This is a genomic window from Paracidovorax wautersii (assembly GCF_031453675.1).
Classification (GTDB): domain Bacteria; phylum Pseudomonadota; class Gammaproteobacteria; order Burkholderiales; family Burkholderiaceae_C; genus Paracidovorax.
On sequence record NZ_JAVIZX010000001.1, the window covers coordinates 1 to 56,633 of the forward strand.

The following is a 56,633-nucleotide window of genomic DNA, read 5'->3' on the forward strand; positions in this document are numbered from 1 at the left end:
CACGCGCGCATCGCCGTGCAGTTCGTGCTGAACTACGAGGAAGGCGGCGAAAACTCCGTGCTGCATGGCGACGCGGGCAGCGAACAGTTCCTGTCGGAAATGTTCAACCCCGCCGCCTACCCCGAGCGCCACATCAGCATGGAAGGCATCTATGAATACGGCTCGCGCGCTGGCGTATGGCGGCTGCTGCGCGAGTTCGAGCGCCGCGGCCTTCCGCTCACTGTGTTCGGCGTGGCCACCGCCCTGCAGCGCCATCCCGAATTGACGGCGGCCTTCGGCGAACTGGGCCACGACATCGCCTGCCACGGCCTGAAGTGGATCCACTACCAGAACATTCCTGAAGACGTGGAGCGCGCCCACATGGCCGAGGCCATGGCGATCATCCAGCGCCTGACCGGCCACCGCCCGCTGGGCTGGTACACCGGCCGCGACAGCCCGCGCACGCGCCGCCTGGTGGCCGACTACGGCGGCTTCGCCTACGACAGCGACTACTACGGCGACGACCTGCCCTTCTGGATGAAGGTGAAGAAGACCGACGGCACCGACGCCGCGCAACTGATCGTGCCCTACACGCTGGACTGCAACGACATGCGCTTCGCGCTGCCGCAGGGCTATTCGCATGCGGACCCGTTCTTCCAGTACATGCGGGACACGTTCGATGCGCTGTATGCCGAAGGCGACCCGGCCGGGGACGACCGGCCCAAGATGATGAGCATCGGCATGCACTGCCGGCTGCTGGGACGGCCGGGCCGCATCACCGCCCTGCAGCGCTTTCTGGACCACATCCAGCGCCACGAGAACGTCTGGGTGTGCCGGCGCATCGACATCGCGCACCACTGGGCCCGGCATTTCCCGGCACCCTCGGTTTGAGCCATTTTGGCCTGCAGCGCTTGATATGCAAGCGCATGCAGCTCACTTTTCAGGAGCATACATGCCTGCAACGCTGACCCTGGACCACCTCAACGCCGCGCCGGCCGCAGACGCTCTGGCGCTGCTGGACGGGCTGTACGAGCACTCCCCCTGGATCGCCGAGGCCGCACTGGCCCGGCGGCCCTTCCGATCATTGGCACAGTTCAAGTACGCCCTGGTGCAGGTCGTGCAGGCCGCGCCGCTGGAGGCGCAGCTGGCGCTGATCCGCGCCCACCCCGAGCTCGCCGGCAAGGCCATGGTGGCCCAGTCGCTCACGGCGGAATCGACGAACGAGCAAAGCAAGGCCGGCCTCACGCAGTGCACGCCCGAGGAGTTCGCGCGCATCCAGCAGCTCAACACCGACTACAACGCGCGCTTCGGCTTCCCGTTCATCCTGGCCGTGCGCGGGCCGCGCGGCACGGGACTGTCCAAGCAGGACATCATCGACACCTTCGCCCGCCGCCTGAACCACCCGGTGGACTTCGAGAGGGCCGAAGCGCTGCGCAACATCCACCGCATCGCCGAGATCCGCCTGAACGACAAGTTCGGCGTCGAACCCACGCTGGGCAACGACGTGTGGGACTGGCAGGAAAAGCTGGCCGTGCACAGCGATCCGGGCTTTGCCGAGCAGGGCCAGCTCACCGTCACCTACCTCACCGACGCGCACCGCGCCTGCGCTAAAGCGCTCAGCCACTGGATGCGCGACTGCGGCTTCGACGAGGTCGAGGTGGATGCGGTGGGCAACGTGGTGGGCCGCTACCACGGCGCCACGCAGGGCGCCAAGATGCTCATGACGGGCAGCCACTACGACACGGTGCGCAACGGCGGCAAGTACGACGGGCGCCTGGGCATCTTCGTGCCCATGGCCTGCGTGCGCGAACTGCACCGCGCCGGCCGCCGCCTGCCCTTCGGCATCGAGGTGGTGGGATTCGCCGAAGAAGAAGGCCAGCGCTACAAGGCCACCTTCCTGGGCTCGGGCGCGCTCATCGGCCACTTCAACCCGGCCTGGCTCGACCAGCAGGATGCGGACGGCATCACGATGCGCGAAGCCATGCAGCAAGCGGGCCTGTGCATTGACGACATCCCCAAGCTGCAGCGCGACCCGGCCCGCTACCTGGGCTTCATCGAAGTGCACATCGAACAGGGCCCGGTGCTCAACGAGCTGGACATACCGCTGGGCGTGGTCACCTCCATCAACGGCAGCGTGCGCTACGTGTGCGAGATGACCGGTATGGCCAGCCACGCCGGCACCACGCCCATGGACCGCCGCCGCGACGCCGCCGTGGGCGTGGCCGAGCTGGCGCTGTACGTGGAAAAGCGCGCCGCGCAGGACGGCGACTCCGTCGGCACCATCGGCCAGCTGCAGGTGCCGAGCGGCTCCATCAACGTGGTGCCCGGCCGCTGCCTCTTCAGCCTGGATCTGCGCGCGCCCACCGATGCGCAGCGCGACGCGCTGGAGCGCGACGTGCTGGCCGAGCTGGCCGCCATCGCGCAGCGCCGCGGCCTGGGCTACAAGGCCGAGCAGTCCATGAAGGCCGCAGCCGCCCCCAGCGCGCCCGCGTGGCAGCAGCGCTGGGAGCGCGCCGTGGAGGCGCTGGGCGTGCCCGTCTTCCGCATGCCCAGCGGCGCCGGCCACGACGCCATGAAGCTGCACGAAATCCTGCCCCAGGCCATGCTGTTCACGCGCGGCCTGAACGGCGGCATCAGCCACAACCCGCTGGAGTCCACGACGGCCGACGACATGCAGCTGGCCGTCGATGCCTTCACCCACGTATTGAACCAACTCGCCACGGAAACCCCATGAGCAACTACCAGCCACTCGACGCCTGGATCGACCAGCATTTCGACGAGGAAGTGCGCTTCCTGCAAGCCCTCGTGCAGGTGCCCACCGACACGCCCCCCGGCAACAACGCACCCCATGCGGAGCGCACGGCCGAGCTGCTGCAAGGCTTCGGCTTCGACGCCGAAAAGCACGCCGTGCCCGAGGCCGACGTGCGCGCCTATGGCATGGAGTCGATCACCAACCTGATCGTGCGCCGCACCTACGGCACGCCCGGCGACGGCGGCAAGACCATCGCACTGAACGCGCACGGCGACGTCGTGCCGCCCGGCGAGGGCTGGACGCACGACCCCTACGGCGCCGAGATCGTCGATGGAAAGATGTACGGCCGCGCCACCGCTGTGAGCAAGAGCGACTTCGCCTCCTTCACCTTCGCCTTGCGCGCGCTCGAAGCGGTGGCCAAGCCTACGCGCGGCGCGGTGGAACTGCACTTCACCTACGACGAGGAGTTCGGCGGCGAACTCGGCCCCGGCTGGCTGCTCAAGAAAGGGCTGACGAAGCCCGACCTGATGATCGCCGCCGGCTTCAGCTACGAGGTGGTCACCGCGCACAACGGCTGCCTGCAGATGGAAGTGACCGTGCACGGCAAGATGGCCCATGCCGCCGTGCCGCACACGGGCGTGGACGCGCTGCAGGGCGCCGTGCACATCCTGAACGCGCTCTACAAGCAGAACACAGCCTACCAGCAGATCACGTCGAAGGTCGAGGGCATCAAGCACCCCTACCTGAACGTGGGCCGCATCGAAGGCGGCACCAACACCAACGTCGTACCGGGCAAGGTCACGTTCAAGCTCGACCGCCGCATGATCCCGGAAGAGAACCCGGTCGATGTGGAGGCCGACATCCGCCGCGTGATCGCCGAGGCGGCTGCGGGCAAGGCCGGCATCACGGTGGAGATCAAGCGCCTGCTGCTGGCCAATTCGATGAAGCCGCTGGCCGGCAACGCACCGCTGGTGAGCGCCATCCAGCGCCATGGCGAAGCCGTGTTCGGCCAGCCCGTACCCGCCATGGGCACGCCGCTGTACACCGATGTGCGCCTGTATGGCGAGGCCGGCATTCCCGGCGTGATCTACGGCGCCGGCCCGCGCACCGTGCTCGAGTCGCACGCCAAGCGCGCCGACGAACGCCTGGACCTGGAAGACCTGCGCCGCGCGACCAAGGTGATCGCCCGCGCGCTGCACGACTTGCTGAAGTAACGAGGTGCAGAAGAACGTGTGCACGATCTTCCAGGGGTCGCGTTGAAGCGCAATCGGGATGAGTGGACGCTTCGGATGCGCCGCATGGGCTCGTGCCCATGCCAGCATTCGAGGCGTTCAATCGCCCGATTTCGCTCCAACCCTTCGGGCAGTGGCGTTTGCGGGCAGTCTGCGGCGTTGCGGCACTTGCCAATAGCCGAGCTATTGGCAGCGCACCGCGCCTTGCATCCCCTCCCGCAAACGCCGCTGCGCGGCCCCTGCAAGATCGTGAACACGTTCTAAAAGCCCGCCCGTGCCGGGGCGCGGCCTACACTCCTCGCGGGGTTGGGACATGCTCGCCGTCACAAGGGCATGCGAAGGCCACCGCATCACCGAGGAGATCCCTATGCAACTTCGACACACGCTGCTCGCCAGCAGCCTGGCGCTGGCCTTGGCCAGCCTGAGCGCCTGCAGCACCAACCCCGCGCAGCGGGACAGCATGCAGACCGGGGCCACGCCCGCCCAGACCGCGGCCGTGGCCGCCGCGCCCGCACAGCCGCCCGCTGCTGCTGCGCCCACCGCCACCCCGGCCGTGCAGCAGAGCGCTGCAGCCCAGGCCGCCGCCGCGGCGTACGACTTCGACATGGACGTGTTCCATCCGGTCGTGGCCAGGAACGGCATGGTGGCCACCGAGCAGGAACTGGCCTCGAAGATCGGCCTGGACATCCTCAAGCAAGGCGGCAATGCCGTGGACGCGGCGGTCGGCATCGGCTTCGCGCTGGCCGTGGCCCTGCCCAACGCGGGCAACCTGGGCGGCGGCGGCTTCATGGTGGTGCACGACGCCAAGACCGGCAAGAACGTCGCGCTGGATTTCCGCGAGGTGGCCCCGCAAGCCGCGACGCGCGACATGTACCTGGACGACAAGGGCAACGTGATCAACGGCAAGTCGCTGTATACCCACTACGCCATCGGCGTGCCCGGCACCGTGGCCGGCATGGAGCACGCCCTGAAGAACTGGGGCACCATGCCCCTGTCCAAGGTGATCGCCCCGGCCGCTGCGCTGGCCGACAAGGGCTTCCCGGTCAGCGAGACGCTGGCCAAGATCCTGCAGCAAGAGAAGAAGAATATGGGCCAGTGGCCCGCCACGCGCGCCATCTTCTGGAAGAACGGCGAGCCACTGAAGGCCGGCGATGCGCTGGTGCAGAAAGACCTGGCGCAGTCGATGCGCCTGATCGGGCAGCAGGGCGCCAAGGCGTTCTACCAGGGCGCCATCGCGCAGAAGATCGCCGCGGAAACCAAGCCGCATGCGGGCGCCGTCACGCTGGCCGACCTGCGCGATTACAAGGTCGTCGAGCGCGTACCCACCACCGGCACCTATCGCGGCTACGACATCGTGACCATGCCGCCCCCCTCGTCGGGCGGCCCGCACCTGGTGCAGATCCTGAACATGCTGGAGCCGCTGCCGCTGGCGCAGTGGGGCCCCAACAGCGCGCAGACCCTGCACTACATGGCCGAGAGCATGAAGCTGGCGTACGCCGACCGCTCCGAGTACCTGGGCGACCCCGACTTCGTGAAGATTCCGCTCAAGGGCCTGACGTCCAAGAACTACGCCGCATCGCTGGCCAAGACCATCGACCCGAACGTGGCCCGTTCCGGCAAAAGCATCAAGCCCGGCCAGCCCCAGCCGTATGAAAGCGACCAGACCACACACTACTCGGTGGTGGACAAGGCCGGCAACGCCGTGGCGGTGACCTATACGCTGAACACCAACTTCGGCAGCGGCATCGTCGCCAAGGGCACGGGCATCCTGCTCAACAACGAGATGGACGACTTCTCGGCCAAGCCCGGCGTGGCCAACGCCTACGGGCTGGTGGGCGGCGACGCCAACGCCGTGGCCGCCAAGAAGCGCCCCCTGTCGTCGATGACGCCCACCATGGTGCTGAAGGACGGCAAGCCCGTGCTGGTGACCGGCAGCCCCGGTGGCGCCCGCATCATCACCACCGTGCTGCAGACCGTGGTGAACACCATCGACTTCAACATGAACCCGGCCGAGGCCGCCAGCACGCCCCGCGTGCACCACCAGTGGACGCCGGACGAGCTTCGCATCGAAAAGGGCCTGAGCCCGGACACCATCGCGCTGCTGAAGGCCAAAGGCCACAACGTGCAGCTCAAGGCGTCGATGGGCCGCACGCAGACCATCCAGCTGCGCGGCGGCGCGATGTACGGCTACTCCGACCCGCGCAACCCGGACGGCAAGACGCTGGGCTACTGACGCGCCCGGCCGGCCGGGGCCTCCTGCATGCCCCGGCCGCCCTCCTGCCTCGCTCCCTCAAGCCGCCTTCGGGCGGCTTTCTCTTTTTTTGATAGCAGGTGGCGCTTGCAGCGCAAGGGCTGGAGCCCGTTTTTTCTCTGAACCGCGTTCGCCGCGATCTCCAAGCCGCATGGGCGACACACCGCGGGTTTTCCCGTTTGGTTCGCGCATTCCTCTTGCCTACATTTCTTGCATACAAGATTTGCAATCCAACAGAGTGGAGCAGAGGCAATGGCGCGTTTCTTCAGGTCTCTTTTCGGGCAGGTCGTCCTCGCCCTGGTGGCGGGGGTGGTGATCGGGCTGGTCTGGCCCGCCACGGCGGTGCAGCTCAAGCCCCTGGGCGATGGCTTCATCAAGCTCATCAAGATGCTGATCCCGCTGATCGTGTTCTGCGTGGTGGTGCACGGCATTGCCGGCACGGGCGATCTGAAGCGGGTGGGCCGGGTGGGCGTCAAGTCGCTGATCTACTTCGAGGTCATCACCACCATCGCTCTGGTACTCGGCCTGGTGCTGGCCTTCGTGTTCCAGCCCGGCGTGGGCATGAACGTGGACCCGAAGGCGCTGGACGCCTCTGCCATGAGCGCCTACGCCGCCAATGCCGACAAGCTGGCCAGCGGGGGCTTCAGCGACTTCCTGCTCAAGCTGATTCCCACCACGGCCATCAGCGCGTTCTCCAGCGGCGACGTGCTGCAGGTGCTGCTGTTCTCCATCGTCTTCGGCATCGCGCTGGCGCTGCTGGGCGAGCACGGGGCCCGCGTGGGCGGGCTCATCGAAGACCTGTCGCTGGTGCTGTTCAAGATCATGGGCCTGCTGATCCGCCTGGCGCCGCTGGGCGTGCTGGGCGCCATCGCCTTCACGGTGGGCAAGTACGGCGTGGGCTCGCTCAAGCAGTTGGGGCAGCTGGTGGCGCTGTTCTACGTGGCGGTGTTCCTGTTCGTGGCGGTCGTGCTCGGGCTCATCATGCGGCTGTCGGGCTTCAGCCTGTTCAAGCTGCTGCGCTACCTGCGCGAAGAACTGGCGGTGGTGTTCGCCACCACCTCGTCCGACAGCGTGCTGCCGCAGATCATGGCCAAGCTCAAGCACCTGGGCATCCGCGACTCGACCGTGGGCTTGGTCATCCCCACGGGCTACTCCTTCAATCTGGACGCGTTCTCGATCTACATCACGCTGGCCGCCGTGTTCATCGCCCAGGCGACCAACACGCCCATCAGCATGACCGACCTGCTGACCATCCTGGCGATCTCGCTGGTCACCTCCAAGGGCGCGCACGGCGTGCCGGGCTCGGCCATCGTGGTGCTGGCCGCCACGCTGCATGCGATTCCGGCGATTCCCGCAATCGGCTTGGTGCTGGTGCTGTCGGTGGACTGGTTCATGGGCATCGCACGCGCCCTGGGCAATCTGATCGGCAACTGCGTGGCCACCGTGGCCATCGCCGCGTGGGAGGGGGACATCGACCGCGAGCGCGCCCGCGCCGTGCTGGACCGCCAGCCTCTGCCACCGTCTGATCCGCGATGAATTTGGCGGGCGCGGCCTCCTATTTGTAAACAAAAGCAACGGTTTTGCGTTATATCTAGCGACTGGCTTTCCGTTCCTCATCCGCTCGCCCCGCGCCGGGGTGCGCGGGCTTCCCTCCAGCGTCGCCCCATGCTCCAAACCCTTCGCTCGAAGATTCTTGCCATCAGCACCGCCACCGTGGTCTGTGCCCTGGCCATCACCGGTGCTGCCACCTACAGCATCACCCGCACCAGCACCTTCCAGACCATCGAACAGGACCTGGACGCGATCACGGCCGGCAACACCATGGCCATCGACCAGTGGGTGGCGTCCAAGGCGCTGGCCGTGACGGCCGCGGCCGCCGCCATCGAGCAGGGCGACCCGCAGGACTACGCGGCGCACATGGGCAAGGCCAGCGGCTTCCCGATCACCACGGTGGGCTGGGAAGACAAGACCTTCAAGTCCACCACGCAGACGGCCGCAGGCTACGACCCCACGGCCCGTCCCTGGTACAAGGCCGCCGTGCAGGCCGGCAAGCTCACCGTCACCAAGCCTTATGGCGACTCCAGCACCGGCACACCCTACGTGGCCTTCGTAGCGCCCATGCTGCGCGGCGGCGCCCTGCAGGGCGTGATCAGCGGTGCCGTGCCGCTGACCGGCGTGCGCGATGTGGTGGCCGCCATCCGGCCCACGCCCAACAGCCTGGGTTTCGTCGTCAGCACCGAGGGCCAGGTGCTGGCCCATGCCGACGCCAAGCTCATCCTCAAGCCCGCCGCCGAGATCTCCGCCCTGCTCACGCCAGCGGCGCTGACGGCGCTCGCCACCGCCCAGCAACCGCTCGAAGTGGAGCTGGATGGCCGGGCCAAGCTGCTGAAGGCCCGCGCCGTGCAGGGCACGGACTGGCTGCTGGTCGTGGCGCTGGACAAGGCGGAGGCCACGGCCGGCCTGCGCAGCGTGCTGCAGACGCTGGCCGTCGCCATCGTCGTCCTGGCCCTGATCGCCGCCGCCGTGTCGGCCGCGCTCACCGCCACCTCGTTCCGCCGCCTGTCGCAGGTGCGCGACGCCATGGACACCGTGGGCTCCGGCGGCGGCGACCTGACCCAGCGCCTGCCCGTGCACGGCAACGACGAAGTGGCGCAGATCGCCAAGTCGTTCAACCAGTTCGTGGAGCAGATCGGCACGGTGCTCAAGGACGTGCAGAGCGGCGTGGAATCGATGAAGACCGCCACCGACGAGATCAAGGCCGGCAACCAGGATCTGTCCAACCGCACCGAAGGCTCGGCCAGCGCCATCCAGGAAACCTCGGCCTCGCTGTCGCAGCTCACCGTCAACGTCAAGCAGTCCGCCGAGGCCGCGGCCCTGGCCACGCGCCTGGCCAATGCGGCCAGCGCCTCCGCCACCAAGGGCGGCGAGGTGGTGGGCAGCGCCGTCAGCACCATGGATGAAATCTCCGGCGCCTCGTCCAAGATCGGCGAGATCATCGGCGTGATCGACTCCATCGCGTTCCAGACCAACATCCTGGCGCTGAACGCGGCCGTGGAAGCCGCCCGCGCCGGCGAGCAGGGCCGGGGCTTTGCCGTGGTGGCCGCCGAGGTGCGCAGCCTGGCGCACCGCAGCGCCACCGCCGCCAAGGAGATCAAGACGCTGATCGACGCCTCCGGCGCCAGCGTGGTCACCGGCACGGAGCGTGTGCGCGCCGCGGGCGAGACCATGGGCGAGATCGTGGAAGGCATCCAGCGCGTGGCGCAGATCATCGGCGAGATCAATGGATCGATGAACGAGCAGAGCATGGGCATCGGCCAGATCAACCAGGCCGTGGCCGAGATGGACCGCGCCACCCAGCAGAATGCAGCCCTGGTGGAGGAATCCACCGCGGCGTCCTCGGTGCTCAACGAACAGGCCCACCACCTGTCGCGCACCGTCGCCGGCTTCACGCTCGACCGCCGCGACGCGGACGATACCTTGCGGCTGCGATGACGCGGCCTTGACCGCACGGCCCCGCTGCGCGCACCCTTTCCGTCATGAGCATCAACCAGACCCAGATCGCGCAGCAGGTGGTGGAATCCATCCTGGCCCAGAAACTCGCCCCCGGCGAGCGGCTGGGCGAGCAAGAGCTGGCGGATCTGTTCGGCGTGAGCCGCACCATGGTCCGCGAAGCGCTGATGCAGCTGCAGGCGCGCGGCTTCATCGAGGTGCGGCCCCGGCGCGGCTGGTACGTGGTGGAGCCGTCGGTGGAAGACGCGCGCGATGCGTTCTCTGCCCGACGCATCATCGAGTCCGGCATCCTGGCCGAGGCGGGCCGGCCGCTGCAGTCCGTCATTCCCCGGCTGCGCGCGCACATCGCCGAGGAACGGCAGGCCATCGACGCGGCCGATGCCGCCACGCGCTCCTTCCTGCTGGCCGACTTCCACGTCTGCCTGGCCGAAGCCATGGGGCACCGCACGCTGAGCGACATGCTGCGCGACCTCACGGCGCGCACCACGCTGGCGGCGTCGCTCTACCAATCGCGCCATGAAGCCGCCCAATCGTGCGCCGAACACGCCGCCATCGTCGAGGCGCTGGAGGCCGGCGACACGGCCCTGGCGCGCGAGCGTCTGCTGGCCCATATCGGCCATGTGGAATCTGCGCTGAACCCCGACCAGCCCCTGGTGCGAGACCGCCTGCGCGATTCGCTCACGCCCCTGGCAGCGTCGCGCGCCGCCACCGGCGCCTGAAGCGCCACCCGGCCGCACTGCTGACGGCCGGGAAGACGCCGCCGCCCTGCCCTGCTGCCGCGTGTGCGCGTTTGCGCGTCAACCGCGCGCTGCACCACGCCCCCCTCCGCCCCCATCCCGCACGCGGCGCCGGCCCTGCCTGCCCGGCGCGCGATCACCTCGCTACCTCACTGCCTTCATGGCGGCACGGTGCCTTGCACCGCCCTCACAGGCTGCGTGCGGGTAATCACTGAGTGGCACTGGACCGGCGGCACTTGAGTGCACGCATTTTTTGTATACAAATATGGGGTGCAATAACCAGATCGCCGGTGACCCATTGCGCCGGCACACCGACCATCCGCCACGAGGAGACACCCGTGAACACAGCCGCCAGCACCGCCGCACCCGGCCTGCCCGCACAGTCCGGCAACTCGCCGCACGCAGGCACCGCGCTCATCAAGCCGGGATACGACCCGCGCCTGACCAACGAGGACCTCGCGCCCCTGAAGAAACAGACCTGGGGCCAATACAACATCTTCGCGTTCTGGATGTCCGACGTGCACAGCGTGGGCGGCTACATCACCGCCGGCAGCCTGTTCGCGCTGGGCCTGTCGAGCTGGCATGTGCTGGTGGCCCTGCTGGTGGGCATCGTCATCGTGCAGTTCTTCTGCAACCTGGTGGCCAAGCCCAGCCAGGTGACGAGCGTGCCCTACCCCGTCATCTGCCGTGCGTCGTTCGGCGTGCTGGGCGCCAACATTCCGGCCATCATCCGCGGGCTCATCGCCGTGGCCTGGTACGGCATCCAGACCTATCTGGCGTCCAGCGCCTTCATGATCCTGGCGCTGCACTTCTATCCGTCGCTGGACGCGTATGCCGATGTCACCCGTCACGGCTTCGCCGGCCTGTCCTTGCTGGGCTGGGTCGCCTTCATGGTGATGTGGGTGCTGCAGGCGCTGGTGTTCTGGCACGGCATGGAAGCGATTCGCCGCTTCATCGACTGGGCGGGGCCGGGCGTCTACGTGGTGATGTTCATCCTGTGCGGCTGGCTGGTCTGGAAAGCCGGGTGGAAGAACATCGACCTGAACCTGGGCGGCGTGCGCTTCCAGGGCTGGGATGCGGTGCCGGTGATGCTCTCGGCCATCGCGCTGGTGGTGAGCTACTTCAGCGGGCCGATGCTGAACTTCGGCGACTTCTCGCGCTACGGCAAGAGTTTCGACGCCGTGAAGAAAGGCAACTTCTGGGGCCTGCCCGTCAACTTCGTGTTCTTCTCGCTGCTGACCGTGCTCACCACGGCGGCCACGCTGCCGGTGTTCGGCGAGCTCATCACCGACCCGGTGCACACCGTGGGCCGCATCGACTCGACCACCGCCGTGGTGCTGGGCGCGCTCACCTTCATGATCGCCACCATCGGCATCAACATCGTCGCCAACTTCGTGTCGCCGGCGTTCGATTTCTCCAACGTCGCGCCGCAGCACATCAGCTGGCGCACGGGCGGCATGATCGCCGCGGTGGGCTCGATCTTCATCACGCCCTGGAACCTGTACAACAACCCGCAGGTGATCCACTACACGCTCGACGTGCTGGGCTCGTTCATCGGGCCGCTGTTCGGCATCCTCATCGCCGACTATTACCTGGTGCGCAAGCAGCAGGTGGACGTGGACGCGCTCTACACCATGGGCCGGGAAGGCCCGTACTGGTACAGCAACGGCTACAACCTGCGCGCGGTGTGGACCATGGTGCCGTCGGCGCTCATCCCCATCCTGTGCGTGCTGATACCCGCCTGGCGCGGCGCCGCCAACTACGCCTGGTTCATCGGCATGGGCCTGGGGCTCGTCATCTACACCGTCCTGAACACCGACCGGATCCGAAAGAGTTGAACACCGTGCGCATCCAGATCATCAATCCCAACACCACCTGGAGCATGACCGAGAAGATCGGTGCCTGCGCCCGCGCCGTGGCGCGGCCGGGCACCGAGATCGTCGCCGTGAGCCCGGCCATGGGGCCGGCCTCCATCGAAAGCCACTACGACGAGGCGCTGGCCATGCCAGGGCTGCTGCAGGTAATCGCCCAGGGCGAAGCGGCCGGCGTGGACGGCTACGTGATCGCCTGCTTCGGCGATCCGGGCTTGAAGGCCGCGCGCGAACTGGCACGCGGCCCGGTGGTCGGCATTGCCGAGGCGGCCATGCACCTGGCCAGCATGGTCGGCACGCGCTTCTCCGTCGTCACCACGCTGGGCCGCACCATGGGCCAGGCCTGGCACCTGGCCGAGATCTACGGCATGGAGCGCTTCTGCGCCAACGTGCGTGCCTGCGAGCTGCCGGTGCTGGAGCTGGAAGTGCCCGGCTCCCAAGCCCGCGAACGCATCGTCGACGAGTGCCGCCGCGCGCTGGCCGAGGACGGCTGCGACACCATCGTGCTGGGCTGCGCCGGCATGGCCGACCTGTGCGAGCACATCAGCGGATTGCTCGGCGTGCCGGTGATCGACGGCGTGGCGGCCGCCACCACGCTGGTCGAGTCGCTGGTGACGCTGCGCCTGGCCACCAGCAAGCACGGCGAACTGGCGCGCCCGCTGCCCAAGGCCATGGCCGGCGCGCTGGCGGGGTTCACCCTGCAGCCCGCGACTGCGGCCCACAGCCGGCGCGCCGCATGACCTGGGCTGCGGTGCCGGCTGCAGCCACTCCCGATTTCATAGCTGCATGCGCTTGATTTGCTTGGCATTCGATGCAAAATTACTTGAAAGTCCAATGAATACAAGCGCTGCCAGCTATGGTTTTTGACAAGCCCCGCAACCGGCGAAAGCGCTGACGCGCCACAATCGGGCATGCCCCGCGACCGCCCCTCCACGCCCCCGTCTAGTCCCCAGCGCGCAGCGCCCGCGCCGGCCGCCCGTGGCCGCGCCCCCCGCCCGGCCCCGCCGGATGGCGCCACACCGGCGCCGCAGGCCGAGCGCCAGGCCTCCATCGAAAGCATCGCGCAGGACCTGGCCACCGCCATCGTCGAAAAGCGCCTGCCGCCCGGCACCTGGCTGCGCGAAGAGGCGCTCGGCCGCGTGTATGCCGTCAGCCGCACCAAGATCCGCGCCGCGCTGGTGATGCTGGCCAAGGACCGGCTCATCGAGACCATCCCCGATAAGGGCGCCTTCGTCAGCCGCCCCAGCGTGCAGGAGGCGCGCGAGGTGTTCGCCGTGCGCCGCATCCTCGAAGCCGAGGTGGTGCGCCTGTTCGTGGCCCACGCCCGCCCGGCCGACTACCAGCTGCTGGAACAGCACATCCGCGTGGAGCGCACCGCCCTGCAGGCCAGCACCACCACCGGCCGCGTGCAGGAAAAGCTGCTGGGCGACTTCCACGTCGCGCTGGCCGAAGCCTCGGGCAACGCCACGCTGGCGCAGCTGGTGCGCGACCTGGTGGCGCGCAGCTCGCTTATCGCCATGCTCTACCACTCGTCGAACGACCCGCACTGCTCCAGCGACGAGCACGCCGACTTCCTGCGCATCTGCCGCAAGGGCAACGCCGACGCCGCCGTGGCCTGCATGAACGAGCACCTGACGCGCATCGAGAACAACCTGGAGCTGGACACCGAGCGCATGGACCGGCAGCTGGATCTGGTGAAGGCGCTGCTGGCGTAATGCCATCGGGTATGGCAGGGCTGGAGCGGAATGCGCCAGCCCGGCCCGACCGTCCTCCAGCGCCGTTCAGAGCGCTTGCACCATGCGCAGCACGGCCACCATGCCAGGATCGTCCAGCCCCTTGCTCTGCTCCGCGAACATGCGCGCCCGGCCGATGCGATTGGGCTGTCCGCGCAGCGCGTCCAGCGCGGATTGCGCGCCGGCGCACGCAGCGGCCTTCAGGGCCGCCGCATCCGCAGCCGGCGGGGCGGCACGCAGAGCTTCGGCAATGGCAGCCATGCTGTCGAGCATGGTCTTGTCGCCCAGCTTGGCCCCACCCCGCGCGCTCAGCGCGTCCAGCAAGGCCGGCAGCAATGCCTGCACGGCTTGCCGGTCCAGCGGCTGCTGTGCTTGCGGCGACTTGGCCGCCACCAGAAACGCCTGCGCCAGCAGCGTGCCGAAGCTGGAGCCCGACGCCTTGGCGCAGGCCGACGCGCACGCCTTGAACACGACAGCGGGGGTATCGCCCACCGGCAGCACCGCCTCCATGTTCTCCGCGCACTTCTGCAGCGTGGTGCCCAGGTCGCCATCGCCCAGGCGCGCATCCAGCGCATTGAATTCGGGCGCGGCCTCCCGCATGGCGGCACACCAGCGCTGCAGCGCGGCCGACAGAATGAGGCTATCGAGCGGCGCCATCAGATCACCCTCCAGAAAGGACAGTCGGCCGGGTCCTTGAGCAGGGCTTCCAGCTCGCTGTCCAGCGGCATCAACGTCAGCGAGGCCCCCGCCATCTCCATGGACGTGGCGTATCGCCCCACCAGGGGCATCACCGGTGTGGCACCGTGATCGGCCAGCACCTGCGCCACCTTGCGGTACAGGATGTACAGCTCCTCGTGCGGCGTGGCCCCCAGCGAGTTCACCAGCACCGCCACGCGGCTGCCGCGCTGCAGATCCAGTTCGGGCAGCAGGCGGTCGAGCATCTCCTGCGCCAGCGCGTCCGCGGTGGGCAGCTTGCCGCGCCAGATACCGGGCTCGCCGTGAATGCCCATGCCGAACTCCACCTCGTCCTCCGCGATCGCGAAGGAGGCCTTGCCGGACTCGGGCACGACGCAGGGCGTGAGCGCGACGCCGATGCTGCGCACCGCCTGCGCGGCCTTGCGCGCGGCGGCGGCCACCTCGGCCAGGCTGCCGCCCGCGGCGGCCCGCGCCCCGGCGATCTTGTAGGCGTACACCAGCCCTGCCACGCCGCGGCGCTTGTCGCGCTCGGCCGGCGGCGCACTGGCGACATCGTCCGCCACGCGCACGGCATCGACCTCGATGCCTTCGAGCTCCAGGAACTCCTGGGCCATCTCGAAGTTCATGCGGTCGCCGCCGTAGTTGCCATAGAGGTGCAGGATGCCCGCGCCGCCATCGGCCGCCTGGGCTGCGGCCTGGCAGTCGGCCACCCGCGGGCCGGCAAACACATTGCCGACCGCACAGGCGTCGATCAGCCCGCGGCCGATGTAGCCCAGAAACACGGGCAGGTGGCCCGAGCCCCCGCCCGTGACGATGCCGACCTTGCCCGGCACCGGGCCGCCGGCCAGCGCCAGCACGCGGCCATCGTCACCCAGGCGGCGGAAGTGGTCGCCATGGGCCAGGCACAGGCCTTCCAGCGTTTCGTCCACATAGTCGGCGGGACGGTTGAGGATCTTTTTCATGGGCGGGTCTCAATCTGCCTTCAGCCGGCCTTCACGCGCAGCGGTGCTGGCCACCTTGTATTCCGCCTCGAGCACCTTGGCGAACTCTTCGGGCGTGCCGGGGTAGGCCGTGCTGCCCATTTCCTTGGCAGAGGCCACCATCTGCGGGTCTTTCACCGCCTGTGCGAGCGCATTGGCCAGCTGGCTGCGCAGTTCGGGCGGCAGGCCGGCCGGGCCCAGCACGCCGATCCAGGTGGTGCCGTCGATCTCGCCGAAGCCCTGCTGCGCCACCGTCTTCACGCCCGGCAGGGTGGGATCTTCTTGCGGGCCCAGAATCGCCAGAGGCTGCAGGGCGCCCGACTTGATGTGCGGCAGGGAGCTGGTGACCTGGTCGAAATGCACATCGATCACGCCGCCCATCAGGTCCACCAGCGCCGGGCCCGAGCCCTTGTAGCTGACCGAGGTGAAGCGGGCCTTGAGCAGGTTCTCCATCTGCAGCAGGGCCAGCTGGTTGGGCGTTCCGGGGCCCGAGTGGCCGGCACTGAGCTTGCCGTCTTCCGACTTGGCATAGGCCACCAGATCCGCCAGGGTCTTGAACCGGGCGTCGTTCTTGCGCGCCAGCAGAACCATGGAACTCTTGTTGACCAGGGCCAGCGGCGCGAAGTTGCTGCGGCTGTAGGCGGTCTTGATCATCTCCGGCAAGGTCACGATGACGCCGGCCCCGCACAGCAGCAGCGTGTAGCCATCGGGCTGCGCGCGCGACACGCCGATGGCGCCGATTGCACCGCCGCCACCGCCCCGGTTGTCGATGACCACCGGCTGGCCGAGCACCTTGCCGAGCGATACGGCCAGCAGCCGGGCCACCAGATCGGTGTTGCCCCCGGGTGCGAAGGGCACCACGATGGTGACGGGTTTGTTGGGAAAGCCCTGCGCCCAAGCAGGCAGGCCGGCGGCCAGGGCCCCCATGCTGGCCAGGGTGCCGGTGCGCAGCAGTTCGCGACGATTCAAAGGCATCTTGTCAGTCTCCAATCTGTAGTTGTGAAGGGGTCCGGGCACGCCCTGCCCAGGCGCGGGCGCCGGGAGCTTATTTCTCGAAACGCAGCACGGCTTCCAGCGCAGGCCGGATACGGGCCAGCTGCGCCTCGGTGGTGGCAGGCATGGGCGCGCGGGGCAGGCCGGCGTCGCAACCTTGCAGGGTGATGGACGTCTTGATGTTGGCCGGCAGGTTGTCCGCCACGATGGTGTTCCAGTAGGTCAGCATGGCCTTGTGCATCTCGAACGCCTTGGCGTGATCCCCCGCCTGCACGGTCTCCCACAGCTTGACGCACACGCCCGGAATGGCCGCGGGCGTGGCGGCAATCGTGCCGTGCGCCCCCAGGGCGAACGAGGAGTACAGCAGGGCATCAATGGCCGAATAGATCTTGCAGCCCGCTGGCGTGCCCAGCAGTAGGTCGGCCATCAGCTTCAGGTCGCCCTGGCTTTGCTTCACCCCCTGCACGCCGGGCAGTTCGGTCATGAGGCGGATCAGCTGCGCCGGGGTCAGGTAGTTCCAGGGAACGACGTTGTAGATGATGACCGGCGTATCGACCGCCTCGGTCAGCGCCTTGAAATGCTTGTAGGTCGCCTCTTCATCGGGCTTGAACAGGTAATGCACCGGCGTGACCTGCAGCGCCGCCACGTTCAGATGCTGGATGGCACGGGCGCGATGGATGGCGTCGCGGGTGCTGTTGGAAATGATGCCCGCCACGATGGGCACGGCGCCGGCGACCTCCTCCACCGTGATCTCCATGACGCGCTTGAACTCTTCCAGCGTGAACGTGTGGCCTTCACCGCTGCTGCCGCCGGGGCACACGCCATGCACGCCCTTGTCCAGGTTGAAGCGGATGATCTGGCGGAAGGCGGCTTCGTCGATCTCGCCCGAGGCGGTGAAAGGCGTGACGAGTGGCGGAATGACGCCGGTAAGTTCTAGGCCCATGAAAACTCCAGAAGAAGGGGAAGCAGAAGGAGAGAAAAGCGATCCGTCACAGCTGCACTGGTGCGAAAGCTGCCGATGCCACCCTATGCTACGACTAACATGTCAGACAGTTATCAGAGTTATCCCTGACATGTCAGTGAATGCTTTCCGGGCCGACAGGCTTACCATCCAAGGCATGACTCAGACCCCGGGCCCCTTGCCGCCCTCCCCGCCTTCGGCGCCGATGACCCAGCGCAACCTGGCCTACCAGGGGTTCCGCCAGCAGATCATTGATGCGCGCATCCGGCCCGGCCAGTTCGTGTCGCAGCGCGAGCTCATGGAGTTGCTGGAGATGCCGCTGGCCGCGGTACGCGAAATGATTCCCCGCCTGGAAGCCGCCGGCCTGATCAGAACGGTCCCCAAGCGCGGGCTGCAGGTGGCCAGCGTCGACATGAAGCTCATCCGCAACGCTTGGCAGGTGCGCGCCATGGTCGAGCGCGAAGCCGCCACCCATTTCGCACGCACAGCCAGTCCCGCCACCTTGCAGGGGTTGATCGCGCAGCACCGGGAGATCCTGGAACGCGGCCTGGCCAGCGCGCCGGATGCGGCGCTGGAGAAGGACGCGCAGGCGGTGGACTGGGGCCTGCACGACCTGATGGTGGATTCGATCGGCAACGAGATCCTGTCCGAGATCTACCGGGTCAACAGCCTGCACGTACGGCTCATCCGGTTCGATGCCGATTCGCTGCGGCCCATGCAGATCGTGCCGGCCATGCGCGAACATCTTGAATTTCTGGAGACGCTCGCCTCTGGTGACCAGGACGGCGCGGTGGAGCGGGTGATGGCGCACCTCGCCAGTTCCAAGCAGCGGGTGCTGGAGGTCATGCTGCAGATCAGCCGACAGCCGGCCAGCGGCTGACCCCGCGGTCCCGGCGCGCTAGCTCGCCGCGGGCCTTCCAGGCGGCGGCTTGGGCTGCAGCCGCTGCGAATCCGTTATCCTGCGGGGCTCAGGTTTTTCCCGTGGTCCTCCATGTTTTCACTCTGGTTGGCGGTCGCTTCCGCTTGGCCGCCGCCACCGATCTCCGATCGGCGTGTCCCACGCCCCCACCCGCGGGCGCGCTTCCTGCCTGGCCACCCCGCCCGGCACGGGCACGGCATGCGTTCACTGCACGCGCAAGCAGCACCAGAAGCACCGACCTGCCCTTCCGCCGCCACGGCGATGGCACCCGCTGAAGTCCGAACCGCGTCCGTCAGCGCTTTTTCTTGAAAAGACCCCTATGACCCAGCAACTCTCCGCCGCCGAAGCGGCCCTGCGCGAAGCCGCGCTCGAGTACCACCGCAGCCCCCGTGCGCGGCAAGATTTCCGTCACCCCGACGAAGCCGCTGTCCAACCAGCGCGACCTGTCGCTCGCCTATTCGCCGGGCGTGGCCTACCCCTGCCTGGACATCCAGGCCGACCCGTCGCTGGCGGCGGAATACACCTCGCGCGGCAACCTCGTGGGCGTGATCACCAACGGCACGGCCGTGCTGGGCCTGGGCGACATCGGCCCGCTGGCCGGCAAGCCGGTGATGGAAGGCAAGGGCTGCCTGTTCAAGAAGTTCGCCGGCGTCGATGTGTTCGACATCGAGCTGGCCGAGCGCGCCCCGGACAAGATCATCGACATCGTGGCCGCGTTGGAGCCGACGCTGGGCGGCATCAACCTCGAAGACATCAAGGCGCCCGAGTGCTTCTACATTGAGCGCGAGCTGTCCAAGCGCATGAACATCCCGGTGTTCCATGACGACCAGCACGGCACGGCCATCATCTCCAGCGCCGCACTGCTCAACGGCCTGGAACTGGTGGGCAAGGAGATCGGCGCAGTCAAGGTGGCCGTCTCCGGTGCCGGGGCCGCCGCCATCGCCTGCCTGGACGTGATGGTCGGCTTGGGCGTGAAGCGCGAGAACATCTACGTGGTCGACTCCAAGGGCGTCATCTATGACGGCCGCGGCCCGCTGGACGAATCCAAGGCCCGCTACGCGCAAAAGACCGAGGCCCGCACCCTGGCCGACGTGGTCGACGGTGCCGACGTGTTCCTGGGCTGCTCGGCCCCCGGCGTGCTGACGGCCGAGATGGTCAAGACCATGGCCCCCAAGCCGATCATCCTGGCCCTGGCCAACCCCGAGCCCGAGATCCGCCCCGAGCTGGCCAAGGCCATCCGCCCCGACTGCATCATCGCCACCGGCCGTTCGGACTATCCGAACCAGGTGAACAACGTGCTGTGCTTCCCCTACATCTTCCGTGGCGCGCTGGACTGCGGCGCGACGAAGATCACCGAGGCCATGAAGCTCGCCTGCGTGCGCGAGATCGCCGATCTGGCCAAGGCCGAGATGAGTGACGAAGTGGCCGCCGCCTACGCCGGCCAGGAGCTGTCCTTCGGCCCTGATTACCTCATCCCCACGCCGTTCGATGCGCGCCTGATCCTGCGAATCGCGCCCGCCGTGGCCAAGGCGGCGCAGGAGTCCGGCGTGGCCACGCGCCCCATCGAAGACTACGACGCTTACCGCGAAAGCCTCACCCGCTTCGTCTACCAGACCAGCATGTTCATGCGCCCCGTGTTCGCCGCCGCCAAGGCCGCGCCGCAGCGCGTGGCCTATGCCGAGGGCGAGGACGACCGCGTGCTGCGCGCCGCCCAGGTGGCCGTGGACGACGGCCTGGCCAAGCCCATCCTGATCGGCCGCCCCGCCGTCATCGAAACGCGCATCAAGAAGGCCGGCCTGCGCCTGCAGCCGGGCAAGGATGTCGAGATCGTCGATCCCGAGGACGACCCGCGCTTTCGCCAGTACTGGGAGGAATACCACGCGCTGATGGGCCGCGACGGCATCACGCCCGAGACGGCCAAGGCCGCCGTGCGCCGCTCCAACACGCTGATCGGCGCGCTGATGGTGCGCCTGGGCGATGCCGACGCGCTGCTGTGCGGGCTGGTGGGCCGCTTCGACCACCACCTGGAACACGTGCGCCACGTCATCGGCTTGAAGGACGGCACGCCCGGCTTCGCCACCGTGAACGCGCTCATGCTCGACCAGCACACGCTGTTCATCGCTGACACCTACATCAACGAAGAGCCCACGGCCGAGCAACTGTCGGGCATTGCCCAGCTGGCGGCCGAAGAAGTGCAGCGCTTCGGCCTGCCACCCAAGGTGGCGTTCCTGTCGCACTCCAACTACGGCTCGTCCACCCGCCCCTCGGCCCGCAAGATGCGCGCCGCGCGGGACCTGTTCAAGGAAGCTGCGCCGCACATCGAGTGCGACGGCGAACTGCATGGCGACGCGGCCCTGTCGGAAAGCGTGCGCAAGAAGTCGCTGATCGAAACCACGCTGGAAGGCGCGGCCAACGTGCTGATCTGCCCCAACCTGGACGCCGCGAACATTCTGTTCAACGTGCTCAAGACCACGGGCAGCCATGGCACGACGATCGGCCCCATCCTGCTGGGCGCTGCCGCATCGGCCCACGTGCTGACGCCTTCCTCCACCGTGCGCCGCGTGGTCAACATGACTGCGCTGGCCGCGGCGAACGCCGCTGCCGACAAGCTGGGCAAGGCCGGCTGAACGCCGGGGCTTTCGGGCAGGCCGCCACCGGAGCCTGCCTATAATTTTGCCGGGCGACCGACGCACGCGTCCTTCGCCTGGCAGTCCCGCACCGGGTACGCCGCGTTCATCGCGGCGTTTTTCATGGTGCAGCTCCCCCAGGAGCCGCGGACTGCCCTCCGTGCACTCCGGCCGCAGCAGCGGCCCGCACATCTCCCGCGCCACCCACCGGTGGCATCGCAGACGCAGCGCCTTCGGGCGCGGCGGGCTGCTTTCTTTCCTTTGTCTCACCGCACTTTCACAGGACTCTTTTCAGGATGCGACTCTCCACTGCCTTGCACACCACCGGTCTTCTTTCCGCCATCGCCCTGGCCTTTCCCGCCGCCGCCCAATCCGACGTATCCGTCAGCGGCTTCGTGGACGGGGGCGTGTTCCGTGACTTCGACAAGACGAGCAAGGCAGGCACCATCCAGCGCAGCAACCTGGCCTTCCAGGGCATCGAAGACCTCGGCGGCGGCATGCAGGCGACCTTCCGGCTGAGCACGCGTTTCGACATCGACACGGGCACGCCCGAGGGCGAAGGCGCCAAGCCGTTCTGGCACGACGAATCCACCGTCGGCCTCAAGGGCGAATGGGGCGCCGTGCGCCTGGGCCGGGCCCTCAGCGCCATGTGGGCGCAGGACTGGCAGTTCGATCCCTGGGCCAATTTCAACCGCATCTCGTCGCCGGCCTGGTACTTCTGGCATGCGCAGACTCCCACCGACCGCGCCAGCAACAACGGTTCTCCTGAATACGGCCGCATGGCCAACGGCGTGTTCTACGACTCGCCCACCCTCGGCGGCTTCACGGTGCACCTGAGTGCATCGCCCGAGCGCACCACGGCCCCTGGCAGCCGCGGCCGCGGCCATTCGGCCTCGCTGAACTACAGCCAGGGCCCCGTCTCCGCCATGCTGGCGCACGAGCGCAACGGCAGCGGCGACCGCGATCTGTTCGTGGCCGGCAAATACGACTTCGGCGCCGTGGCCGTCATGGGCGCGTACGACGATTCACGCACCGCCGGCCCCGAAGTGCGTGCCCGTGCGGCCACGCTGGGGGCCGCCTACACCGTGGGCGCCACGGTGTTCAAGGCGGGCTATGGCCGCCAGCGCATCGGCGATGCCACGAACCATTTCGCGTCGCTGGGCGCAGACCACGCTTTGTCCAAGCGCACCACCGTGTACGCCAGCCTGGGCCACCAGCGCTATGAGGACCAGCCCTCGCGCACGGCGTTCGGCGTCGGCATCGGCCACGCGTTCTGACGCGGCACACCGGCGCGCGGCCGGCACCGCGCGCCGCATGAGCTTATGCCACAACTTGTCCGAGGGACTGCCTACGATGCGCCGCAACCCGCATCCGTATCTGCATCTCTGACAGGACCTCGCCATGGCATTGCGCTCGCGCTTTCTCTCCCGCCCGCACCCGCAGGCTTTCCCCTGGGCGCTGGCAGCTGCCGTGTGCGCTGCAGCGGCCCTGGTCGGCTGCGCGACGGCGCCCTCACCGGACGCCGAGCCGGCAAAGGCAGAGATCCACGCACGCCTGCCGGGTGCCGTGGGCGGCATCACCACGCTGCCGAGCGGCCAGCTGGTCATCAACTACCACCCCTTCTACGACCCCGCCCAGAAGGTCGGCCTGCTCAACGCCGCGCGCGATGGCACCACGCCCTACCCCAACGCCGGCTGGCAGACCTGCCGCAATGCCGATGGATCGCAGAAGGCGCCAGACACCTGCCTGAACTGGGTACTGGGCCTGCACACCGATGCCAACGGCATCCTGTGGCTGCTGGACTCGGGCCAGGCCGAGCCGCGCATCACGCCCAAGCTCGTGGGATGGGACACGCGCACGAATGCACTGCACCGCATCATCCCGATTCCCGCCCCGGCCTCGCTGCCCGAGTCACAGCACAACGACTTCGTGGTGGACCTGAAGCGCCAGGTGATCGTGATCGCCGACGAAGGCATCGCCACCGGGCCGCGCGGCGACAAGGCAGCGCTGGTGGTGGTGGACATGAAGACCGGCGGCAGCCGCCGCGTGCTGCAGGGCCACGACAGCGTGCTGCCCGACTTCACCCGGCCTGTGACCGTGGACCAGGGCCTGCCCACCGCCAAGCAGATTCCCATCTTCGTGGGCGTGGACGGCATCGCTCTCGACGCGCAGGGCGAGTGGCTGTACTACGCGCCCCTCAACAAGGGCCAGGTCTACCGTCTGCGCATGGACGACCTGGTGAACCCGTCGCTCGGCGCTGAGGCGCTGGGCGCCCGCGTGCAGGCCTATGCGGCCAAGCCGAACACGGGAGGCCTCAGCATCGACACCGCTGGCAACCTGTACCTCACGGAAGTGGGCGAGCGTGCCATCGGCGTCATTCCCGCGGACACGCGCACCTACCGGCGGCTCGTGTCCGACCCGGGCATGGTGTGGCCCGACGGCGTGGTGTACGCGCAGGACGGCTACCTGTACACCGGCGCCGCCCAGTTGCCGCTGGCCGCGCCGCTCAACGGCGGCAAGGCTGAGAATGCCCCGCCCTATCTGCTGTACCGCTTCCGGCCGCTGGCGCCCGGCATTCCCGGGTTCTGAGCCTCTTGCCGAGGCGGTCCGGCGGCATCGTCACTCGGGCTGGATCTTTCCCTTCCGGATCACGTCCGTCCACTTCGCCATTTCCCCCTGGATGCGCCGGGCAAACTCCTCGGGCGTGCTTCCGACGGGCTCGAAGCCCAGGGAGGTGAGCTTGGCGCGCATCTCGCCTTCGCGGATGGACGTTCTCAGTGCCTTGCTGACTTTGTCCACCACCGCTGCGGGCACGCCCTTTGGAGCGATGAGCCCGAACAGCGGCATGGTGTCCACGCCCGGCAAACCGGCCTCGCCGAACGTGGGAACGTCGGGCAGTTGCGGCGAACGCTTGGCACCGGTCACTGCCAGCGCACGGAGCTTGCCGGCCTTGATGTGTTCGGCCAGCGTGGGCACCGTCGCAAAGGCGAACTGGACCTGCCCACCCAGCAGGTCGGAGATGACCGTGCCACCGCCCCGGTAGGGAATGTGCGTGACCTGCAGACCGGCCTGCTGGGCCAGCTGTTCTCCGGCCAGATGCGGGCCACTGCCCACCCCTGCCGATCCGTACGCCAATGTCTGGGGCTCGGCCTTGGCCTTGGCAATAAAGCCCGCCAGGTCCTTTACCGCTACCGAGGGGTGCGTGACCAGGACGAACTGGGCCGTGGCGATCAGGCAGATCGGGGTGAAGTCCTTCTGCGTGTCATAACCCAGCCGCGCGCCGAGCAGCGCGGGATTGATCGTGAAGGTGCTGTCCACCATGCCGAGCGTGTAGCCGTCGGGCGCGGATCGGGCCAGTTCCCGGGTGCCGATGGTGGTGCCGGCCCCGCCCTTGTTGTCCGCAATGAACGACTGCCCCAGGGCCTGCTGCAGCGCCTGGCCGGCCAGCCGACCCAGGTTGTCCGTGGCACCGCCCGCCGGATAGGGAATGATCAGCCGAACCACCTTGTCCGGGTACTGGCCCGGGTTGGCCAGGGCCCACGAGGCGGCAGTGCCCGCGGCGAGGCCTGCGCAGAGTTGGATGAAGGTGCGGCGGTTGTTGTGCATGGGGGTTGTCTCCTTCGGGTAATGGGTTCAGGGGCGGATCACTGCGAATAGGCGCCCTGCGCCAGCGCGTCTTCCGGGTCGGCGCCAAGGCCCGGCGCGTCCGGCACCTGTATCCAGCCGCGTTCGATGGGTGCCGTTCTGGCGTAGGGAACATGGGCCAGTTCGACGTACAGGCGCTCCAGGGACACCTCGGCGTCCTGCGCGGCGATCAGGTGCAGGCTGGCCAGAAAGCCGGGGCCGAAGAACGCGACCTGCGGGGCGCAGGTGACGCGGCTGCCCCGGCACGCCTGCAAGATGTCCCATGCGGCCGTGAGCCCGAGCTTGATCACACTGGGCTGGACGTACTGCACGGTTTCCTGTTCGACCATGCGCCGCAGCGCATGGGCGCAGCTGGCGTTCTCGCCCACGGCCAGCGGCACCGGCACCTTCGCCTTCAGGGCGGCAAGGGCCTGGTCGTTCTCCGGCATCCAGATTGGCTCCTCGATCCAGAACGGCTGGTAAGGCAGCATGGCGGCGATGGCGCCCTCCGCCTCGTCGGGCAGCCACGCGCAGTTCGTGTCCACCATCACCGGAACGTCGGGGCCCACCGACTTGCGCACCGCGGCCATCGCCTCGGCGGTGCGCTCGTGCAGCTTGATCTCGGTGTAGCCGTCATTCAGGGCCCGCTGGCTCACCTGGTCGAGCAGAGTCGCATCCGCGTAGTACTGGAGCAGCGATGCATAGACCCGGACACGGTCGCGCCGCTTGCCGCCCAGGAGTTGGTACAGCGGTACGTTCTCGCGCTTGGCGCGCAGATCCCACAGGGCGATGTCCAGGCCGGCGAGCGCATGCACCACCGGGCCGGAACGTCCCAGGTTGTGCAGCATGCGCTGCAGGGTCGGCAACAGGGCCGGATCGCCGGCATCCTTGCCGCATGCCAGGGGCGCGATCAGCGTCTCGAAGATGGCTTGCAGCGCGCGGGGCTCCACGCAATACGACTCGCCCCAGGCCACGGTACCGTCTTGCATCTCCACCCGCACCAGGGCGCTGTCCAGCTTGTCGCGCGGCCGGCCGGCAAACAGCGGCGGCGGGCTCCAGTGGTGGAACGGAAGGCGCATGGGAATGCAGCGGACGGAAACGATGGTGTTGGCGGTCATGCGGAATGTCGAGGGCAGCAAGAGGCAGTGGGACCATCTTCGCGAGCGTGCGCACCATGGTCAAATAGATAGAACCACTGTTTTCATACAAATTCCATATGCTCAACCGGCGCGAGCTATCCCTTTTGAGGGCCATGTACCAGCAGGGCACGGTCACGGCGGCAGCGGCCTCCATCCACATGACCCAGCCCGCGGCGAGCGCGCTGCTGCGCGACATGGAGACACGGCTGGGGTTTGCGCTCTTCAGCCGCGAGCAACGCCGCCTGCAGCTGACCAGCCAGGGGCGCTCCTTGATCCCGGAAGTGCTGAACGCGCTCTCCGGCATCGAGGCCGTCGACCGGCTTGCCAACGACATCCGAAAAGGGGCGACCGAACGGCTCACCGTCGGGGCCGTGGCCGTGGCCTCGTCGATGCTGCTGCCCGAGGCGCTGGTGCATGTCCGCCAGGCCTACCCCCGCATCACCTTCGCGGTGCGCACCGGGTCGGCCCTGGAGATCGTAGAGATGGCCGTGGACCATCGCATCGACGTGGGCATCGTGATCGGTTCCTCCGCGCCGAATGAACGGGTCTTCAAGGAGCAGCTGGCGGCCGTCAGCCTGTTCGCGGTCTTCCATCCCGCGCATCCCCGGGCGCAGGCCAGCGACGTCACGCTGGGCGAAGTGACGGGCCTGGGGCTGATCGCGCTGTCTCCGGCCCTGCCCGCCGGCCGGGCGACGCAGCAGGCGATCCAGCAAAGCGGGCTGGTCTACCAGCCCTTGATGGAGGTGGCGCAGTCCTTCACGGCCTGCGAACTGGCGGGCCAGCAGCTGGGGGTGGCGGTGGTGGAGTCGCTGGGGGCACGCTACGCGCAGCGGATGGGCCTGATCGCCAAGCCTTTGCTGACCATGCGGGATTCCGAGCTGGCGATCGTCGCCCCCAAGGACCGGCCGCTGGACGGTGCCGGCCTTTGCTTGACCGACGCGCTGAAACGATGCATCCGGTCGCAGGACCACAGGCTGTGAGCCTGCCGTGCGGCTCGGCAGTCCGGACCGCGGCGCGGCGCCAGGGCGTGGGGCGATTCCACGCCGGTGCCCAGGCGGGCAGAGGCCTGCCATCGCTGCACCGGCGGGCCTTGGGCGCCGCCACGGGCGGGTAGGCACCGATGCTTCCCAGGCCCCCGGGACCTTCCCGATTGCACCAAGGCGGTGAGCCCCTCATCATTCTGCGCACAAGGGGATGGTCAATCTGTATACAAAAACGGGCATCAATCTTGCGAACCTCAGCGTGACTGCGCGCAAGCCCGCCCTTCGCGCTCCTTTCCAACGCCTTGATTGAATGGAGTTCCGCATGAACAAACGATCCCTGCTGCAAGCCGCCGCGGCCCTGGCCTGTGCCGGCGCCTTCTCCCTGGCCCATGCGCAAACGCCCACGCCCATCAAGTTCCAGCTGGACTGGCGCTTCGAAGGCCCGGCCGCGTTCTTCCTGCAGCCGGTGGCCAAGGGCTACTTCAAGGACGCCGGCCTGAATGTCACCGTGGATGCGGGCAACGGATCCGGCGGCGCCGTGCAGCGCGTGGCCTCGGGCACGTACGACATGGGCTTCGCCGACCTGGCGGCGGTGATGGAATTCCACGCCAACAACCCCGACGCGCAGAACAAGCCCGTGGCCGTGATGATGGTCTACAACAACACGCCGGCCTCGGTCATGGCGCTCAAGAAGAGCGGCATCACCAAGCCGTCGGACCTGGCGGGCAAGAAGCTGGGCGCGCCGGTGTTCGATGCCGGCCGCCGCGCCTTCCCCATCTTCGCCAAGGCCAACAGCGTGGGCAACGTGCAGTGGACGGCCATGGACCCGCCGCTGCGCGAAACCATGCTGGTGCGCGGCGACGTGGACGCCATCACCGGGTTCACCTTCACCTCGCTGCTGAACCTGGAGGCGCGCGGAGCCAAGGCCAGCGACGTGGTGGTGCTGCCCTATGCCGACTACGGCGTGAAGCTCTACGGCAACGTGATCATCGCCAGCCCGAAGCTGGTCAAGGAGAACCCGCAGGCGATCAAGGCCTTCCTGAAGGCCTTCACCAAGGGGGCCAAGGAAGTCATCGCCAATCCCGGCGCCGCCATCGCCTACGTGAAGGAGCGCGACGGCATCGTCAACACCGCGCTGGAAACCCGCCGCCTGCAGCTGGCCATCGACACCGTGGTGAACAGCCCCGACGCCCGCGCCGAAGGCTTCGGCCAGGCCGTGCCCGGCCGCCTGTCGCTGATGGCCTCGCAGGTGTCGGATGCCTTCGCCACCAAGTCGCGCGTGAAGGCCGACGAGGTGTGGAACGGCTCGTTCCTGCCGCCTGCGGCCGAGCTCAACATCCTGCCCAGGAAGTAAGCCGTACTACGCCCTGGCTGCGCCCAGCAGCCAGGCCCGCGGACGGGCAGAGGCCGTCGCGCCTCTTTGCTCCTCATTTAATAGCTGCTTGCGCTTACTGGATAAGCGCCAGAGGCACATTGGACCCATAACCCCATGCAGGCCGACGAAAACTTCTTCGTGGACTTTCGCGATGTCTGGCTCGCCTACAACGACGAGCTGCTCGCCCAGAACCACTTCGCCGTGGAGGCCATCAACCTGCAGGTGCGGCCCGGCGAATTCATCGCCATCGTCGGCCCCTCCGGCTGCGGCAAGTCCACCTTCATGAAACTGGCCACCGGCCTGAAGATGCCGTCGATGGGCAAGATCCGCATCGACGGCCAGCCGGTGACGGGGCCGCTCAAGATCTCCGGCATGGCCTTCCAGGCGCCTTCGCTGCTGCCCTGGCGCACCACCGTGGACAACGTGCTGCTGCCGCTGGAGATCGTCGAGCCGCACCGCTCGCAGTTCAAGGCCCGGCGCAAGGAATATGTGGACCGCGCCCGCGCCCTGCTGCAGAAGGTGGGCCTGGGCGGCTATGAAGACAAGTTCCCGTGGCAGCTCTCGGGTGGCATGCAGCAGCGCGCCAGCATCTGCCGTGCGCTGATCCACGAGCCCAAGATGCTGCTGCTGGACGAACCCTTTGGCGCGCTCGATGCCTTCACGCGCGAAGAGCTGTGGTGCATCCTGCGCGACCTGCAGGCCGAGCAGCAGTTCAACGTCATCCTGGTCACGCACGACCTGCGCGAGAGCGTCTTCCTGGCCGACACCGTGTACGTGATGAGCAAGAGCCCGGGGCGCTTCGTCGTCAAGCGCGACATCGAACTGCCGCGCCCCCGCGAGCTGGAGCTCACCTACACCAAGGAATTCACGGACATCGTGCTGGAGCTGCGGGGCCATATCGGCGCCCTGCGCAAGTCCGGCGGGGAGATCACGCAATGAATGTGCAACATCGCAAACAGGTCGAGCGCTGGTCGCCGTGGGTCCTGCTGTTCGCCGTGATCGTGCTGTGGCAGGTGATCTGCGCAGGCTTCAGCGTCTCGGAGTTCATCTTCCCCAGCCCGCTCGAGATCTGGAACCAGTTCGTCGAGTTCAAGTGGATCATCGCCGGCCACGCCTGGCGCACCTTCTGGGTCACCATGGCGGGCTTCGGCATCGCCATCGTGGTCGGCGTGCTACTGGGCTTTCTCATCGGCTCGTCGCGCCTGGCGTACGCCGCCGTCTATCCTTTGATGACCGCTTTCAACGCCCTGCCCAAGGCCGCCTTCGTGCCCATCCTGGTCGTGTGGTTCGGCATCGGCGTGGGGCCGGCCATCCTCACGGCCTTCCTCATCAGCTTCTTCCCGATCATGGTGAACATCGCCACCGGCCTGGCCACCCTGGAGCCCGAGCTGGAAGACGTGCTGCGCGTGCTGGGCGCCAAGCGCTGGGACGTGCTGGTCAAGGTGGGCATGCCGCGCTCGCTGCCCTACTTCTACGGCTCGCTCAAGGTCGCCATCACGCTGGCCTTCGTGGGCACCACGGTGAGCGAGATGACCGCCGCCAACGAGGGCATCGGCTACCTGCTGATCTCGGCCGGCTCGTCCATGCAGATGGGCCTGGCCTTCGCCGGGCTGATGGTGGTGGGCGCCATGGCCATGGTGATGTACGAACTGTTCAGCGTGCTCGAAAAACACACCACCGGCTGGGCCCACCGCGGATCGAACCAGTGAGCATCCCCCTGAGGCGCTGCGCGCCTTCCCCCTTCTCTCGGATGGCATTGCCATCCGGGAAGGGGGACGCCGCCAGCGCGGCGGGGCGGCCCTTGCGCGGCGGCTGCTGGAATGGGCCGCGCCCAGGTCTTACGCAGGGGCCATCGTGACGCTACGGCCAGATCAGGCAGAACGCCACCTGCGCCGCGCCAACGCGGTGGCGCAGCGCGCGCTGGGCATGGGCCGCCATCCGTTCGGCGCCCTGCTGGTGGCGCCGGACGGCGAGACGGTGCTGGCCGAGCAGGGCAACATCGACACCGTGAACCACGCCGAGAGCACGCTGGCGCGCTCTGCCGCCGCGAACTACCCGGGCGCATACCTGGCCCAGTGCACCCTGGTCACCACCTTCGAGCCCTGCGCGATGTGCGCGGGCACGATCTACTGGGCGGGCATCGGGCACGTGCTGTACGGCGCCGAAGAAGCCGCCCTGCTGGCGCTGACCGGCAACCATCCGGAGAACCCCACGCTCAGCCTGCCCTGCCGCGCGGTCTTCGCCAGCGGACAGCGCGCCACGGAGGTGACCGGGCCGGTGCCGGCGCTGCATGAAGCCATCACCGCGGTGCACCGCGACTTCTGGCGCTGAGCGCCGCGCCCAAGGCCGCCCGCACCGCCCCGCCCCAAGGGCCCGCCGCTATACTGCCGGCCCCGTGGACAGCAGGATCTCAGCATGCGGTTGACAGTCTTTTGGCGCCGGCTGGCGTATGTGGCATGCGCGGGCCTCGCGGCCTGCGGCAGCAACCCGCCAGCGAGCGCACCGCCGGCTGCCGCCCCTTCCGCGCCCACCTCCGCAGCGGCCGAAGGGGCCGCGCCGGTGCGCATCGGCCTTGCCCTGGGCGGGGGCGCTGCCAAGGGCTTCGCCCACATCGGGGTGATCAAGATGCTGGAGGCCAACGGCCTGACCCCGGCCACCGTGGCGGGCACCAGCGCCGGCAGCGTGGTGGGGGCCCTGTATGCCAGCGGCATGAACGCCTTCGAGCTGCAGGAAAAGGCGGTGGCCCTGGACGAAACCCAGATCCGCGACCTGCAGTTCTCCTCCGGCGGCCTCGTGCTGGGCCAGAAGCTGCAGGACTATGTGAACGAACAGGTGCGCCGCAAGCCGCTCGAACAACTGGCCAAGCCTTTCGTGGCCGTCTCCGCGCGGCTGGAGGATGGCGAACGGACCGTGTTCTCGCGCGGCAACACCGGCCAGGCCGTGCGCGCCTCCAGCAGCGTGCCCGGCGTGTTCCAGCCGGTCGCCATCGGCGCCTACCACTACGTGGATGGCGGCATCGTCAGCCCCGTGCCGGTGGACGCCGCGCGGCAGCTGGGTGCCGACATCGTCGTCGCCGTCGACATCTCCAACAAGGCGCGGGGCGCATCGCCCAGCGGTCTGCTGGGCACCGTGGGCCAGAGCATCGCCATCATGGGCCAGAAGCTGGGCCAGGCCGAACTGGCCCGCGCCGACGTCATCATCCGCCCCAAGGTGCTGGACATCGGACCCACCGATTTCGCGCAGCGCGCCAATGCCATCCTGGAAGGCGAGAAGGCCGCGCTGGCCGCCATGCCACAGATCCGCGAACGCATCGCGCGGCTGCAGGCCGAGCGCGCACAGGCCGCGCAGCTGGCACGCCAGCAGGTACAGGAAACGCAGTACCAGGCCTGTCTGGAGAACCGCTCCCGACTGCAGAAGCTCGCCGGCATGGCGGGCGTGGACACCTCGTCCTGCACCGCTCCGCGCTGACGCCATGCCCCGCTTCGCCGCCAACGTTTCGCTGCTCTACAACGACCTGGCCTTCCTCGACCGTTTCGCGGCCGCTGCCGCCGACGGCTTCCAGGGGGTGGAGTGCCTCTTCCCCTACGCCTGGCCGGCGCAGAAGATCGCGCAGCGCCTGCGCGATGCCGGATTGCAGCAGGTGCTGTTCAATGCGCCGCCGGGCGACTGGGACGCCGGCGAGCGGGGCATGGCCTGCCACCCGGGGCGGGAGGGGGAGTTCCGCGAAGGCATAGCGCTGGCACTGGACTACGCGCGCACGCTGCAGTGCCCGCGCATCCACGTCGTCGCAGGCATCGTGCCGCCCGGGGCCGCGGCGGCCGAGGTGCATGCCACCTACGTGGCCAACATGCGCCACGCCGCGGCGCAGGCCGCGCCGCACGGCATCCAGATCCTGCTGGAGCCCATCAATGCGCGGGACATGCCGGGCTTCTTCGTGGGGCGCCAGGCGCAGGCGCATGCGCTGGTGGCGGAGATCGGTGCGTCCAACGTGCGCGTGCAGATGGATCTCTACCACTGCCAGATCAGCGAAGGCGACCTGGCCAGCAAGATCCGCCAGTACCTGCCCACGGGGCGCGTGGCGCACGTGCAGATCGCGGGCGTGCCGGAACGCCATGAGCCCGATGTCGGCGAGGTGAACTATCCCTACCTCTTCGAACTGCTGGACGGCCTGGGCTACGACGGCTGGGTCGGCTGCGAATACCGGCCTGCCCGCGGGACTGCGCCCCGGGCCACGCAGGATGGCCTGGGCTGGCTGCCGCGCCGCGCGCCGTAGCGGCAGCGGGCACCTCGGCCCTTGACCGAAGGGCCCTGCGTTGCGCCTGCCGTCAGTAGCGCGGCGGCTGCATCTGCAGCAGGATGTTTTTTCCGGTGGCAGTGACGCGCAGCGTGCCCGCATTCCACTCCAGCCAGGACAGGTCGATCAGTTCCTCGATCATGATTTCGTCGATGTCACCGGCACGGCGCTGTGCCAGCGACTGTTCGACGCCGGGGAGTGCGGTGCGCAGCTCGCCACGGCGAATCTCGGAGATGGGCGAGAGGTTCATCTGAAGCCTTCCATGCGAAAGAACCCAGCCTAGCAGGGAACCCCCTGCAGCGTCGCGCGAGTGGACGCGGCGCCACACTCCCAGCGTGTTTTTTTCCAATCGACTACACTGCAGCCTGGCCCTGCGCTTTGCTCGCTATCGCAGTGCTCGCCTGACACGCCGACGGTTCTGACACCTCCACGGCCTGCGCCCACTCCACTGCCAACGCAGTCCGGTTGGCCGTCATCCTCCAGCCCCGAGCCCATCCCGCCCCTCCTCCCCGTTTCGGAGCGGCACCGTTCGACTTCGGTCGCCCGCCGGCGCAGCGCGCCGATTTCCCTCATCCCCCGACGCTGGCCCCTCTGTGGCGCAGCGCCGCACGACTTTTCTCTGCAATGCACCATGACACCCGGGTGGTGGGCAAGTACCTTGTCACCCCCCTCACCAAGATCTCGGACACGGGCGATTACCTCGCTTCCGTGTCCCTGCGCCGCGGCATGCACGACCGCATCTTCCGCTTCGTTCCGCGCTTTGCCTGCCCCATCGGCGCCCTGCACTATGCACAGGCCCAAGGGCACGCCATGGCCATGGCTCCCCAGCCCGCCTGAGCCGCGCGGCCTCCACAACACCGAACCCAAAGGAGCCCTCATGGCCAAAGAAGAACTGATTGAAATGCAAGGCAAGGTCGACGAAGTGCTGCCCGATTCGCGCTTTCGCGTCACCCTGGAAAACGGCCACCAGCTGGTGGCCTACGCCGGCGGCAAGATGCGCAAGCACCGCATCCGCGTGCTGGCCGGCGACCGTGTATCGCTGGAGCTCTCGCCCTACGACCTGAACAAGGGCCGCCTGACCTTCCGCCACATCGAGGCCCGCACCGGCGCACGCCCGCCCGCGCGCCCCGGCGCCCGCTGAGCGCACCGCGCCCGGCTCCCTCTCTTTTTCAGCTGCCTCCCTGGGGAGGCGGCGCATTCACCTTCCGAAAGAAATTCATGGACAACAAACTCTACGTGGGCAACCTCTCCTATGCGATGCGCGACGACACGCTGCTGCAGCAATTCACCGCGTACGGCGACGTGCAGTCCGCCAAGGTCATGATGGAGCGCGACACCGGCCGCTCCAAGGGCTTCGGCTTCGTCGAAATGGGCACGGCTGCCGAAGCGCAGGCCGCCATCCAGGGCCTGCACGGCCAGTCGGTGGACGGCCGGGCGCTGACGGTGAACCTGGCCCGCCCGATGGAGCCGCGTTCCGGCGGCTTCGGCGGAGGCAACGGTGGTGGCGGCTACCGCGGCGGCCGCAGCAGCTACTGAGCCCGGGCCAGCGTCCTCCGTGGACGCAGACGCTCTCCCCATGAAAAAGCCGGCATTGCCGGCTTTTTTTGTGGGGGCCTGCGCGTGCTGGCCCCGCTCCGCAGTTTACCTACAATGCTATGCTTTAGATAGCTTTATGCGCTTACTCCATAAGCGCTTGCGACCGATTTGACTCAATACCGATTGGAGAAGTTGGCGCTGATGCGCTGGCGCAGGTATTCGGCCCCCGTGATGGGCGGGTACTTCTTCGCCGGGCCTTCGATCAGCGCGTCCTCGTTGGCCTGCGCGAAGAACGCCAGGCTGTAGCGCGCACCCTGGTACTCATGCGGCAGCGGGTTGCGCACGCGGTGGAAGTTGCTGGGCAGCTGGTCGTCGCTCCAGCGCGTGAGCATGTCGCCGATGTTGCAGGTGATCACGCCCTCGGCCGGCTCCACGCTGGTCCATTGGCGGCCCTCGGCCTCCTTGCCCGGCAGTACCTGCAGGCCGCCCTGGCCGGGGCGCTGAAACAGCAACGTGAGGCAGTCGAAGTCGGTGTGCGCACCGGCGCGCCACAGGCCCAGCTCGGATTGCAGCGCCGGGTCGACGGCGAAGTAATGCAGCATGCGCAGCGTGCTCTGGTAGGCGGGCACAGACGGGTCGTGCGCGCGGGTGAAGAACTCGGCATCGAAGCCCATCTTCCAGGCAAAGCACGACAGCAGGCGCATGGCCACTGCCCAGCACTGGCGCTCGAAGGCCAGTGTGGCCTCGCGGAAGCCGGGCAGCTCGGCTTCGGTGGGCCACAGGCCGTCCATGCGCGGGCGCGTGACCTGGTAGGACTCCTTCTGGTCGGGCGTGCGCGTGGACGGGCGGATCTGCGCCTTGTGCTCCCACCCGGCGTTGCGCGCCAGCGGCCACTGCGCCTTGGTCTCGCGGGGCAGGTCGAAGAAGGCCTCGGCGCGGGCGAAGGCGGCGCGGATATCGTCCAGCGCAATGCCGTGGTTCGTCACCTGGAAGAAGCCGATGTCCACCGAGGCGCTCCACAGCTGCTCGGCGATCTCTTCCTTGCGGCGCTCGAAATCGGAGATGTCGATGCGCCGCACCTCGCGGGTGCTGGTTTCGCCGTCCAGGGCCCCGCCCATGCGGGATTCCTTTTCAAGCTCGCCCAGGACATCGGGCGCGACGGAGGGTTCGTAAACGGAAGGGGCGTTGGCGGTTGGCATCAGGGTTCCTCATCGATGAACCAAGGCCCGCGGCCGGCACAGGCCAGCACGGCGGAGCTCTTGAAGGGACGATGGCGCCGGGCGGAACGCCGCCCCCAAGGGCGAGCGCCACCGGCCGCCGGCGCCGGCTTCAAGAGCAATGACCCGCCACCCCGCCCGGTGCAGGGCCGCACCAGGGAGCTGCGCTGAACGCTTCTACTCTTGGTCGCTGGGCAAGCAATTCACGCGCCAGCCCGACGCGCTCCGGTGCCGAGAAGCCGCTGCCGGGGTTTCCGCCGTTCGCCCTGCAGGCACTCCCCAAAACGGCGAACGCATGCACCAACCCGGGCCCCCGCCGTGCACCCCAACCTACGCAGCGCGCCGCCGCCTTGCGCTGCCGCAAGCCTGCGCACCCCTGAAACGCTGTCCGCATCACGACCCGGCACGCTTCATGCAAAGCCCACGGCGAGTAGAAGCGTTCAGCGCTGCCACCCACACCGTGGTGGCGCCCGGAAATTGCTCAGTTCGATCCGGCCTTGCGGTCTCTGCCCCGCGGGCCGGCCCCTGCCCGAACCGGAGCCTTTCGCCATGCAACGACGCCACTTTCTCTCCGCAGCCCTCGCCGCACCGATCGCCGGCCCTCTCGCCACGGCCGCCACCGCAGCCGCCGGCCTGGCCGCCCCCGCCGTGGTGCGGGCCCAGGGTGCGCTCACGCCGCTTAAATTCACGCTCGACTTCCGGGTGACCAGCCAGACCTCGCCCTTCTTCCTGGCGCTGGCCCAGGGCTACTACAAGGACGAGGGCCTGGACGTGTCCATCGACGTGGGGGCGGGCTCGGTTGCGTCCATCACGCGCGTGGCCAGCGGCGCCTACGACCTGGGCCTGGGCGATATCAGCTCGCTGGTGGAGTTCCATGCGCAGAACCCCGACACGCCGGTGCAGGCCATCTACCAGTACTACAACCGCGCGCCCTTCGTCATCATCGGCCGCAAGGACCGCGGCATTACCACCGACTTCCAGTCGCTCAAGGGCAAGAAGGTGGCCGCCGCGGCGGTGGAGGCCACGCGCCGCTGCTGGCCCATGGTGGCCCGCGCGCTCAAGACGCCGCCCGAGCTGTTTGACTGGGTGACCACCGACTTCAGCGCGCGCGACAACGTGATGGTGCGCGGGGATGTGGATGCCGCCACGTACTTCCACGACTCCGCCGTCTCGCTGTTCGCACGCGTGCCGCCCAAGGACCTCTCCGTGCTGGAGTACGGCAAGGCCGGCCTGAACCTGTACGGCAATGCCGTGCTGGGCGGCAAGCTGGTGCAGGAGCGGCCCGAACTGGCCCAGGCCTTCCTGCGCGCCAGCAACCGCGCGCTGCGCGAAACACTCGCCCAGCCCGACGCCGCCTTCGCCGCCATCAAGGCGCGCGAGCCCATCCTGAACATGGAGGTGGAGCGCGAGCGCTGGGGCATCACGCGCCGCTACCTCGCCACGGCGGAGACCCAGTCCATCGGCCTGGGCGCGGTGCAGCCCGCCGTGCTGGCCCAGCAGATCGACGAGGTGGCGGCCGTGTTCAACCTGGCGCGCAAGCCGGCCGCCGACCGCGTGTTCAACCCCGCGCTGCTGCCCGCGGTGGCCGACCGCAAGGTGGCCGCAGCATGAGCGGCGCCGCACTCCCGCAGGAAGTGGCCCTGGACGAGCGCGACGGTCTCTACCTGCGCCAGGCCATCGCGCTGGCCGACACGGCCCGCGCGCGCGGCAACCGCCCTTTCGGCGCGGTGATCGTGGGCGCGGACGGCACGGTGCTCGCCGAAGCCTGGAACGCCAACGGCGAGACCGGCGACTGCACGGCGCATGCCGAGACCAGCGCCGTGCGCACGGCCAGCCCCCGGCATGCGCGCGAGGCCCTCGCGCAGGCCACGCTGTACTCGTCCGGCGAGCCCTGCGTGATGTGCGCGGGCGCCATCTTCTGGGCCAACATCGGCCGCGTGGTCTACGGCATCGACGCGGTGCGGCTGCGCGGCTTTCGCGGCGAACGGCTCGACCAGCGCGACGCCGAACTGTCCTGCCGCGACGTCTTCGCCGCCTCGCCGCACGCCATCGAATGCATCGGCCCGGCGCTCATCGAGGAAGCCTCGGCCTCGCACCGGGGCGCTTGGAAAGCCTGAGCGCCTGCGGCATCGCGGTGGACGGGCGTCCGGCCGCTCGGTCCCGCAACTGCTGGGTACCGGCTGCAGGCCTGACAATGGCTGCTGGGCCACCCGCCAACGCCACCGGAAACACCGCCATGTCCCTTCCCATTCTCGATCTGCAAGACGCCATGGAGCTGGGCGGGCCGCGCAGCGCCGAGGTCGCCGCGCAGATGCGCGAGGCGGCCATGGCGTCCGGCTTCTTCTACGTGCGCCACCACGGCGTGGACGCCGCGCAGATCGCCCGGCAGTTCGCGCTGGCGCAGGAGCTGCTCGACGTGCCGCGCGCCACGCGCGAGGCGCTGGCCATGCACCACTCGCCCTCCATGCGCGGCTACGAGCTGATGGGCGCGCAGTCGCTCGACCTGGCGGCGCGGCCCGACCTGAAGGAGAGCTTCTACTGCGGCATGGCCTACCCGGAAGACCATCCGTACGTGCGTGCCGGCTACCAGACCTACGGCCACAACCAGTGGCCCGCCGAGGTGCCCCACGCGCCGGCCGTGTGTGAGGCCTACATCCAGTCGCTGCTGGTGCTGTCACGCCGGCTCATGCAGCTGCTGGCGCTGTCGCTGGACCTGCCGGAGACTTTCTTCGACGCCACCAGCGATCACCCCATGATCACGCTGCGCATGATCCGCTACCCCGCCCACCCCGAGGGCGCGGACGAGCGCACCTTCGGCGCCGGCGCCCACACCGACTGGGGCGCCATCACCATCCTGGCGCAGGACGCGCACGGCGGCCTGGAGGTGCAGACGCCCGGCGGCGACTGGGTCGAGGCCACGCCCGTGCCCGGCTGCTTCGTGGTCAACCTGGGCGACATGATTCCGCGCTGGACCAACGGCCTGTACCACTCCAATCCGCACCGCGTGCGCAACCGGCATTCGGGCGGCGCGCCGCGCTATTCCATTCCCTTCTTCTACGAGCCGGACTACCTCGCCCGCATCGAGGCCGTGCCCGGCACCGTGCCGGCCGGCGAGGCGCCCCGCTACGCCCCCTGCACGGCCGGGGAGCACCTGGTGGAGATGTACCGCCGCACCTACAACAAGCCCGTGGCGACCACCGCATGACGCCGCGCATGACGCCCCTCTTCCGGAGCTTTTGCCGCGGCATGGGGGCGCAGGCCGCCTGCCCTGCAGGCTCGATGGCGCCGCCACCGCGGCCAGCACGGTAAGTGCCGCAAGCCCTGCGCCCGCTGCGCGCTGGCCCCGCCCCCTGCGGCCCTTCGCCACGCGCTGCGTCTTTTCAAGCCAAAATGGCCTACAGCGCCCGAAATACGGGCGCATGCAGCTCCCAATTCAATAGCAAACACCGATGACCTGGCACGCCCGCCTGCAACTGGACTACCGCCGCGAGACCGATCGCACCGTCGCCCGCCACGAGCACAGCGGGCCGCTGCGCATCCTGCAAAGCCTGTACCCCGAAGGCGACGCCGTCTGCCACAACGTGCTGGTGCACCCGCCCGGCGGGCTGGTGGGCGGGGACACGCTGGACATCAACCTGCGCGTAGGCCCCGGTGCGCACGGGCTGGTGACCACGCCCGGCGCCACGCGCTTCTACCGCTCGCTGGGCGAGCTGGCCCTGCAGCGCACGCATGCCGTGCTGGAGCCGGGCGCGCGCCTGGAATGGCTGCCGCTGGAAGCGCTGTGCTTCGACGGCTGCCGCGCCGAGAACCGCCTGACGATGGAGGTCGCCCCGGGGGCCGAGCTGATGGGCCTGGACGTCACGGCCTTCGGTCTGCCCCATGCGGACCAGCCGTTTCGCCGCGGCAGCTTCCAGCAGCACATCGAAGTGCCGGGCCTGTGGCTGGAGCGTGGCCGCGTCGATGCCGCAGACGCGCTGCTCATGGACGGCCAGCTGGGCCTGGCCGGGCACCGCTGCATGGCGTCGCTGTTCTTCGTGGCCGGCGAGGCGCTGAGCCGCGAGCGCCGCGAAGCGGCCCTGGACAGCGCCCGCGCCGTGCTGGATGCCGACGCGCTCGTGGCCACGGCGGGCGCCACCTGCCCCAACGGCCAGGTGGTGGTCGTGCGCGTGCTGGCGCCGGTGGTGGAGCCCGCCATGGCCCTGCTGCAGCGCGTGTGGGCCACCTGGCGCAGCACCCTGTGGGGCTTGCCCGCACAGCGGCCGCGCATCTGGTCGATGTGAGCGGTGGCAGGCAGCGCCAGGGTCAGGCGATCAACGCGTCCAGCGCGGCGAAATCCACCGGCTTGCCCAGGCGGGCATGGAACGGGCCGCTCCGCATGGCCCGCAGGCGGAGAATGTTGCCCGACAGCGCGATCAGCCGGGGCGGCTGTGCGGCATACTCCGCCAGAATCAGGTGCGCGGCCTGCTCGCCGTCCATTCGCGGCATCTCCAGATCCATGATGACGATGTCCGGCTTGTGCCGCCTTGCCTGGTCCACGGCCTCCATCCCATCGTAGGCGACAGCCACGGATTGAACACGCGGGTCTTCCTCCAAGATAATCTTGAGAAGTTCTGCGGCTTCCCGCTCGTCATCGACTATCAGTAGGTGCAGGCCGTTCATGTGTTTTATCTCTTCGTGGGACGGCTATGCGCCTTGCAGACTTTCTGGACCGTTACAGAGACGCCATCGTGGACGAGGCCGCGGAATTTGCGAAATCCTTGCCCAGCCTGAAGAACGCCACGGATGAAACGTTGCGGGACCACTTCGCGCAATGTCTTGAAGCCATTGCAACGGACATCCGCGCACCGCAGAGTAGGACACAGTCTATTGAAAAGTCGCAGGGCAAGGCCCCGCGCGGCCCCGCCACCACGGCGGCTGAAGAACACGGCGTGGCCCGTGCCAACAGCGGCCTGACCACCAGCCAGCTGGTGTCCGAGTACCGCGCCCTGCGCGCCAGCGTGCTGCGGCTCTGGCTGGACCACCATGCCGACAGCGGCCACATCGTGGACGACATCACGCGCTTCAACGAGGCGGTGGACCAGGCGCTGGCCGAATCCATCGTGCGTTTCGAGGAGCAGGTGGACTCGTGGCGCCACATCTTCCTGGGCGTGGTGGGGCACGACCTGCGCACGCCGCTCAATGCCATGGCGCTGACCGGCGAAGTGCTGCGCATCAAGACCCCCGAGGCCCTGCACAGGCATGTGGACGTGGTGGCCAAGGGCACCAAGCGCATCGGCAGCATGCTCGACTCCCTGCTGGAATACAGCAACAGCCAGGTGGGCACGCCCATGCCGCTGGCCAGGGAGGAAGCCAGCCTGTGCGCCGTCTCCGAGGACGAACTGGAGATCGTGCGCGCCGCGTTCCCCGAGGCGCAGATCGACCTGCACTGCGAAGGCCCGGGCAACGGCGTGTTCGACGTGTCGCGCGTGCGCGAGGCGCTGTCCAACCTCGTGTCCAATGCCGTGCAGCACGGCACCGACCGCAGCGTGCAGGTGGACGTGCGCGAAGATGGCGATCAGCTGGTGGTCACCGTGCGCAACCGCGGCGAGATCCCCGAGGCGGCGCTGCCCGGCATCTTCGAGCCCATGAAGCGAGGCCAGGGCTACCAGACGGGTCACCGCACCAACCTGGGCCTGGGCCTGTTCATCTGCAAGCAGATCGTCGATGCGCACGGCGGCCAGATCACAGCCTGCTCGGAGAACGGCATGGTCGAAGTGACCATGAAGCTGCCGGCCAGCGGCGCGCAGGCGTAAGAGACAAACAAGACCGGCCGGCCAGCCTCCGGGCGTGCGCATCGGCAGCACGACCCGACGCCCTGGCTAGCCTGGCCCCGGGTTCATCACTGCGTGCAAGAGCGAACGCGCCGCCCGCCTAAGCGAAATGCGTTCAGCGCCGACGCCGCAGGCAGCCCGTGGGGGCCACGCTCAGGTCGTGCTTTTCCACCGGAAGGAATTCCTGCGCATCGGGCACGTAGTCCCAGCGGGTGAGCAGGCGCTGGTGCCGGTCGCCGGCGGCCGAGGGCACGCGTTCGAGGGTGACCAGGCTGTTGGGCGCATTGGCGCGCAGCCGCACCGAAACCGCCGTGCCCGCCTGGGCGGACCACAGCCCCGTCATCGGTTCCACCAGTCCCGGCTCGTGCGCATGGCCGGACAGCAGCAGTTCGGCCCCCGCGGCGCTCCAGCGCGTCAGCGCCCGGTCGGCGCGGTGCGGGCGGTGGCGGCGGTCTTCCTCGTGCGCAGCGGCCAGCGGGTGGTGGCTGACGACGATGCGCCAGTCGTCCTTGCGGGTGGTTGCCAGGCGCTCAGCGATGGCGTCGATCTGCTGGGGCGAGAGGCTGCCGCGCTCGTGCCGCCACCAGCGCGTGGTGTTCACGGCCATGACATGGAAGCCGTCGGCATGGCAGGTGCCCTCCAGATCGTCGCCCCACCAGCGCGCGTAGCGGCGGTAGGCCTGGCCGGCCAGACGCTCCCACCAGGCGAACAGGGGCACGTCGTGGTTGCCGGGCACCACTAGCCGGTGGGGGATCGGCAACGAGGACAGGAAGGCATGGGCCTGTTCGAACTGCTCGGGCGTGGCCCGCTGGGTCAGGTCGCCGGAGACCACCAGCACGCCCACGCCCAGCCGCGCGGTCAGGCGCGTTACGGCCTCGCAGACGCGTTCGTCGTGGGCTCCGAAATGCAGGTCAGACAGGTGCAGCAGGACGCTCATGCGCGCGTCCCCGTCACGCGGGCGCCAGCCCGCCGGCCGGGGCGGCAGGCGGGGGCTCATCGGCGGCCACGGGCGCGGCTGCGGTGTCGGGTTCTTCGTCCTTTGCAGTGGCGGTAGGAGCCACCAGCCACAGGGGGCGCTCGCCGGTGCGGAACTGCAGGGGCGGCGTCATCCATTCGCGTTCGCCGTCGAAGGCCACCTTCACGCGCTGCGGCTTCCAGCTGGCCGGCTCCACCACCAGCTCCGAGCAGGCCAGGCTCACGACGGCATCGTCGCGCTCCAGCTGGCCCACGGCGGCGTTGAGCACAGTCATGGCCGTGGCGTCGCGCTCCTGCGGCTTGAGCAGCACCACCGCGAGCTGCCCGTCCTCGGCCACTGCGCTCGCCTGAGGAATGCCCACGCGTTCGAGCTGCAGCGGGTTGTTGCCGACGAACAGGGTCGAAGCGAGGTACTCCTTGCGCTCCAATGGCGCTTGGGGTTCGCTTCGCACGGCCACGCTCCAGCGGCGGGCCGAGCTGTTGCGCAGCACGCTCCAGATCGACGACGCGATGGCCACCCAGCGCGTGCGGCCGAAGCGGCGCGATGCCCGCTCGCGTTCGTCCAGCAGGCGCGGGTACATGCCCAGGCTGGCGTTGACGAGGAACATGCGGTCGTTCACGAAGCCGACGTTGACGGGCCGCATGTCGCCGCCCTGCAGCGCGGTGAGGATGTCCTGCACGGCGGCCTCGGGGTCCAGCGCCAGCTGCTGCTCGCGAGCGAAGTAGTTGAACGTCCCCATGGGCACCACGCCCATCGGAACGCCCTGCTTCCACGCGGCGGTGGCCACGGCATTGATGGTGCCGTCGCCGCCGGCCGCAACGACCAGCCCTCCATCGGCGTGCGCCTTGCGGGCGGCCTCCTGCGCCAGCGCCACGATGTCGGCACGCTCGGCCGGCACGTGCCACTGCACGGCGCGGCTCTGCAAGGCCACCACGCCTTCCAGCTGTGCACGCAGCAGATCCAGATCGGCGCCGGGCCGCAATGGCACGACGATGTGGATGGTGCCGTTGGCATCAGGGGTGGGAGGCAGGTAAGGCGTTTGCGTCATGGTGGAGAGCGCGGCAATCGGCTCGGTGCGCCACGGGGTGGCGGCTGGCCGTGATTGTGGGAGCCCCCCCCTGTGCGAGGGCGACAGCAGGCAGGCCCCGGCCCTGTCAGCCAAGGCCGACAAAAGCCCCCAGGGCGCAGTGCGGCGCGAGGGGCGTGGAGACAATGGGCGCATCGACCCACTTCCCAGGCCACGACCCGGCCTTGCGCTGCCCCCTCCATGCACCCTGCTTCCTTCGCCCGCCTTCCCCTGCTCTGCCTTTCGCCGGGCCCTTGCCGCCCCACGCTCTGCGCGGGAGAAGCCGCATGAACGCCGTCGACCTCCACGCCTGGGGCACCTGGGCCGGCCAGCATCCGGTGGCGATCTGGACGGTGGGACTCGTGCTGGCGCTGGCCGTCACCTTGTCCGTGCGCGCCGCCGCGCGCCAGGCCGTGCCGCGCTGTGCGCCCTGGCTGCAGCGCCTGCCGCGGCCGAATGGCCCGGTGGCCCTGGCCGGCACCATGGCGGCATCGGCCGTGCTGGTGCTGGCCTGCGCGCATGCGCTGGCGCTGCTGGCCGAACAGTGGGGCGGGGCCTCCACCGGCTGGGCGGTGCTGGACCAGAGCCTGGCCGATACCTTGCGGACCACGGCCTCCGTGGGCACGCAGACCTTCTTCGCATGGCTGACGCATGCGGGCGACACGCTCACGCTGGCGGTGCTGGCCGTGGTGGTGGCCGCTGCGCTGTGGTGGCGCGGCCACCGCATGCTGGCCACCGGCTGGGCCGTGGCGCTGGCGGGCAACGGGCTGCTCACGCGCGGCTTCAAGCACAGCTTCGAGCGGGTGCGGCCGGTGCACACGCATGAGATCTCGGTGGCCGACGGCTTCAGCTTCCCCAGCGGGCACAGCAGTTCGTCGATGGTGGCCTACGGCATGCTGGCGTACTTGGCGCTGCGCCTGCTGCCCGCGCGCTGGCATTTGCCCGCGCTGCTGCTTGCCGCGGCCACGGTGTTCACCGTGGGCTGGAGCCGCGTCGTGCTCCAGGTGCACTTCGCCAGCGACGTGCTGGCCGGCTGGCTCACGGGCGGCGTCTGGCTGGCCTGCTGCCTGCTGGTGCTCCGCGGCGCGCGGCACTGGCACCGCTGCCGCACGGTGGTTGCGGGCTGAGGGATCCTCAGCGCGCCTTGCGGTCGCTGGCGACCGACCACGCGAACACGCCCAGGCCGGCCAGGCCCAGCAGCACGCCCACCCAGCCGGTGGAGGTCCACCCGTAGCCGGCGGAGATCGCCACGCCGCCCAGCCACGCGCCCAGGGCGTTGGCCGCATTGAAGGCCGAATGGTTGAGCGCGGCGGCCAGCGTCTGCGCGTCGCCGGCCACGTCCATCAACCGGATCTGCAGCGCCGTGCCGATGGCCACCACCGTGCCCACCAGGAACACGGCCACGGCCGCCGTCGCCACATGGTGGGCGGCGAACACGAAGGTGCCCATCACCAGCACCGACCAGACCAGCATGCCGCCGATGGTGGGCATCAGCGCCTTGTCGGCGAAGCGCGGGCCGACGAGGTTGCCCGCCACCATGCCCAGGCCGAACAGCGCCAGCACGAAGGGCACGCCCGCCAGCGGCAGGCCGGCCACTTCGGTCAGCGTGGGCTTGATGTAGCTGAACACCGAGAACATGCCGCCGAACCCGATGGCGCCGATGCCCAGCGTGAGCCACACCTGCTTGCGCCGCAGCGCGCCCAGCTCGCGCAGCGGGCTGGCGCCGGCGTCCGCCGGCATGGCCGGCACATAGGCGCGCACCATGGCCACGGCGGCCAGGGCGATCAGGCCGACGAAGACGAAGGCCGCGCGCCAGCCGAAGTGCTGGCCCAGCGCGGCGGCGATGGGCACGCCGGCCAGCGTGGCGGTGGTGAGCCCCAGCATCACCAGCCCCACCGCGCGGGCGCGCTGGCCGGGCGGCGCCAGGGCCGCGGCCACCAGCGCGGCCACGCCGAAGTAGGTGCCGTGCGGCAGGCCGCTGACGAAGCGCAGCGCGTTCAGAGAGGCGTAGCCCGGCGCCAGGGCCGAGGCGAAATTGCCCAGCGCGTACACCGCCATCAGCGCCATCAGCAGCGCGCGGCGGCCCCAGCTGGCGGCCAGCACGGCGAGCACCGGCGCGCCGATCACCACGCCCAGCGCGTAGGCGCTGATCACATGGCCGGCCTGGGGGATGGTGACACCGATGTCCTGCGCCACCTCGGGCAGCAGGCCCATGATGACGAACTCGCCGGTGCCGATGGAGAAGCCGCCGACGCCCAGCGCCAGCACGGCCGCGCCGAAGCCGTGGGCCGCGGCGGCGGGCGCCCTCGTCCGCGTGCCGGATGCCGGGGCCGTGCCGTCCAGTGCGGGCGGCGTCATGCGCGCGCTCCGGCGTCCGGGCTGCGGCGCGGGGCGGCGCACGAACGGGGGCGGCGGGCGGGGCAGGCAAGTGGCAACGGCATGGGCACAGAGATCAGGGAAAACCCGGATTCTTGCGCAGATGCGCCGCCGGCGGGACCGCGGGGTCTTTCGCGACGCTCCTTTAAAGAGAGCAGGTTGGGCTTGTCCCGCGTGGAATTCAAAGCGAAATGCCTTCGAACTGCTTGATGGGAAAGCGCAAGCAGCTATGAATTCAAGAGCGCGTTGCGGCGATGGCAGCGCGCTCCGCCCGGCTCAGCGCACCATGCAGGGCCGCTTGTTGTCGAACTTCCAGCCCGGGATCAGGTACTGCATGGCCTGCGCATCGTCGCGCGCGCCCAGGCCGTGCTGCAGGTACAGCTGGTGGGCGCGCTCCACGGCTTCCATGTCCAGCTCGATGCCGAGGCCGCCGCGCGTGGGCAGCTCCACGTAGCCGTTTTTGATCTGCAGCGGGTTCTTGGTGAGGAACTGGCCGTCTTGCCAGATCCAGTGCGTGTCGATGGCGGTGACGCGGCCCGGCGCGGCGGCGCCCACATGCGTGAACATGGCCAGCGACACGTCGAAGTGGTTGTTGGAGTGCGAACCCCAGGTCAGCCCGAACGCCTGGCACAGCTGCGCTACGCGCACCGAGCCGGCCATGGTCCAGAAGTGCGGGTCGGCCAGGGGAATGTCGACCGACTGCAGCGACAGCGAATGGGCCATCTGGCGCCAGTCGGTGGCCACCATGTTGGTCGCCGTGGGCAGGCCCGTGGCGCGGCGGAACTCGGCCATCACCTCGCGGCCCGAGAAGCCTTCTTCGGCGCCGCAGGGGTCTTCGGCATAGGCCATCACGCCGTGCAGGTCGCGCGTGATGCGGATGGCGTCCTTCAGCAGCCAGCCGCCGTTGGGGTCCAGCGTGACGCGGGCTTCGGGAAAGCGCTCGTGCAGGGCGCGGATGGCCTCGACCTCTTCCTCGCCGCGCAGCACGCCGCCCTTGAGCTTGAAGTCCTGGAAGCCGTAGCGCGCCTGGGCGGCTTCGGCCAGGCGCACGATGGCCTCGGGGGTCATGGCCTTTTCGTGGCGCAAGCGCTTCCAGTCGTCGGCTTCATCGGGCGCGGTCTGGTAGGGCAGATCGGTCGCTTCGCGGTCGCCCACGTAGAACAGGTAGCCCAGCATCTGCACCGACGTGCGCTGGATGCCCTCGCCCAGCAGCGCCGCCACGGGCACGCCCAGGTGCTGGCCCAGCAGGTCGAGCAGCGCGGATTCGGCCGCCGTCACCGCGTGGATGGCGATGCGCAGGTCGAAAGTCTGCAGGCCGCGGCCGCCGCTGTCGCGGCTGGCGAACTCGGTGCGCATGGCGTTGAGCACGGCGTTGTAGTTGCCCACGGGCTGGCCCACGATGAGCGCGGCCGCGTCTTCCAGCGTCTGGCGGATCTTCTCGCCGCCCGGCACCTCGCCCACGCCCGTGTTGCCCGCGCTGTCGGTCAGCAGCAGCAGGTTGCGCGTGAAGAACGGGGCGTGCGCGCCGCTCAGGTTCATCAGCATGCTGTCGTGGCCGGCCACGGGAATGACGCGCAGCTGGGTGACGGTGGGGGTCGTGGAAGGAAGGTGCGTGGCAGCCATGGTCTCTAACTCGGAGTGCTCAAAGGGGAAAAGAATAGGCCCGATCGCTCGGGCCGCGCAAGCGGGCCCTGCCCGCTGGTGCTCAGTTGGCGGTGATGCCGCCGGCCTCGATCACCTGCTTCCAGCGGGCGAACTCCTTCGCCTGGAACTTGGTGAACTCTTCCGGCGAATTGCCCACGATCTCCAGGCCGGCATCGGTGAACTGCTTGGTCACGCTCGGGTCCTTCAGCGCCTTCATGATGCCGGCGTGCAGCTTGGTCTTCACGTCGGCCGGCAGGTTCTTGGGGGCGGCGATGCCTTGCCAGGCATAGACCTCCATGCCCTGCAGGCCGGCTTCGGCCATGGTGGGCACGTCGGGCAGCACGGGCGAGCGCTTGTCGCCGGTGACGGCGATGGGCTTGAGCTTGCCGGACTTGATGTGCGGGATGACCGTGTTCACGTTCTGGAACGACATGTCCACCTGGCCGCCCAGCAGATCGGTCACGGCCGGCGCGCCGCCCTTGTAGGGAATGTGCAGGCCCTTGGTGCCCGTCTTCTGCCAGAACAGCTCGGCCGTCAGGTGGTCGGACGAGCCGGCGCCGGACGTGGCGAAGCTGACCGTGCCCGGCTTGGCCTTCAGCAGGGCGATCACGTCCTGCACGTTGTTCACCTTAGGAGCCAGGTTGGGGTTCACCACCAGCACGTTGGGCGTCTGCACGGCCACGGTCAGGTAGGTGAAGTCCTTGGTCGGGTCGTACGGCAGGCCCTTGATGAGGTGCGGCGCCACGACGAACGGGGCCAGCGAGGCCACCAGCAGCGTGTAGCCGTCGCCCGGCGCGCGCGCCACCTGCGTGGCGCCGATGCTGCCCGTGGCACCGGCCTTGTTGTCCACCACGAAGGACTGCTTGAACTGCTCGCCCAGGTGGTTGCTGACGGCGCGGGCAATGGTGTCGGTGGAGCCGCCGGCCGGGAACGGCACGATCACCGTCACGGACTTGTCGGGCCAGGCGAACGCGGGGGCGCTGGCGCCGAGGGTGGCGATGCCGACGCAGAGGGCGGCGGCTGCGGTCTTGAGTGCTTTCATGGAAGGTCTCCTGGTGGACATCGGGACGCTGCTGCGCTCCTGGGCCGAATGTTCACGTTAACATTCGATGGAACGCCATTGTTAACGTGAACATCTGCGCAATCATTGGTACTTACCCCAAGCCCCTGGGAGAAAGACGCGCAACCTTACAATTCGGCGTCCCACCGCCTGCCCTCTGCGCGCCTCCTGGAAGCCCCGGAGCGCCGGGCCCCATCGCATGAATCCCTCCCGCAAGCCCGCCACCGTGCAGGACGTCGCCCGCCTGGCCGGGGTTTCGGCGATGACGGTGTCCCGCGCGCTCAACGTGCCGGACAAGGTCACGCCGGACACGCTGCGCCGCGTACGCGAGGCCGTGGACCAGCTGGGCTACGTGCCCAACGCCATGGCCAGCGGGCTGCGCATGTCGCGCGCGCGCATGGTGGCCGCCCTGCTGCCCACGCTGGTGGGGCCCGTCTTCCAGGAGCTGGTCGAGTCGCTGGCCGCCACGCTCGGGCGCCAGGGCTACCAGCTGCTGATTGGCCAGACCGGCTACGACGCGGCGCAGGAGGAAGCGCTGGTGCGCGGCGTGATCCAGCGCCGGCCCGACGGCATCGTGCTGGTGGGCGTGGCCTCGTCCGACGGCGTGCGCCAGGCCCTGCGCGCCAGCAAGATTCCGGTGGTGGAGACCTGGGACCTGACGGCCGACCCGGTCGACATGGTGGTCGGCTTCTCGCACGTGGCCATCGGCCGCGACGTGGCCGCCTTTCTGCACGCGCGCGGCCACCGCCAGATGGCCATCATCACGGCCGACGATACACGGGCCCGCTCGCGCACGCAGGCCTTTCTCACGCAGGCCCAGGCGCTGGGCGCCGAGGTGGTGGAGCGCTTTCTCACCGTCGCCCCCAGCACGCTGGGCGAAGGCCGGCGCGGGCTGGCCACGCTGCTGCAGTCGCATCCGGGCATCACCGGCGTTTTCTGCAGCTCGGACAGCCTGGCCCTGGGCGCCGCCATCGAGGCCCAGCACCGGGGCCTGAAGGTGCCGCAGCAGCTCGCCATCATCGGCATGGGCGACCAGAGCTTCGCCCGCGACGCCCAGCCGCCGCTGACCACGGTGCGCCTGGATGGAACGCGCATCGGCGCGCTGGCCGCCGAGCTGACCATGGCCCGTGCCGAAGGGCGTGCGGTGGAGCAGACGGTGGTGGATGTGGGCTTTCACCTGGTCGAACGGGAAAGCACGTAGCACGCGGCCTGACCGCGCCACGCCCCCCGCTTCTTCGCCCACTTCCGCTTCTTCCCGACGCCGATGCCGACCACGCCAGGCCTTCCCACCGCGCCGGCTGCCGCGCCAGCGTCGCCCTCGCCCTGGCGCGCCGGGGGCCGCAGCCGCCGCCTGCTGCGGCGCATGCTGCCGGCCATCGCCGCGCTGCTGCTGCTCATCGGCCTGGGCGGCTATCTGCTGGTGGCCAACGCGCTGCGGCAGGACGTGGACGTGCAGCAGCGCTCGCGCACCTTCATCGCGCGCTCCATCGCCCAGGTGCGCAACGAGGTCGGCCGCAACATCATCAACTACAGCAAATGGGGCGAGGCCTACAAGAATCTGCACCTGACGGTGAACAAAACCTGGGCGGACGAGCAACGCAACGTGGGCGACATCCCGTTCGACCTGTACGGCTACGACGGCGTGTTCGTCATCGGGCCCCCGGGGACGCACGGTGTACGCCGTGGTCCGCGGCCAGGCCTCCGCCGTGCAGGCGCACGACTGGCTGCGGGGCGATCTGGACGGCCTGGTCGCCGCGGCCCGCGATCCGCGGCACGAAGACACCAGCATCGTGCGCGCCCTGCAGGTCGCAGGCTCGCCCGCGCTGGTGGCTGCGGCCACCATCACCCCCGGCTGGGATCCGGGCATTCGACCGCGGCCGGGACCGGCCTCGGTGATGGTCTTTGCCACGGTGCTGGACGCCCCGCGCCTGAGCGCGCTGAGCGAGAACTACGGCGTGCCGGCGCTGACCATCTCCTCCGAGCCGCTGGCCGGGCAGGAGTCGATGCCGCTGCTGGATTCGTCCATGCGGCTGCACTGGCGCCCGCCCACGCCGGGCCGCACGCTGCTGGGGCAGACGCTGCCGCTGTTCATCGCCGGCGTGCTGGCGCTGGCGGGCGTGCTGATTGCCCTGCTGCGCCATGCGCTCGCGTCGGCCCGGCAGATCGACGCGCAGTTCGAGGCGCTGCACGCCACGCAGGCCGAGCTGACCGAGAGCGAACAGCGCTTTCGCGACATCGCAGAGGCCTCGTCCGACTGGCTGTGGGAGGTGGATGCCCGGGGCCGGCTCACCTACCTGTCGGAGCGGTTCACCCAGGTGACGGGCGAGCCGCGCGAGGACTGGCTGGGCCGCCCGCTCGCCGACCTGCTGAAGCCCGCCACCACGGGCCCGCAGGCGCCGCCGCCCGACCTGCCTGCGGACGCCGGCGACAGTCCCGCGCGCGGCACGCGGCTGTGGCAATACCGCGACCGGGCCGGGCGGCTGCGCACCAGCAAGATCACATCGCGGGCCATGGCGCACGGCGCCGGCTACCGCGGCACGGCCACTGACATCACCGACGAGGTCGAGGCGCAGGCCCGCGTGCGCCATCTGTCGCTGCATGATCCGCTGACCGACCTGCCCAACCGTCTGCACCTGCAGCAGTTCCTGGCACGTCAACTGGAAGCCCCAGCGCCGCGGCCCACGCCTGCCCTTGCGCTGCTGTGCCTGGACCTGGACCGCTTCAAGCCCGTGAACGACGCCTGGGGCCATGGCCTGGGCGACCTGCTGCTGCAGGCCGTGGCGCAGCGCCTGCGCGGCCAGATGCCGCCGGGCGCTCTGGCCGCACGCGTGGGCGGCGACGAGTTCGTGGCCGTGCTGCCGGACATGGCGGACCGTGCCGCGGTCGAGGCGGTCTGCCACGCCCTGGTACAGGCGCTGGGCCAGCCCTTCCGCATCCAGGGCCATGACATCGCCATCGGCACCAGCATCGGCATCGCGCTGGCGCCGGCGCATGCGCGCGAACCGGCCGAACTGCTGCGCATGGCCGACATCGCTCTGTACCGCGCCAAGGATGCGGGCCGCAGCACCTGGCAGTTCTATGAGCGTGCGATGGAGGCCGCGCTGCCGCCCGCGCCGGCCGGCACGGCACCAGCCCCGGAGCCCCGGCCCGCCGGCCGCACGGACTAGGGCCTGGCGCGAGGCCGTCGCTCAGCCGGGCACGCGCCGCGCCCGGCCGCGCAGGCCTTCGAGCAGGGCCACGGTGATGCCGCTGGCGCAGATGATGCCGATGCCCACCCACGTCAGCGCATCGGGGAAATGCCCCCACACCAGCCAGCCGACCGCTGTGGCGCTCACGATCTGCAGGTAGGCGAAGGGCGCCAGCGTGGACGCCCCGGCATGCCGGTAGGCGCCGATCTGCAGCCAGTGCCCCAGTGCGCCCGACACGCCGGTGGACACCAGCAGCAGCCAGTGCAGCGGCTCCAGCGTGCGCAGCAGCGGCCACGCCGCGGGCAGCGCGAACGGCAGGGCCAGCGTGAGACAGGCCGTGCCCACGGCGCCGCCCCACAGGAGCGAAGTGAACGGATCGTCGCGTGCCACCTGCCGCGTGGCGATGAACTGCACGGCCATGCAGCAGGCGGTGAGCAGGCCGAACACCACGCCCAGCGGATGCAGCCCGCCCCCGGGCCGCACGACCACCAGCACGCCTGCGAACGCCACGCCGCAGGCCAGCCAGCGCGACAGGCGCGCAGGTTCGCCCAGCAGCCAGGGCGCCACGGCCAGCACCAGCAGCGGCGCCAGGAAGTTGATGGACGTGGCCTCCGCCTGCGGCAGGTAGCGCAGCGTGGTGAAGAACATCAGCGTGGCCAGCAGCATGGCCGCGCCGCGCAGCACCTGCGCCCCGGGCCGGACACTGCGCAGAACGGCCTTGCCGCGCGTGGGCAGCAGCAGGCCCAGGACCAGCACCAGATGCACCGCATAGCGCACCCAGGCCAGCACGAACAGCGGCACCCCGGCCGCCATCACCCACTTGCCCGTGGCATCCAGGCAGGACAGCGTCCACAGCGACGACACCAGGAGAACGATGCCCCAGAGGGGCCGGGCGGCCAGCGCGGGGCCGGCGGGCAGTGCAGTGTTCATGGGCGGGGAAAAGGCACCCGGCAGCGGGCAGGGAGAAGGCGGCGCGACGCAGCGGCAGCCGATGCCGCCATCATACGAAGGCCTGCCTGGCAGCCCGCAGCGCATGCACAATGCGCCGCACCGCGGGCCGATCCGCCCGCCCTCCTCGACGCCCCCCGATGCCCCGTCCACCCACCCCGGATCCCTTCGCGCCCCTGGCGGCACCCTCCGATGCGCCGCTGTACCGGCAGCTGTACGACCGCTTGCGGGCCGCGCTGGCGGCCGGCACGCTGGTGGCCGGCGAACGGGTGCCGTCTGCCCGCGCGCTCGCGCGGGAGCTGGGCGTGGCGCGCGGCACGGTGGACCTGGCCTACGAGCTGCTGGCCTCCGAGGGCTATCTGCTGGCCCGCGGGCCGGCCGGCACCGTGGTCCACCCGGCCCTGCATTCCCTGGCAGCCACCCCGCCGCCGGACGCCGCCCCGGTGCCTGCGCCGGCACCGCCCGCGCCGGACGTGCTCTCTCGCCCGGCCGAACTGCTGCCCTTTCAGATGGGCGTACCGGCGCTGGATGCGTTCCCGCGCAAGATCTGGGCGCGCCTGGGGGCGCGCACCCTGCGCGGCATGCAGCCGGCCGATCTGGACTACCCGCCCCCGTGCGGCCTGCCCGCGCTGCGCAGCGCCATCGCGTCCTACCTGCGGCTGGCGCGCGGCATCGACTGCGGCGCGCACCAGGTCTTCGTCACCACGGGCTTTCGCGGCAGCCTGCAGCTGGCGGCCCTGGCACTCACGCAGCCGGGCGACCGCGCCTGGATCGAAGACCCGGGCTATCCGCCCACGCGCCAGTTGCTGAGCGCCTGCGGGCTGTCGCTCACGCCCGTGCCGGTGGATGCCGAGGGCCTGGACGTGGAGCGCGGCATGGCGCTGGCGCCGGATGCGCGGCTGGTTGCCGTGACGCCGGCGCACCAGAGCCCGCTGTCGATGTCGCTGTCCCTGCCGCGCCGCCAGGCCCTGCTGGACTGGGCGGCCGCGCGCGGCGCCTGGGTGGTGGAGGACGACTACGACGGCGAGTACCGCTACGCGAGCCGCCCCCTGCCCGCGCTGGCCAGCCTGGACCGGCAAGGCCGCGTGCTGTATGCCGGCACGTTCAGCAAGGTGCTGTTTCCGGGCATCCGCCTGGCCTATCTGGTGGTGCCGCCCACCCAGGTGGCGGCCTGCGAGCGCGTGACGCGCACCTTCTTCGCTGCGGCCACGCCCGCGATGACCCAGGCCATCGTGGCCGACTTCATGGCCGAAGGCCACTTCACGCGCCACATTCAGCGCATGCGCCGGCTGTATGCGGAACGCCGCAGCGCCACGCGCGCGGCGCTGGAACGCGGGCTGCGTGGCGCCTTGCAGACGGAGCCGCAGCCCGGCGGCATGCATCTGGTGCTGCGCCTGCCCGGCGTGCGCACCGACCAGCCCCTGGCGGAGAAGCTGCTGGCCCAGGGCCTGGCGGTGCAGCCGCTGTCGCGCTGGTTCGCGTCCGGCCGCACGGAATCCGCGATCCTGCTGAGCTTCACCAACTGCACGGACCCGGCGCAGGCCGAGCGCCTGGGCGCGCTGATCCGCGAAGCGCTCTGAGCGCCCGGGCAGCAGCCCGGCAGCCGGCGCCGCGCGGCCTGCGCGGGCCGGAACGCGATCAAGACAGGCCGGCCTTGTCCAGCCCGTAGAGCTTGTCGGCGGAACCCGGCACGGCCTGGAAGGCCACGCTCAGGCGGTTCCAGCCGTTGATGGCGACGATCAGGAACGACAGGTCGGCCAGGTCGCCGTCCGACAGCTGCGCGCGCACGCGGTCGAACACCGCATCCGGCACGCCGTGGGGCGGCAGATGGGTCAGCGCCTCGGTCCATTCGAGCGCTGCGCGTTCGCGCGGCGTGAACAGCGGGGACTCGCGCCACACGGCCACGTGGTGCAGGCGCAGTTCGCGCTCGCCGTGAATCTTGGCCTCCTTCACATGCATGTCCACACAGAACGCGCAGCCGTTGAGCTGCGAGGCGCGCAGCGTGACCAGGTGGCCCACTTCAGCCAGGAACGGCTTCTTGTGCAGCAGCTGGTTGAATTCGAGGTATTTCTTGGCGGCTTCGGGAGAGGCGTTGTAGTAGTCGAGACGTTGGCTCATGGCGTGGTGCTCCAGGGGTGATGAATCCATCGGCGGGTCCGACGGGCCGGCCCCGGCGCTGCGGCCCGGCGGGCGCTGCAGCGTTTCTTTTCCATGCACCGATTGTCTGGAACCATGGCCCAGCACCCCAGGGCCAAGAAGCGTGTTTCCGGCTAGGCCATGCCCCCGCCCTCGCCTTACCTGAACCGGTCCAACCCGGGACCACCGCCTGCTTTGCCTTGCCTCGCCCCTCCTGCTCCGCGCGCCCTCCCGCCCGTCAGATCGCCACCAGCCGCTGGATGCCCTTGGCCTGCATCTCATGCCCCGGCCCGCGGGCGATGACTTCGCCCCGCTCCATCACCAGGTACTCGTCCGCCAGCTCCTCGGCGAAGTCGTAGTACTGCTCGCACAGCAGCACCGCCACCGGATGGCCGTCCAGCCCCTCGTCGGCCAGGCGGCGGATGACGCGCCCGATGTCCTTGATGATGCTGGGCTGGATGCCTTCCGTGGGCTCGTCCAGGATCAGCAGGCGCGGGCTGGGCGCCAGCGCGCGGGCGATGGCGAGCTGCTGCTGCTGCCCGCCCGACAGGTCGCCGCCTCGCCGCCCGAGCATCTGCTTGAGCACCGGGAACAGCGCGTACAGGTGCTCCGGCACGGCAGTGGAGCCGCTCTTGTACGCCAGCCCCATGCGCAGGTTCTCCTCCACCGTCAGGCGCCCGAAGATCTCGCGCCCCTGCGGCACGAAGCCGATGCCGGCGCGGGCGCGGTCGTACGGCGCCTTGCCATGGATGGGCTGGCCGTCGAAGGTGATGGAACCGCTCTTGATGGGCACCAAGCCCATCAGGCTTTTGAGCAGCGTGGTCTTGCCGACGCCGTTGCGGCCGAGCAGCACGGTGACCTTGCCGGGGGCGGCGGTGAGGCTCACGTCGCGCAGGATGTGGGAGCCGCCGTAGTACTGGTTGATGTTTTGGACGGTGAGCATGGTTTAGGGTGTTTTTTGGCTATAGCGCTTATGCATCAAGCGCTGGTAGCTATCATTTTTGATTATTTCTGGGCGTTTGCTTCCCGGGGCCGGGGTATGCGCCCGGCGGCGCACTCACTTTCTTTCGCTTCGCCGAAAGAAAGTAAGCAAAGAAAAGGCGACCCTGCTGCCCGTGTCCCCTGCGCTTGCGCTACGGGGAAGCCTGCGATGCTCGCGCAGACAGGGCCGCCGTGGAACTCACTGCGCTGCAGAGCAGCTCCGTTCGGACAGCCACGGCGAGTCAGTGCACGAGGCATGCGCGCTCCGACGCGCATGCGCCCTGCCTGCGCTCCGCTTCTCGGCACGGGCAGAAGGGAACCCAAGCGCCCCACTCGGGCCATTGCTTCGCTCGGCCCTGGGCAGGGAGCCAACGCGCGCCGGTATTGGGACTGGGTCGAGCGAAGCGACGACCCGAATCGTCCCCCCGCCCTTCTGTATGCGCCGAGGAGCACAGGGCTCGGGGTGGCGGGTGTGCCGCAGGACACACCCGCTTCGTGAACTGGCTCGCTGCGACTGTCTGACCGCAGCTGCGCAGCAGCGTAGGGAGTTTCGCAGCGCACCCCGCGACCGCGCACCGCAGGTTGCCCGTAGCGCAGCGAAGGGTCGCAGACAGCAGGGTCGCCTTTTCTTTGCTCACTTTCTTTTGGCGAAGCAAAAGAAAGTGAGTGCGCCGCCGGGCGCATACCCCGGCCCCGGGAATCAACCGCACAGCAAAGTTCAAAGCAGCACACCACCGTCACCGCCCCAAATACACCTCAATCACCCGCTCATCCCCCTGCACCTGATCAAGCGTCCCCTCCGCCAGCACCGCCCCATCGCACAGCACGGTCACCTTCTCGCTGATCGTGCGGATGAACGACATGTCGTGCTCCACCACCATCAGCGAATGCTTGCCCTTGAGCGAGAGAAACAGCTCGGCCGTGCGCGCCGTCTCGTCATCCGTCATGCCCGCCACGGGCTCGTCCAGCAGCAGCAGTTGCGGGTCCTGCATCAGCAGCATGCCGATCTCCAGCCACTGCTTCTGCCCGTGGCTCAGCT

The 56,633-nt window shown here is 69.2% G+C and carries 50 protein-coding genes and 1 pseudogene (1 of these 51 running past the window's edge); 33 read left to right on the forward strand and 18 right to left on the reverse strand.

Annotated features, from left to right (window positions below):
- From puuE to QE399_RS00050, 10 genes are all read left to right on the forward strand, one after another.
- On the forward strand, positions 1–870 hold an 870-nt coding region (puuE, locus tag QE399_RS00005; protein WP_309825160.1), incomplete at its 5' end, for an allantoinase PuuE.
- 61 nt (positions 871–931) lie between these two features.
- Positions 932–2,713 (forward strand): 2-oxo-4-hydroxy-4-carboxy-5-ureidoimidazoline decarboxylase, encoded by a 1,782-nt coding sequence (gene uraD, locus QE399_RS00010; RefSeq protein ID WP_309825163.1) that lies wholly within the window; start codon positions 932–934, stop codon positions 2,711–2,713.
- Positions 2,710–3,945 (forward strand): M20 family metallopeptidase, encoded by a 1,236-nt coding sequence (locus QE399_RS00015; RefSeq protein ID WP_309825165.1) that lies wholly within the window; start codon positions 2,710–2,712, stop codon positions 3,943–3,945. The genes uraD and QE399_RS00015 overlap by 4 nt, the downstream gene beginning before the upstream one ends.
- 385 nt (positions 3,946–4,330) lie before the next feature.
- Positions 4,331–6,196 carry a gamma-glutamyltransferase gene (gene ggt, locus QE399_RS00020; protein WP_309825167.1) on the forward strand — a complete coding sequence of 622 codons (1,866 nt, stop codon included), beginning with the start codon at positions 4,331–4,333 and terminating at the stop codon, positions 6,194–6,196.
- A 270-nt stretch (positions 6,197–6,466) separates the two neighbouring features.
- Complete coding sequence (locus QE399_RS00025; protein WP_309825169.1) at positions 6,467–7,750, forward strand: C4-dicarboxylate transporter DctA; 1,284 nt, start codon at positions 6,467–6,469, stop codon at positions 7,748–7,750.
- Between the two features lie 129 nt (positions 7,751–7,879).
- On the forward strand, positions 7,880–9,706 hold the full coding sequence (locus QE399_RS00030) for a methyl-accepting chemotaxis protein (protein ID WP_309825171.1): 1,827 nt from the start codon (positions 7,880–7,882) through the stop codon (positions 9,704–9,706).
- A 44-nt stretch (positions 9,707–9,750) separates the two neighbouring features.
- Positions 9,751–10,443, forward strand: a complete 693-nt coding sequence (locus QE399_RS00035; RefSeq protein ID WP_309825174.1) for a GntR family transcriptional regulator — start codon at positions 9,751–9,753, stop codon at positions 10,441–10,443.
- A 389-nt stretch (positions 10,444–10,832) separates the two neighbouring features.
- A complete protein-coding gene (locus QE399_RS00040; protein WP_405044046.1) occupies positions 10,833–12,299 on the forward strand; it encodes an NCS1 family nucleobase:cation symporter-1 in 1,467 nt (488 codons plus the stop codon).
- A gap of 5 nt (positions 12,300–12,304) precedes the next feature.
- A complete protein-coding gene (locus tag QE399_RS00045; protein ID WP_309825178.1) occupies positions 12,305–13,072 on the forward strand; it encodes an aspartate/glutamate racemase family protein in 768 nt (255 codons plus the stop codon).
- A 171-nt stretch (positions 13,073–13,243) separates the two neighbouring features.
- Entirely contained in the window at positions 13,244–14,047 is an 804-nt protein-coding gene (locus QE399_RS00050; RefSeq protein ID WP_309825180.1) for a GntR family transcriptional regulator, read from the forward strand.
- Between the two features lie 66 nt (positions 14,048–14,113).
- Here QE399_RS00050 and QE399_RS00055 read toward each other — a convergent pair whose 3' ends face one another.
- The 4 genes from QE399_RS00055 to QE399_RS00070 form a co-directional block, all read right to left on the reverse strand.
- Positions 14,114–14,722: a DAK2 domain-containing protein gene (locus tag QE399_RS00055; protein ID WP_309825181.1), complete on the reverse strand. Its 609-nt coding sequence runs from the start codon at positions 14,720–14,722 to the stop codon at positions 14,114–14,116.
- Complete coding sequence (locus tag QE399_RS00060; protein ID WP_309825183.1) at positions 14,722–15,723, reverse strand: dihydroxyacetone kinase subunit DhaK; 1,002 nt, start codon at positions 15,721–15,723, stop codon at positions 14,722–14,724. Before QE399_RS00060 ends, QE399_RS00055 begins: the two co-directional genes overlap by 1 nt.
- A gap of 9 nt (positions 15,724–15,732) precedes the next feature.
- The gene (locus tag QE399_RS00065; protein ID WP_309825185.1) at positions 15,733–16,716 is read right to left on the reverse strand and encodes a Bug family tripartite tricarboxylate transporter substrate binding protein; all 984 of its coding nucleotides are present in this window, start codon (positions 16,714–16,716) and stop codon (positions 15,733–15,735) included.
- 70 nt (positions 16,717–16,786) lie between these two features.
- A complete protein-coding gene (locus QE399_RS00070) occupies positions 16,787–17,677 on the reverse strand; it encodes a dihydrodipicolinate synthase family protein (protein ID WP_309825187.1) in 891 nt (296 codons plus the stop codon).
- A 223-nt stretch (positions 17,678–17,900) separates the two neighbouring features.
- Here QE399_RS00070 and QE399_RS00075 point away from each other — a divergent pair, with 223 nt between their 5' ends.
- The 4 genes and pseudogenes from QE399_RS00075 to QE399_RS00090 all read left to right on the forward strand — a co-directional run bounded on the left by QE399_RS00075 (position 17,901) and on the right by QE399_RS00090 (position 23,830).
- Complete coding sequence (locus QE399_RS00075; protein ID WP_309825189.1) at positions 17,901–18,575, forward strand: GntR family transcriptional regulator; 675 nt, start codon at positions 17,901–17,903, stop codon at positions 18,573–18,575.
- 358 nt (positions 18,576–18,933) lie between these two features.
- Positions 18,934–21,241 (forward strand): annotated as a pseudogene (locus tag QE399_RS00080) (NADP-dependent malic enzyme).
- Between the two features lie 296 nt (positions 21,242–21,537).
- On the forward strand, positions 21,538–22,518 hold the full coding sequence (locus QE399_RS00085; protein WP_309825191.1) for a porin: 981 nt from the start codon (positions 21,538–21,540) through the stop codon (positions 22,516–22,518).
- A 124-nt stretch (positions 22,519–22,642) separates the two neighbouring features.
- The gene (locus QE399_RS00090; protein WP_309825193.1) at positions 22,643–23,830 is read left to right on the forward strand and encodes an L-dopachrome tautomerase-related protein; all 1,188 of its coding nucleotides are present in this window, start codon (positions 22,643–22,645) and stop codon (positions 23,828–23,830) included.
- A 30-nt stretch (positions 23,831–23,860) separates the two neighbouring features.
- On the opposite strand, the gene QE399_RS00095 is transcribed toward QE399_RS00090, so the two are convergent.
- Both QE399_RS00095 and QE399_RS00100 read right to left on the reverse strand, forming a co-directional pair.
- Entirely contained in the window at positions 23,861–24,847 is a 987-nt protein-coding gene (locus tag QE399_RS00095; protein ID WP_309825195.1) for a Bug family tripartite tricarboxylate transporter substrate binding protein, read from the reverse strand.
- 38 nt (positions 24,848–24,885) lie between these two features.
- A complete protein-coding gene (locus QE399_RS00100; RefSeq protein WP_309825196.1) occupies positions 24,886–25,983 on the reverse strand; it encodes a mandelate racemase/muconate lactonizing enzyme family protein in 1,098 nt (365 codons plus the stop codon).
- Positions 25,984–26,081: 98 nt separating this feature from the next.
- Here QE399_RS00100 and QE399_RS00105 point away from each other — a divergent pair, with 98 nt between their 5' ends.
- The 7 genes from QE399_RS00105 (at position 26,082) to otnI (ending at position 32,635) form a co-directional block, all read left to right on the forward strand.
- Positions 26,082–26,984 (forward strand): LysR family transcriptional regulator, encoded by a 903-nt coding sequence (locus QE399_RS00105; protein ID WP_309825198.1) that lies wholly within the window; start codon positions 26,082–26,084, stop codon positions 26,982–26,984.
- A gap of 325 nt (positions 26,985–27,309) precedes the next feature.
- A complete protein-coding gene (locus QE399_RS00110) occupies positions 27,310–28,341 on the forward strand; it encodes an ABC transporter substrate-binding protein (protein ID WP_309825199.1) in 1,032 nt (343 codons plus the stop codon).
- Between the two features lie 135 nt (positions 28,342–28,476).
- Complete coding sequence (locus tag QE399_RS00115; RefSeq protein WP_309825202.1) at positions 28,477–29,301, forward strand: ABC transporter ATP-binding protein; 825 nt, start codon at positions 28,477–28,479, stop codon at positions 29,299–29,301.
- Positions 29,298–30,071 (forward strand): ABC transporter permease, encoded by a 774-nt coding sequence (locus QE399_RS00120; protein WP_309825204.1) that lies wholly within the window; start codon positions 29,298–29,300, stop codon positions 30,069–30,071. The genes QE399_RS00115 and QE399_RS00120 overlap by 4 nt, the downstream gene beginning before the upstream one ends.
- 145 nt (positions 30,072–30,216) lie before the next feature.
- Positions 30,217–30,693: a nucleoside deaminase gene (locus QE399_RS00125; protein WP_309825205.1), complete on the forward strand. Its 477-nt coding sequence runs from the start codon at positions 30,217–30,219 to the stop codon at positions 30,691–30,693.
- An 84-nt stretch (positions 30,694–30,777) separates the two neighbouring features.
- On the forward strand, positions 30,778–31,830 hold the full coding sequence (locus tag QE399_RS00130) for a patatin-like phospholipase family protein (protein WP_309825206.1): 1,053 nt from the start codon (positions 30,778–30,780) through the stop codon (positions 31,828–31,830).
- A gap of 4 nt (positions 31,831–31,834) precedes the next feature.
- Complete coding sequence (otnI, locus tag QE399_RS00135; protein WP_309825208.1) at positions 31,835–32,635, forward strand: 2-oxo-tetronate isomerase; 801 nt, start codon at positions 31,835–31,837, stop codon at positions 32,633–32,635.
- A gap of 52 nt (positions 32,636–32,687) precedes the next feature.
- On the opposite strand, the gene QE399_RS00140 is transcribed toward otnI, so the two are convergent.
- Positions 32,688–32,906 carry a hypothetical protein gene (locus QE399_RS00140; RefSeq protein WP_309825210.1) on the reverse strand — a complete coding sequence of 73 codons (219 nt, stop codon included), beginning with the start codon at positions 32,904–32,906 and terminating at the stop codon, positions 32,688–32,690.
- A gap of 374 nt (positions 32,907–33,280) precedes the next feature.
- Between QE399_RS00140 and QE399_RS00145 the strand changes: the two genes are divergently transcribed.
- From QE399_RS00145 to QE399_RS00155, 3 genes are all read left to right on the forward strand, one after another.
- Positions 33,281–33,493, forward strand: coding sequence for a hypothetical protein (locus tag QE399_RS00145; RefSeq protein WP_309825213.1), 213 nt, complete (start codon positions 33,281–33,283; stop codon positions 33,491–33,493).
- A 40-nt stretch (positions 33,494–33,533) separates the two neighbouring features.
- Positions 33,534–33,797, forward strand: coding sequence for a translation initiation factor IF-1 (gene infA / locus QE399_RS00150; RefSeq protein WP_309825214.1), 264 nt, complete (start codon positions 33,534–33,536; stop codon positions 33,795–33,797).
- A gap of 77 nt (positions 33,798–33,874) precedes the next feature.
- The gene (locus QE399_RS00155; protein WP_309825216.1) at positions 33,875–34,192 is read left to right on the forward strand and encodes an RNA recognition motif domain-containing protein; all 318 of its coding nucleotides are present in this window, start codon (positions 33,875–33,877) and stop codon (positions 34,190–34,192) included.
- Positions 34,193–34,365: 173 nt separating this feature from the next.
- Here the strand turns inward: QE399_RS00155 and QE399_RS00160 are convergent, their stop codons facing one another.
- Positions 34,366–35,391 (reverse strand): isopenicillin N synthase family dioxygenase, encoded by a 1,026-nt coding sequence (locus QE399_RS00160; RefSeq protein WP_309825217.1) that lies wholly within the window; start codon positions 35,389–35,391, stop codon positions 34,366–34,368.
- A gap of 567 nt (positions 35,392–35,958) precedes the next feature.
- On the opposite strand from QE399_RS00160, the gene QE399_RS00165 reads away from it, so the two are divergent.
- From QE399_RS00165 to QE399_RS00180, 4 genes are all read left to right on the forward strand, one after another.
- Complete coding sequence (locus tag QE399_RS00165) at positions 35,959–37,020, forward strand: ABC transporter substrate-binding protein (protein ID WP_309825220.1); 1,062 nt, start codon at positions 35,959–35,961, stop codon at positions 37,018–37,020.
- Positions 37,017–37,526, forward strand: a complete 510-nt coding sequence (locus QE399_RS00170) for a nucleoside deaminase (RefSeq protein WP_309825221.1) — start codon at positions 37,017–37,019, stop codon at positions 37,524–37,526. The genes QE399_RS00165 and QE399_RS00170 overlap by 4 nt, the downstream gene beginning before the upstream one ends.
- A gap of 119 nt (positions 37,527–37,645) precedes the next feature.
- Entirely contained in the window at positions 37,646–38,614 is a 969-nt protein-coding gene (locus QE399_RS00175) for an isopenicillin N synthase family dioxygenase (RefSeq protein ID WP_309825223.1), read from the forward strand.
- A gap of 244 nt (positions 38,615–38,858) precedes the next feature.
- A complete protein-coding gene (locus tag QE399_RS00180; protein WP_309825226.1) occupies positions 38,859–39,689 on the forward strand; it encodes an urease accessory protein UreD in 831 nt (276 codons plus the stop codon).
- 22 nt (positions 39,690–39,711) lie between these two features.
- Here QE399_RS00180 and QE399_RS00185 read toward each other — a convergent pair whose 3' ends face one another.
- Complete coding sequence (locus QE399_RS00185) at positions 39,712–40,068, reverse strand: response regulator (protein WP_309825228.1); 357 nt, start codon at positions 40,066–40,068, stop codon at positions 39,712–39,714.
- A 26-nt stretch (positions 40,069–40,094) separates the two neighbouring features.
- Between QE399_RS00185 and QE399_RS00190 the strand changes: the two genes are divergently transcribed.
- Complete coding sequence (locus QE399_RS00190; RefSeq protein ID WP_309825230.1) at positions 40,095–41,201, forward strand: ATP-binding protein; 1,107 nt, start codon at positions 40,095–40,097, stop codon at positions 41,199–41,201.
- A 133-nt stretch (positions 41,202–41,334) separates the two neighbouring features.
- On the opposite strand, the gene QE399_RS00195 is transcribed toward QE399_RS00190, so the two are convergent.
- Both QE399_RS00195 and QE399_RS00200 read right to left on the reverse strand, forming a co-directional pair.
- Positions 41,335–42,156, reverse strand: a complete 822-nt coding sequence (locus QE399_RS00195) for a metallophosphoesterase family protein (RefSeq protein WP_309825232.1) — start codon at positions 42,154–42,156, stop codon at positions 41,335–41,337.
- A gap of 13 nt (positions 42,157–42,169) precedes the next feature.
- Positions 42,170–43,243, reverse strand: coding sequence for a diacylglycerol/lipid kinase family protein (locus QE399_RS00200; RefSeq protein WP_309825234.1), 1,074 nt, complete (start codon positions 43,241–43,243; stop codon positions 42,170–42,172).
- Between the two features lie 305 nt (positions 43,244–43,548).
- On the opposite strand from QE399_RS00200, the gene QE399_RS00205 reads away from it, so the two are divergent.
- Complete coding sequence (locus QE399_RS00205; protein ID WP_309825235.1) at positions 43,549–44,388, forward strand: phosphatase PAP2 family protein; 840 nt, start codon at positions 43,549–43,551, stop codon at positions 44,386–44,388.
- Positions 44,389–44,395: 7 nt separating this feature from the next.
- Here the strand turns inward: QE399_RS00205 and QE399_RS00210 are convergent, their stop codons facing one another.
- The 3 genes from QE399_RS00210 to QE399_RS00220 all read right to left on the reverse strand — a co-directional run bounded on the left by QE399_RS00210 (position 44,396) and on the right by QE399_RS00220 (position 48,323).
- Complete coding sequence (locus QE399_RS00210; RefSeq protein ID WP_309825236.1) at positions 44,396–45,619, reverse strand: MFS transporter; 1,224 nt, start codon at positions 45,617–45,619, stop codon at positions 44,396–44,398.
- A gap of 294 nt (positions 45,620–45,913) precedes the next feature.
- A complete protein-coding gene (gene gudD, locus QE399_RS00215) occupies positions 45,914–47,260 on the reverse strand; it encodes a glucarate dehydratase (RefSeq protein ID WP_309825238.1) in 1,347 nt (448 codons plus the stop codon).
- Between the two features lie 82 nt (positions 47,261–47,342).
- Entirely contained in the window at positions 47,343–48,323 is a 981-nt protein-coding gene (locus QE399_RS00220; protein WP_309825240.1) for a Bug family tripartite tricarboxylate transporter substrate binding protein, read from the reverse strand.
- Between the two features lie 217 nt (positions 48,324–48,540).
- Between QE399_RS00220 and QE399_RS00225 the strand changes: the two genes are divergently transcribed.
- Together QE399_RS00225 and QE399_RS00230 are read left to right on the forward strand one after the other, a co-directional pair.
- Positions 48,541–49,542: a LacI family DNA-binding transcriptional regulator gene (locus tag QE399_RS00225; protein WP_309825241.1), complete on the forward strand. Its 1,002-nt coding sequence runs from the start codon at positions 48,541–48,543 to the stop codon at positions 49,540–49,542.
- A gap of 472 nt (positions 49,543–50,014) precedes the next feature.
- A complete protein-coding gene (locus tag QE399_RS00230) occupies positions 50,015–51,508 on the forward strand; it encodes a diguanylate cyclase domain-containing protein (protein ID WP_309825243.1) in 1,494 nt (497 codons plus the stop codon).
- Positions 51,509–51,529: 21 nt separating this feature from the next.
- Here QE399_RS00230 and QE399_RS00235 read toward each other — a convergent pair whose 3' ends face one another.
- Complete coding sequence (locus QE399_RS00235) at positions 51,530–52,459, reverse strand: DMT family transporter (RefSeq protein ID WP_309825244.1); 930 nt, start codon at positions 52,457–52,459, stop codon at positions 51,530–51,532.
- A gap of 158 nt (positions 52,460–52,617) precedes the next feature.
- On the opposite strand from QE399_RS00235, the gene pdxR reads away from it, so the two are divergent.
- Positions 52,618–54,057, forward strand: coding sequence for a MocR-like pyridoxine biosynthesis transcription factor PdxR (gene pdxR / locus QE399_RS00240; RefSeq protein WP_309825246.1), 1,440 nt, complete (start codon positions 52,618–52,620; stop codon positions 54,055–54,057).
- 58 nt (positions 54,058–54,115) lie between these two features.
- On the opposite strand, the gene QE399_RS00245 is transcribed toward pdxR, so the two are convergent.
- The 3 genes from QE399_RS00245 to urtD form a co-directional block, all read right to left on the reverse strand.
- On the reverse strand, positions 54,116–54,595 hold the full coding sequence (locus QE399_RS00245; protein ID WP_309825248.1) for a carboxymuconolactone decarboxylase family protein: 480 nt from the start codon (positions 54,593–54,595) through the stop codon (positions 54,116–54,118).
- A gap of 256 nt (positions 54,596–54,851) precedes the next feature.
- On the reverse strand, positions 54,852–55,556 hold the full coding sequence (gene urtE, locus QE399_RS00250) for an urea ABC transporter ATP-binding subunit UrtE (RefSeq protein ID WP_309825250.1): 705 nt from the start codon (positions 55,554–55,556) through the stop codon (positions 54,852–54,854).
- A gap of 775 nt (positions 55,557–56,331) precedes the next feature.
- On the reverse strand, positions 56,332–56,633 hold the 3' portion of the coding sequence (gene urtD, locus QE399_RS00255) for an urea ABC transporter ATP-binding protein UrtD (protein ID WP_309825252.1). It continues 574 nt past the right edge of the window; only the last 302 of its 876 coding nucleotides appear in the window; the start codon falls outside the window, past its right edge — the gene reads right to left on this strand; its stop codon occupies positions 56,332–56,334.

Excerpts from the sequence above, each read along its gene's own strand:
- uraD (WP_309825163.1), top strand. The coding sequence starts at position 932 with ATGCCTGCAACGCTGACCCTGGACCACCTCAACGCCGCGCCGGCCGCA.
- QE399_RS00015 (WP_309825165.1), top strand. The coding sequence starts at position 2,710 with ATGAGCAACTACCAGCCACTCGACGCCTGGATCGACCAGCATTTCGAC.
- ggt (WP_309825167.1), top strand. The coding sequence starts at position 4,331 with ATGCAACTTCGACACACGCTGCTCGCCAGCAGCCTGGCGCTGGCCTTG.
- QE399_RS00025 (WP_309825169.1), top strand. The coding sequence starts at position 6,467 with ATGGCGCGTTTCTTCAGGTCTCTTTTCGGGCAGGTCGTCCTCGCCCTG.
- QE399_RS00030 (WP_309825171.1), top strand. The coding sequence starts at position 7,880 with ATGCTCCAAACCCTTCGCTCGAAGATTCTTGCCATCAGCACCGCCACC.
- QE399_RS00035 (WP_309825174.1), top strand. The coding sequence starts at position 9,751 with ATGAGCATCAACCAGACCCAGATCGCGCAGCAGGTGGTGGAATCCATC.
- QE399_RS00050 (WP_309825180.1), top strand. The coding sequence starts at position 13,244 with ATGCCCCGCGACCGCCCCTCCACGCCCCCGTCTAGTCCCCAGCGCGCA.
- QE399_RS00055 (WP_309825181.1), bottom strand. The coding sequence starts at position 14,722 with ATGGCGCCGCTCGATAGCCTCATTCTGTCGGCCGCGCTGCAGCGCTGG.
- QE399_RS00060 (WP_309825183.1), bottom strand. The coding sequence starts at position 15,723 with ATGAAAAAGATCCTCAACCGTCCCGCCGACTATGTGGACGAAACGCTG.
- QE399_RS00065 (WP_309825185.1), bottom strand. The coding sequence starts at position 16,716 with ATGCCTTTGAATCGTCGCGAACTGCTGCGCACCGGCACCCTGGCCAGC.
- QE399_RS00070 (WP_309825187.1), bottom strand. The coding sequence starts at position 17,677 with ATGGGCCTAGAACTTACCGGCGTCATTCCGCCACTCGTCACGCCTTTC.
- QE399_RS00075 (WP_309825189.1), top strand. The coding sequence starts at position 17,901 with ATGACCCAGCGCAACCTGGCCTACCAGGGGTTCCGCCAGCAGATCATT.
- QE399_RS00085 (WP_309825191.1), top strand. The coding sequence starts at position 21,538 with ATGCGACTCTCCACTGCCTTGCACACCACCGGTCTTCTTTCCGCCATC.
- QE399_RS00090 (WP_309825193.1), top strand. The coding sequence starts at position 22,643 with ATGGCATTGCGCTCGCGCTTTCTCTCCCGCCCGCACCCGCAGGCTTTC.
- QE399_RS00095 (WP_309825195.1), bottom strand. The coding sequence starts at position 24,847 with ATGCACAACAACCGCCGCACCTTCATCCAACTCTGCGCAGGCCTCGCC.
- QE399_RS00100 (WP_309825196.1), bottom strand. The coding sequence starts at position 25,983 with ATGACCGCCAACACCATCGTTTCCGTCCGCTGCATTCCCATGCGCCTT.
- QE399_RS00105 (WP_309825198.1), top strand. The coding sequence starts at position 26,082 with ATGCTCAACCGGCGCGAGCTATCCCTTTTGAGGGCCATGTACCAGCAG.
- QE399_RS00110 (WP_309825199.1), top strand. The coding sequence starts at position 27,310 with ATGAACAAACGATCCCTGCTGCAAGCCGCCGCGGCCCTGGCCTGTGCC.
- QE399_RS00115 (WP_309825202.1), top strand. The coding sequence starts at position 28,477 with ATGCAGGCCGACGAAAACTTCTTCGTGGACTTTCGCGATGTCTGGCTC.
- QE399_RS00120 (WP_309825204.1), top strand. The coding sequence starts at position 29,298 with ATGAATGTGCAACATCGCAAACAGGTCGAGCGCTGGTCGCCGTGGGTC.
- QE399_RS00130 (WP_309825206.1), top strand. The coding sequence starts at position 30,778 with ATGCGGTTGACAGTCTTTTGGCGCCGGCTGGCGTATGTGGCATGCGCG.
- otnI (WP_309825208.1), top strand. The coding sequence starts at position 31,835 with ATGCCCCGCTTCGCCGCCAACGTTTCGCTGCTCTACAACGACCTGGCC.
- QE399_RS00140 (WP_309825210.1), bottom strand. The coding sequence starts at position 32,906 with ATGAACCTCTCGCCCATCTCCGAGATTCGCCGTGGCGAGCTGCGCACC.
- QE399_RS00145 (WP_309825213.1), top strand. The coding sequence starts at position 33,281 with ATGCACCATGACACCCGGGTGGTGGGCAAGTACCTTGTCACCCCCCTC.
- infA (WP_309825214.1), top strand. The coding sequence starts at position 33,534 with ATGGCCAAAGAAGAACTGATTGAAATGCAAGGCAAGGTCGACGAAGTG.
- QE399_RS00155 (WP_309825216.1), top strand. The coding sequence starts at position 33,875 with ATGGACAACAAACTCTACGTGGGCAACCTCTCCTATGCGATGCGCGAC.
- QE399_RS00160 (WP_309825217.1), bottom strand. The coding sequence starts at position 35,391 with ATGCCAACCGCCAACGCCCCTTCCGTTTACGAACCCTCCGTCGCGCCC.
- QE399_RS00165 (WP_309825220.1), top strand. The coding sequence starts at position 35,959 with ATGCAACGACGCCACTTTCTCTCCGCAGCCCTCGCCGCACCGATCGCC.
- QE399_RS00170 (WP_309825221.1), top strand. The coding sequence starts at position 37,017 with ATGAGCGGCGCCGCACTCCCGCAGGAAGTGGCCCTGGACGAGCGCGAC.
- QE399_RS00175 (WP_309825223.1), top strand. The coding sequence starts at position 37,646 with ATGTCCCTTCCCATTCTCGATCTGCAAGACGCCATGGAGCTGGGCGGG.
- QE399_RS00180 (WP_309825226.1), top strand. The coding sequence starts at position 38,859 with ATGACCTGGCACGCCCGCCTGCAACTGGACTACCGCCGCGAGACCGAT.
- QE399_RS00185 (WP_309825228.1), bottom strand. The coding sequence starts at position 40,068 with ATGAACGGCCTGCACCTACTGATAGTCGATGACGAGCGGGAAGCCGCA.
- QE399_RS00190 (WP_309825230.1), top strand. The coding sequence starts at position 40,095 with ATGCGCCTTGCAGACTTTCTGGACCGTTACAGAGACGCCATCGTGGAC.
- QE399_RS00195 (WP_309825232.1), bottom strand. The coding sequence starts at position 42,156 with ATGAGCGTCCTGCTGCACCTGTCTGACCTGCATTTCGGAGCCCACGAC.
- QE399_RS00200 (WP_309825234.1), bottom strand. The coding sequence starts at position 43,243 with ATGACGCAAACGCCTTACCTGCCTCCCACCCCTGATGCCAACGGCACC.
- QE399_RS00205 (WP_309825235.1), top strand. The coding sequence starts at position 43,549 with ATGAACGCCGTCGACCTCCACGCCTGGGGCACCTGGGCCGGCCAGCAT.
- QE399_RS00210 (WP_309825236.1), bottom strand. The coding sequence starts at position 45,619 with ATGACGCCGCCCGCACTGGACGGCACGGCCCCGGCATCCGGCACGCGG.
- gudD (WP_309825238.1), bottom strand. The coding sequence starts at position 47,260 with ATGGCTGCCACGCACCTTCCTTCCACGACCCCCACCGTCACCCAGCTG.
- QE399_RS00220 (WP_309825240.1), bottom strand. The coding sequence starts at position 48,323 with ATGAAAGCACTCAAGACCGCAGCCGCCGCCCTCTGCGTCGGCATCGCC.
- QE399_RS00225 (WP_309825241.1), top strand. The coding sequence starts at position 48,541 with ATGAATCCCTCCCGCAAGCCCGCCACCGTGCAGGACGTCGCCCGCCTG.
- QE399_RS00235 (WP_309825244.1), bottom strand. The coding sequence starts at position 52,459 with ATGAACACTGCACTGCCCGCCGGCCCCGCGCTGGCCGCCCGGCCCCTC.
- pdxR (WP_309825246.1), top strand. The coding sequence starts at position 52,618 with ATGCCCCGTCCACCCACCCCGGATCCCTTCGCGCCCCTGGCGGCACCC.
- QE399_RS00245 (WP_309825248.1), bottom strand. The coding sequence starts at position 54,595 with ATGAGCCAACGTCTCGACTACTACAACGCCTCTCCCGAAGCCGCCAAG.
- urtE (WP_309825250.1), bottom strand. The coding sequence starts at position 55,556 with ATGCTCACCGTCCAAAACATCAACCAGTACTACGGCGGCTCCCACATC.